The sequence below is a fragment of the Marivivens aquimaris genome, from assembly GCF_015220045.1.
Classification (GTDB): domain Bacteria; phylum Pseudomonadota; class Alphaproteobacteria; order Rhodobacterales; family Rhodobacteraceae; genus Marivivens; species Marivivens aquimaris.
Genome location: NZ_JADBGB010000001.1, coordinates 3,095,809 through 3,149,261 on the forward strand (window position 1 = coordinate 3,095,809; position 53,453 = coordinate 3,149,261).

The 53,453-nt window shown below is 59.3% G+C and carries 68 protein-coding genes, 2 tRNA genes and 1 riboswitch (2 of these 71 only partly in view); of the genes, 54 read left to right on the forward strand and 16 right to left on the reverse strand.

The genetic code is table 11. From position 1 onward, the window contains the following. The 9 genes from rpsJ to rplP all read left to right on the forward strand — a co-directional run. Positions 1–48, forward strand: partial view of a 30S ribosomal protein S10 gene (gene rpsJ, locus IF204_RS15300; protein WP_167636885.1) — the 3' end only. The gene continues 267 nt to the left of window position 1, outside the view; 48 of the gene's 315 nt are visible here — the last part of the coding sequence; the start codon falls outside the window, past its left edge; the stop codon is at positions 46–48. Positions 49–59: 11 nt separating this feature from the next. Then, positions 60–785: a 50S ribosomal protein L3 gene (gene rplC, locus IF204_RS15305; RefSeq protein WP_167636887.1), complete on the forward strand. Its 726-nt coding sequence runs from the start codon at positions 60–62 to the stop codon at positions 783–785. Beyond that, entirely contained in the window at positions 775–1,395 is a 621-nt protein-coding gene (gene rplD, locus IF204_RS15310) for a 50S ribosomal protein L4 (RefSeq protein WP_194097925.1), read from the forward strand. Before rplC ends, rplD begins: the two co-directional genes overlap by 11 nt. After that, positions 1,392–1,688 carry a 50S ribosomal protein L23 gene (locus tag IF204_RS15315; protein ID WP_167636891.1) on the forward strand — a complete coding sequence of 99 codons (297 nt, stop codon included), beginning with the start codon at positions 1,392–1,394 and terminating at the stop codon, positions 1,686–1,688. Before rplD ends, IF204_RS15315 begins: the two co-directional genes overlap by 4 nt. Positions 1,689–1,943: 255 nt before the next feature. Then, positions 1,944–2,783, forward strand: coding sequence for a 50S ribosomal protein L2 (gene rplB / locus IF204_RS15320; RefSeq protein ID WP_167636893.1), 840 nt, complete (start codon positions 1,944–1,946; stop codon positions 2,781–2,783). A 3-nt stretch (positions 2,784–2,786) separates the two neighbouring features. Beyond that, positions 2,787–3,065, forward strand: coding sequence for a 30S ribosomal protein S19 (rpsS, locus tag IF204_RS15325; RefSeq protein ID WP_194097926.1), 279 nt, complete (start codon positions 2,787–2,789; stop codon positions 3,063–3,065). Between the two features lie 3 nt (positions 3,066–3,068). Continuing rightward, a complete protein-coding gene (gene rplV / locus IF204_RS15330) occupies positions 3,069–3,449 on the forward strand; it encodes a 50S ribosomal protein L22 (protein ID WP_167636898.1) in 381 nt (126 codons plus the stop codon). Then, positions 3,449–4,156: a 30S ribosomal protein S3 gene (gene rpsC / locus IF204_RS15335; RefSeq protein WP_167636900.1), complete on the forward strand. Its 708-nt coding sequence runs from the start codon at positions 3,449–3,451 to the stop codon at positions 4,154–4,156. The genes rplV and rpsC overlap by 1 nt, the downstream gene beginning before the upstream one ends. Positions 4,157–4,169: 13 nt before the next feature. Further along, positions 4,170–4,583 (forward strand): 50S ribosomal protein L16, encoded by a 414-nt coding sequence (rplP, locus tag IF204_RS15340; RefSeq protein WP_167636902.1) that lies wholly within the window; start codon positions 4,170–4,172, stop codon positions 4,581–4,583. Between the two features lie 70 nt (positions 4,584–4,653). On the opposite strand, the gene IF204_RS15345 is transcribed toward rplP, so the two are convergent. Next, positions 4,654–5,274 carry a TIGR02466 family protein gene (locus tag IF204_RS15345; protein WP_194097927.1) on the reverse strand — a complete coding sequence of 207 codons (621 nt, stop codon included), beginning with the start codon at positions 5,272–5,274 and terminating at the stop codon, positions 4,654–4,656. 280 nt (positions 5,275–5,554) lie between these two features. Here IF204_RS15345 and rpmC point away from each other — a divergent pair, with 280 nt between their 5' ends. From rpmC to IF204_RS15495, 30 genes are all read left to right on the forward strand, one after another. Then, positions 5,555–5,752: a 50S ribosomal protein L29 gene (gene rpmC, locus IF204_RS15350; protein WP_167636907.1), complete on the forward strand. Its 198-nt coding sequence runs from the start codon at positions 5,555–5,557 to the stop codon at positions 5,750–5,752. A gap of 3 nt (positions 5,753–5,755) precedes the next feature. Next, positions 5,756–5,986, forward strand: a complete 231-nt coding sequence (rpsQ, locus tag IF204_RS15355) for a 30S ribosomal protein S17 (RefSeq protein ID WP_167636915.1) — start codon at positions 5,756–5,758, stop codon at positions 5,984–5,986. 77 nt (positions 5,987–6,063) lie between these two features. Further along, positions 6,064–6,432: a 50S ribosomal protein L14 gene (gene rplN, locus IF204_RS15360; RefSeq protein ID WP_067550492.1), complete on the forward strand. Its 369-nt coding sequence runs from the start codon at positions 6,064–6,066 to the stop codon at positions 6,430–6,432. Further along, positions 6,432–6,737, forward strand: a complete 306-nt coding sequence (gene rplX / locus IF204_RS15365; RefSeq protein WP_167636918.1) for a 50S ribosomal protein L24 — start codon at positions 6,432–6,434, stop codon at positions 6,735–6,737. The genes rplN and rplX overlap by 1 nt, the downstream gene beginning before the upstream one ends. Next, positions 6,737–7,300 carry a 50S ribosomal protein L5 gene (gene rplE / locus IF204_RS15370; protein WP_167636920.1) on the forward strand — a complete coding sequence of 188 codons (564 nt, stop codon included), beginning with the start codon at positions 6,737–6,739 and terminating at the stop codon, positions 7,298–7,300. The genes rplX and rplE overlap by 1 nt, the downstream gene beginning before the upstream one ends. Before the next feature lie 19 nt (positions 7,301–7,319). Continuing rightward, entirely contained in the window at positions 7,320–7,625 is a 306-nt protein-coding gene (rpsN, locus tag IF204_RS15375; protein WP_167636930.1) for a 30S ribosomal protein S14, read from the forward strand. A gap of 12 nt (positions 7,626–7,637) precedes the next feature. Then, positions 7,638–8,030 carry a 30S ribosomal protein S8 gene (gene rpsH / locus IF204_RS15380; protein ID WP_194097928.1) on the forward strand — a complete coding sequence of 131 codons (393 nt, stop codon included), beginning with the start codon at positions 7,638–7,640 and terminating at the stop codon, positions 8,028–8,030. A gap of 10 nt (positions 8,031–8,040) precedes the next feature. After that, on the forward strand, positions 8,041–8,574 hold the full coding sequence (rplF, locus tag IF204_RS15385; RefSeq protein ID WP_167636934.1) for a 50S ribosomal protein L6: 534 nt from the start codon (positions 8,041–8,043) through the stop codon (positions 8,572–8,574). An 11-nt stretch (positions 8,575–8,585) separates the two neighbouring features. Then, the gene (gene rplR / locus IF204_RS15390; RefSeq protein ID WP_167636936.1) at positions 8,586–8,945 is read left to right on the forward strand and encodes a 50S ribosomal protein L18; all 360 of its coding nucleotides are present in this window, start codon (positions 8,586–8,588) and stop codon (positions 8,943–8,945) included. A 12-nt stretch (positions 8,946–8,957) separates the two neighbouring features. Beyond that, positions 8,958–9,515 (forward strand): 30S ribosomal protein S5, encoded by a 558-nt coding sequence (gene rpsE / locus IF204_RS15395; protein WP_167636938.1) that lies wholly within the window; start codon positions 8,958–8,960, stop codon positions 9,513–9,515. A 12-nt stretch (positions 9,516–9,527) separates the two neighbouring features. Further along, the gene (gene rpmD, locus IF204_RS15400) at positions 9,528–9,716 is read left to right on the forward strand and encodes a 50S ribosomal protein L30 (RefSeq protein ID WP_167636940.1); all 189 of its coding nucleotides are present in this window, start codon (positions 9,528–9,530) and stop codon (positions 9,714–9,716) included. Positions 9,717–9,811: 95 nt separating this feature from the next. Continuing rightward, on the forward strand, positions 9,812–10,168 hold the full coding sequence (locus IF204_RS20115; RefSeq protein ID WP_228069231.1) for a DUF1127 domain-containing protein: 357 nt from the start codon (positions 9,812–9,814) through the stop codon (positions 10,166–10,168). A 187-nt stretch (positions 10,169–10,355) separates the two neighbouring features. Continuing rightward, positions 10,356–10,820: a 50S ribosomal protein L15 gene (gene rplO / locus IF204_RS15410; protein ID WP_194097929.1), complete on the forward strand. Its 465-nt coding sequence runs from the start codon at positions 10,356–10,358 to the stop codon at positions 10,818–10,820. A gap of 104 nt (positions 10,821–10,924) precedes the next feature. Next, the gene (gene secY, locus IF204_RS15415; RefSeq protein ID WP_228069232.1) at positions 10,925–12,286 is read left to right on the forward strand and encodes a preprotein translocase subunit SecY; all 1,362 of its coding nucleotides are present in this window, start codon (positions 10,925–10,927) and stop codon (positions 12,284–12,286) included. Further along, positions 12,283–12,930 carry an adenylate kinase gene (locus tag IF204_RS15420; protein ID WP_194097930.1) on the forward strand — a complete coding sequence of 216 codons (648 nt, stop codon included), beginning with the start codon at positions 12,283–12,285 and terminating at the stop codon, positions 12,928–12,930. Before secY ends, IF204_RS15420 begins: the two co-directional genes overlap by 4 nt. 224 nt (positions 12,931–13,154) lie before the next feature. Beyond that, positions 13,155–13,523, forward strand: coding sequence for a 30S ribosomal protein S13 (rpsM, locus tag IF204_RS15425; protein ID WP_194097931.1), 369 nt, complete (start codon positions 13,155–13,157; stop codon positions 13,521–13,523). Positions 13,524–13,538: 15 nt separating this feature from the next. Continuing rightward, complete coding sequence (gene rpsK, locus IF204_RS15430; protein WP_167636951.1) at positions 13,539–13,931, forward strand: 30S ribosomal protein S11; 393 nt, start codon at positions 13,539–13,541, stop codon at positions 13,929–13,931. A gap of 110 nt (positions 13,932–14,041) precedes the next feature. Next, positions 14,042–15,058: a DNA-directed RNA polymerase subunit alpha gene (locus IF204_RS15435; RefSeq protein WP_167636954.1), complete on the forward strand. Its 1,017-nt coding sequence runs from the start codon at positions 14,042–14,044 to the stop codon at positions 15,056–15,058. A gap of 114 nt (positions 15,059–15,172) precedes the next feature. Continuing rightward, entirely contained in the window at positions 15,173–15,592 is a 420-nt protein-coding gene (gene rplQ / locus IF204_RS15440; RefSeq protein WP_194097932.1) for a 50S ribosomal protein L17, read from the forward strand. A gap of 148 nt (positions 15,593–15,740) precedes the next feature. Next, positions 15,741–16,352, forward strand: coding sequence for an autoinducer binding domain-containing protein (locus IF204_RS15445; RefSeq protein WP_194097933.1), 612 nt, complete (start codon positions 15,741–15,743; stop codon positions 16,350–16,352). A 54-nt stretch (positions 16,353–16,406) separates the two neighbouring features. After that, positions 16,407–16,997, forward strand: a complete 591-nt coding sequence (locus tag IF204_RS15450; RefSeq protein WP_194097934.1) for an acyl-homoserine-lactone synthase — start codon at positions 16,407–16,409, stop codon at positions 16,995–16,997. A 38-nt stretch (positions 16,998–17,035) separates the two neighbouring features. Then, entirely contained in the window at positions 17,036–18,352 is a 1,317-nt protein-coding gene (locus tag IF204_RS15455; protein WP_194097935.1) for a replication-associated recombination protein A, read from the forward strand. 31 nt (positions 18,353–18,383) lie between these two features. Continuing rightward, positions 18,384–18,761, forward strand: coding sequence for a fluoride efflux transporter CrcB (gene crcB, locus IF204_RS15460; protein WP_194097936.1), 378 nt, complete (start codon positions 18,384–18,386; stop codon positions 18,759–18,761). After that, on the forward strand, positions 18,758–19,816 hold the full coding sequence (locus tag IF204_RS15465) for an RluA family pseudouridine synthase (RefSeq protein ID WP_194097937.1): 1,059 nt from the start codon (positions 18,758–18,760) through the stop codon (positions 19,814–19,816). The genes crcB and IF204_RS15465 overlap by 4 nt, the downstream gene beginning before the upstream one ends. Then, positions 19,803–20,474, forward strand: a complete 672-nt coding sequence (locus IF204_RS15470) for an HAD-IA family hydrolase (RefSeq protein ID WP_194097938.1) — start codon at positions 19,803–19,805, stop codon at positions 20,472–20,474. The genes IF204_RS15465 and IF204_RS15470 overlap by 14 nt, the downstream gene beginning before the upstream one ends. Further along, positions 20,471–21,184 (forward strand): ATP12 family chaperone protein, encoded by a 714-nt coding sequence (locus tag IF204_RS15475; protein ID WP_194098252.1) that lies wholly within the window; start codon positions 20,471–20,473, stop codon positions 21,182–21,184. The genes IF204_RS15470 and IF204_RS15475 overlap by 4 nt, the downstream gene beginning before the upstream one ends. A gap of 208 nt (positions 21,185–21,392) precedes the next feature. Continuing rightward, positions 21,393–22,412 (forward strand): amino acid ABC transporter substrate-binding protein, encoded by a 1,020-nt coding sequence (locus IF204_RS15480; RefSeq protein WP_167636969.1) that lies wholly within the window; start codon positions 21,393–21,395, stop codon positions 22,410–22,412. A 126-nt stretch (positions 22,413–22,538) separates the two neighbouring features. Next, a complete protein-coding gene (locus tag IF204_RS15485; RefSeq protein ID WP_194097939.1) occupies positions 22,539–23,948 on the forward strand; it encodes an amino acid ABC transporter permease in 1,410 nt (469 codons plus the stop codon). 1 nt (position 23,949) lies between these two features. Next, complete coding sequence (locus IF204_RS15490; protein WP_194097940.1) at positions 23,950–25,653, forward strand: amino acid ABC transporter permease; 1,704 nt, start codon at positions 23,950–23,952, stop codon at positions 25,651–25,653. Positions 25,654–25,664: 11 nt separating this feature from the next. Then, positions 25,665–26,456 (forward strand): amino acid ABC transporter ATP-binding protein, encoded by a 792-nt coding sequence (locus IF204_RS15495; protein ID WP_194097941.1) that lies wholly within the window; start codon positions 25,665–25,667, stop codon positions 26,454–26,456. A gap of 47 nt (positions 26,457–26,503) precedes the next feature. Here the strand turns inward: IF204_RS15495 and IF204_RS15500 are convergent, their stop codons facing one another. After that, a complete protein-coding gene (locus IF204_RS15500) occupies positions 26,504–26,989 on the reverse strand; it encodes a SixA phosphatase family protein (protein ID WP_194097942.1) in 486 nt (161 codons plus the stop codon). Positions 26,990–27,238: 249 nt separating this feature from the next. Here IF204_RS15500 and IF204_RS15505 point away from each other — a divergent pair. Then, positions 27,239–28,398 (forward strand): IS3 family transposase gene (locus tag IF204_RS15505; protein ID WP_194093722.1). Its coding sequence is split into 2 segments (ribosomal slippage): positions 27,239–27,491 and positions 27,491–28,398, totalling 1,161 coding nucleotides; the frame shifts between segments, so codons are not numbered across the junction. 28 nt (positions 28,399–28,426) lie between these two features. Here the strand turns inward: IF204_RS15505 and IF204_RS15510 are convergent. The 9 genes from IF204_RS15510 to rpmH all read right to left on the reverse strand — a co-directional run bounded on the left by IF204_RS15510 (position 28,427) and on the right by rpmH (position 35,664). Beyond that, the gene (locus tag IF204_RS15510) at positions 28,427–28,903 is read right to left on the reverse strand and encodes a hypothetical protein (RefSeq protein WP_194097943.1); all 477 of its coding nucleotides are present in this window, start codon (positions 28,901–28,903) and stop codon (positions 28,427–28,429) included. 21 nt (positions 28,904–28,924) lie between these two features. Then, complete coding sequence (gene argB, locus IF204_RS15515) at positions 28,925–29,800, reverse strand: acetylglutamate kinase (RefSeq protein ID WP_194097944.1); 876 nt, start codon at positions 29,798–29,800, stop codon at positions 28,925–28,927. Between the two features lie 37 nt (positions 29,801–29,837). Continuing rightward, positions 29,838–30,488 carry a ribosome biogenesis GTP-binding protein YihA/YsxC gene (gene yihA / locus IF204_RS15520; protein ID WP_194097945.1) on the reverse strand — a complete coding sequence of 217 codons (651 nt, stop codon included), beginning with the start codon at positions 30,486–30,488 and terminating at the stop codon, positions 29,838–29,840. A 45-nt stretch (positions 30,489–30,533) separates the two neighbouring features. Beyond that, the gene (yidC, locus tag IF204_RS15525) at positions 30,534–32,309 is read right to left on the reverse strand and encodes a membrane protein insertase YidC (protein ID WP_194097946.1); all 1,776 of its coding nucleotides are present in this window, start codon (positions 32,307–32,309) and stop codon (positions 30,534–30,536) included. Positions 32,310–32,431: 122 nt separating this feature from the next. Continuing rightward, the gene (locus IF204_RS15530) at positions 32,432–33,946 is read right to left on the reverse strand and encodes a putative bifunctional diguanylate cyclase/phosphodiesterase (protein ID WP_194097947.1); all 1,515 of its coding nucleotides are present in this window, start codon (positions 33,944–33,946) and stop codon (positions 32,432–32,434) included. A gap of 61 nt (positions 33,947–34,007) precedes the next feature. Beyond that, entirely contained in the window at positions 34,008–34,874 is an 867-nt protein-coding gene (gene ttcA / locus IF204_RS15535) for a tRNA 2-thiocytidine(32) synthetase TtcA (protein ID WP_167636991.1), read from the reverse strand. 24 nt (positions 34,875–34,898) lie between these two features. Further along, entirely contained in the window at positions 34,899–35,120 is a 222-nt protein-coding gene (yidD, locus tag IF204_RS15540; protein WP_167636993.1) for a membrane protein insertion efficiency factor YidD, read from the reverse strand. Then, positions 35,117–35,509, reverse strand: coding sequence for a ribonuclease P protein component (rnpA, locus tag IF204_RS15545; RefSeq protein ID WP_407658934.1), 393 nt, complete (start codon positions 35,507–35,509; stop codon positions 35,117–35,119). The genes yidD and rnpA overlap by 4 nt, the downstream gene beginning before the upstream one ends. A gap of 20 nt (positions 35,510–35,529) precedes the next feature. Continuing rightward, positions 35,530–35,664, reverse strand: coding sequence for a 50S ribosomal protein L34 (gene rpmH / locus IF204_RS15550; protein ID WP_140194174.1), 135 nt, complete (start codon positions 35,662–35,664; stop codon positions 35,530–35,532). Between the two features lie 255 nt (positions 35,665–35,919). Between rpmH and IF204_RS15555 the strand changes: the two genes are divergently transcribed. The 8 genes from IF204_RS15555 (at position 35,920) to IF204_RS15590 (ending at position 43,553) form a co-directional block, all read left to right on the forward strand. After that, entirely contained in the window at positions 35,920–36,630 is a 711-nt protein-coding gene (locus IF204_RS15555) for a TVP38/TMEM64 family protein (RefSeq protein ID WP_194097948.1), read from the forward strand. Beyond that, complete coding sequence (locus IF204_RS15560; protein WP_194097949.1) at positions 36,627–37,991, forward strand: dihydrolipoyl dehydrogenase family protein; 1,365 nt, start codon at positions 36,627–36,629, stop codon at positions 37,989–37,991. Before IF204_RS15555 ends, IF204_RS15560 begins: the two co-directional genes overlap by 4 nt. Before the next feature lie 15 nt (positions 37,992–38,006). Further along, positions 38,007–39,407 carry a sensor histidine kinase gene (locus IF204_RS15565; RefSeq protein ID WP_194097950.1) on the forward strand — a complete coding sequence of 467 codons (1,401 nt, stop codon included), beginning with the start codon at positions 38,007–38,009 and terminating at the stop codon, positions 39,405–39,407. 62 nt (positions 39,408–39,469) lie between these two features. Beyond that, a tRNA-Arg gene (locus tag IF204_RS15570) sits at positions 39,470–39,546 on the forward strand. Positions 39,547–39,681: 135 nt separating this feature from the next. After that, positions 39,682–40,680: a DNA topoisomerase IB gene (locus IF204_RS15575; RefSeq protein ID WP_194097951.1), complete on the forward strand. Its 999-nt coding sequence runs from the start codon at positions 39,682–39,684 to the stop codon at positions 40,678–40,680. Positions 40,681–40,785: 105 nt separating this feature from the next. Next, complete coding sequence (locus tag IF204_RS15580; RefSeq protein WP_194097952.1) at positions 40,786–42,075, forward strand: hypothetical protein; 1,290 nt, start codon at positions 40,786–40,788, stop codon at positions 42,073–42,075. Then, positions 42,072–42,830 (forward strand): COG3904 family protein, encoded by a 759-nt coding sequence (locus IF204_RS15585; protein ID WP_194097953.1) that lies wholly within the window; start codon positions 42,072–42,074, stop codon positions 42,828–42,830. Before IF204_RS15580 ends, IF204_RS15585 begins: the two co-directional genes overlap by 4 nt. A gap of 99 nt (positions 42,831–42,929) precedes the next feature. Further along, complete coding sequence (locus tag IF204_RS15590) at positions 42,930–43,553, forward strand: HAD family hydrolase (RefSeq protein WP_194097954.1); 624 nt, start codon at positions 42,930–42,932, stop codon at positions 43,551–43,553. Between the two features lie 42 nt (positions 43,554–43,595). Here IF204_RS15590 and IF204_RS15595 read toward each other — a convergent pair whose 3' ends face one another. The 3 genes from IF204_RS15595 to IF204_RS15605 form a co-directional block, all read right to left on the reverse strand. After that, complete coding sequence (locus tag IF204_RS15595) at positions 43,596–45,134, reverse strand: tripartite tricarboxylate transporter permease (protein WP_167637014.1); 1,539 nt, start codon at positions 45,132–45,134, stop codon at positions 43,596–43,598. Between the two features lies 1 nt (position 45,135). Continuing rightward, positions 45,136–45,567: a tripartite tricarboxylate transporter TctB family protein gene (locus IF204_RS15600; protein WP_194097955.1), complete on the reverse strand. Its 432-nt coding sequence runs from the start codon at positions 45,565–45,567 to the stop codon at positions 45,136–45,138. Positions 45,568–45,668: 101 nt separating this feature from the next. After that, positions 45,669–46,658 (reverse strand): Bug family tripartite tricarboxylate transporter substrate binding protein, encoded by a 990-nt coding sequence (locus tag IF204_RS15605; protein WP_194097956.1) that lies wholly within the window; start codon positions 46,656–46,658, stop codon positions 45,669–45,671. Positions 46,659–46,830: 172 nt separating this feature from the next. Between IF204_RS15605 and IF204_RS15610 the strand changes: the two genes are divergently transcribed. From IF204_RS15610 to IF204_RS15620, 3 genes are read left to right on the forward strand one after another with little or no spacing between them, the layout of a single operon-like run. Continuing rightward, on the forward strand, positions 46,831–47,508 hold the full coding sequence (locus IF204_RS15610; protein WP_167637021.1) for a response regulator transcription factor: 678 nt from the start codon (positions 46,831–46,833) through the stop codon (positions 47,506–47,508). Then, on the forward strand, positions 47,495–48,889 hold the full coding sequence (locus IF204_RS15615) for a sensor histidine kinase (protein WP_194097957.1): 1,395 nt from the start codon (positions 47,495–47,497) through the stop codon (positions 48,887–48,889). The genes IF204_RS15610 and IF204_RS15615 overlap by 14 nt, the downstream gene beginning before the upstream one ends. Beyond that, positions 48,886–49,911, forward strand: coding sequence for an ABC transporter substrate-binding protein (locus IF204_RS15620; RefSeq protein WP_194097958.1), 1,026 nt, complete (start codon positions 48,886–48,888; stop codon positions 49,909–49,911). The genes IF204_RS15615 and IF204_RS15620 overlap by 4 nt, the downstream gene beginning before the upstream one ends. A gap of 4 nt (positions 49,912–49,915) precedes the next feature. On the opposite strand, the gene IF204_RS15625 is transcribed toward IF204_RS15620, so the two are convergent. Both IF204_RS15625 and IF204_RS15630 read right to left on the reverse strand, forming a co-directional pair. Further along, positions 49,916–49,992 (reverse strand) — tRNA-Arg (locus tag IF204_RS15625). Positions 49,993–50,075: 83 nt separating this feature from the next. Further along, the gene (locus IF204_RS15630) at positions 50,076–51,002 is read right to left on the reverse strand and encodes an MYG1 family protein (protein ID WP_194097959.1); all 927 of its coding nucleotides are present in this window, start codon (positions 51,000–51,002) and stop codon (positions 50,076–50,078) included. Between the two features lie 167 nt (positions 51,003–51,169). Then, a riboswitch (cobalamin riboswitch) is annotated at positions 51,170–51,386 on the forward strand. A gap of 130 nt (positions 51,387–51,516) precedes the next feature. Between IF204_RS15630 and IF204_RS15635 the strand changes: the two genes are divergently transcribed. The 3 genes in view from IF204_RS15635 to IF204_RS15645 are tightly spaced (at most 5 nt apart) and all read left to right on the forward strand, a layout consistent with a single transcriptional unit that may run on beyond the window. Beyond that, positions 51,517–52,302, forward strand: coding sequence for a DUF4198 domain-containing protein (locus IF204_RS15635; protein ID WP_194097960.1), 786 nt, complete (start codon positions 51,517–51,519; stop codon positions 52,300–52,302). Positions 52,303–52,307: 5 nt separating this feature from the next. Next, entirely contained in the window at positions 52,308–52,919 is a 612-nt protein-coding gene (cbiM, locus tag IF204_RS15640; RefSeq protein WP_194097961.1) for a cobalt transporter CbiM, read from the forward strand. Between the two features lie 4 nt (positions 52,920–52,923). Next, positions 52,924–53,453 carry the 5' portion of a cobalt ABC transporter permease gene (locus IF204_RS15645; protein WP_194097962.1) on the forward strand. Its footprint extends 55 nt past the window's final position, so 530 of the gene's 585 nt are visible here — the first part of the coding sequence; its start codon is at positions 52,924–52,926; its stop codon lies beyond the right edge, outside the window.

Genomic DNA, 53,453 nt, shown 5'->3' on the forward strand with positions numbered 1-53,453 from the left:
ATGAAGCTCGACCTCGCCGCTGGCGTTGACGTCGAGATCAAAGTTTAAGGGGGATTACCATGCGTTCTGGCGTTATTGCTAAGAAAATCGGTATGACCCGTCTGTTCATGGAAGATGGTAAGCAGATCCCTGTGACCGTTCTCCAGCTGGACAGCCTGCAGGTCGTCGCTCAGCGCACCGTTGACAAAGATGGCTACACCGCCGTTCAGCTCGGTGCTGGTGTTGCCAAGACCAAGCGCGTTTCGAAGCCCCTCCGTGGTTACTTCGCTGCCGCCAAGGTCGAACCCAAGCGTAAAGTCGCGGAATTCCGCGTCAGCGCAGAAAACCTGATTCCGGTTGGCGCCGAAATCATCGCAGACCACTACGTTGCCGGCCAGTTCGTCGACGTATCGGGTACTTCGATCGGTAAAGGCTTTGCCGGTGCGATGAAGCGTCACAACTTCGGTGGTCTTCGCGCTACTCACGGTGTTTCGATCTCGCACCGTTCGCACGGTTCGGTCGGTCAGTGTCAGGATCCGGGTCGCATCTTCAAAGGTAAGAAGATGGCCGGTCACATGGGTGCTGCCCGCGTTACCACTCAGAACCTTCAGGTTGTTCGCACCGATGCGGACCGTGGCCTGATCATGGTTAAGGGTGCTGTTCCGGGTTCGAAGGGTGGCTGGGTCACCATCAAGGACGCTGTCAAAAAAGCAGCTCCTGAAAACCTGGTTCTGCCTGCTGCACTGAAGTCGGACGCTGCACCGGCGGCTGCTGCTGTTGAAGGAGGCGAAAACAATGAAGGCTGAAGCAATCAAGCTTGATGGCGCTGCCGCTGGTTCCGTCGAACTCAACGACGAAATCTTCGGTCTCGAGCCGCGTGCCGACATCCTGCACCGCGTAGTCCGCTGGCAGCGTGCCAAGGCTCAGCAGGGTACTCACAAGGTCCTGACCAAGTCGGAAGTCTCGTACTCGACCAAGAAGATCTACAAGCAGAAGGGCACCGGCGGCGCACGTCACGGTTCCAAGAAAGCTCCGATCTTCCGTCACGGTGGTGTATACAAGGGTCCGACCCCGCGTTCGCACGCTCACGACCTGACCAAGAAGTTCCGCAAGCTCGGCCTGTGCCACGCTCTGTCGGCTAAGGCGAAGGCTGGTGAACTGGTCGTTGTCGAAAGCCTGGATCTGGCTGACGCCAAGACCTCGGCTCTGTCGAAGCAGGTTGCCAACCTCGGTTGGAAGCGTGCGCTGATCATCGACGGTGCTTCGGTTGACGAAGGCTTCGCAAAGGCTGCGCGTAACATGCAAAACCTGGACGTTCTGCCCACCATGGGTGCTAACGTCTACGACATCCTGAAGTCGGACACTCTCGTTCTGACCAAGGCTGGTGTCGAAGCACTGGAGGCCCGTCTGAAATGAGCACGAAGCCCGCACACTACGACGTGATCCGCAAGCCGATCATCACCGAGAAAGCAACCATGGCATCCGAAAACGGTGCAGTTGTCTTCGAAGTAGCGGTCGACGCGAACAAGCCGCAGATCAAAGAAGCTGTTGAAGCTGTCTTTGGTGTGAAGGTGAAAGCGGTCAACACCGTTGTAACCAAAGGCAAGGTTAAGCGTTTCCGCGGTACCATCGGTACTCGTAACACGGTTAAAAAGGCCTACGTCACCCTCGAAGAGGGTAACACCATCGACGTCACCACCGGCCTCTAAGGTCTGCTGGTACCATCGTATTGAAGAAGGCCCCCGCCACGCGCGGGGGCCTTTTTTATGAGGGCAGCGCCCTAACGCAATGCCTTTTCCATAAAAGGCTCAAGTGCTCTCGACAGTAGGCAGCTTCCCTGCTACTGACGCGCAATCGCGAGGCCTCGGATTCGTTCCGGGGCCTGTGATTTTATACGATGGGGACCTTAGGGGCCCTTTAACTGCCGGGAGTAACCTCCCGCAAAGCAACGGAAGACAGAGAACATGGCACTCAAGTCGTATAAGCCGACGACGCCGGGCCAGCGTGGACTGGTTCTGATCGACCGTTCGGAGCTTTGGAAAGGTCGTCCGGTCAAGGCCCTCACCGAGGGTCTGACCAGCAAGGGCGGTCGGAACAATACCGGACGGATCACGATGCGCCGTCGTGGTGGTGGTGTAAAGCGCCTCTACCGTATCGTTGATTTCAAGCGTACTAAGTTCGACGTATCGGGCACCGTAGCCCGCATTGAATACGACCCGAACCGTACCGCTTTCATCGCCCTCATCCAGTATGATGATGGTGAGCAAGCATACATCCTCGCTCCGCAGCGTCTGGCTGTTGGTGACAAGGTTGTCGCTTCGGCAAAGGCCGACATCAAGCCGGGTAACGCTATGCCGTTCTCGGGCCTGCCGATCGGTACCATTGTCCACAACGTAGAACTGAAGCCCGGTAAGGGTGGTCAGCTGGCTCGCGCCGCTGGTACCTATGCCCAGTTCGTCGGTCGTGACGGCGGCTACGCACAGATCCGCCTTTCGTCGGGTGAACTGCGTCTCGTTCGTCAGGAATGCATGGCCACCGTTGGTGCCGTGTCGAACCCCGACAACTCGAACCAAGACTTCGGTAAAGCTGGCCGTATGCGTCACAAGGGCATCCGCCCGAGCGTCCGCGGTGTTGCTATGAACCCGATTGACCACCCGCACGGCGGTGGTGAAGGCCGTACCTCGGGTGGCCGTCACCCGGTTACCCCGTGGGGTAAGCCGACCAAGGGTGCTCGTACCCGCAACAAGAAGAAGGCGTCGTCGAAGCTGATTCTGCGTTCGCGTCACGCCAAGAAAGGGCGCTAAGACATGACTCGCTCTGTATGGAAAGGCCCGTTCGTAGATGCTTACGTGCTTAAGAAAGCCGAAGCAGCTCGCGAAGCTAGCCGCAATGAAGTCATCAAGATCTGGTCGCGCCGCTCGACGATCCTGCCCCAGTTCGTGGGCCTGACGTTTGGCGTTTACAACGGTCAGAAGCACATCCCCGTGCTGGTTACTGAAGACATGATCGGTCAGAAGTTCGGTGAATATTCGCCGACCCGTACTTATTACGGACACGCTGCCGACAAGAAAGCGAAGCGGAAGTAAGTCATGGGCAAGGCACAGAACCCCCGCCGCGTGGCCGACAACGAAGCCATGGCAAAAGCCAAAATGCTTCGCACCAGCCCGCAGAAACTGAACCTCGTCGCCGCAATGATCCGCGGCAAGAAGGTCGAGAAGGCTCTCGCCGACCTCACCTTCTCGAACAAGCGGATCGCTCAGGACGTGAAGAAGTGTCTTCAGTCCGCTATTGCGAACGCCGAGAACAACCATAACCTCGACGTCGACGAACTCGTCGTTGCAGAAGCCTTCGTTGGTAAGAACCTGACCATGAAGCGCGGTCGTCCGCGTGCACGTGGTCGTTTCGGCAAGATCATGAAGCCGTTTTCGGAACTGACCATCAAGGTGCGTCAGATTGAGGAGCAAGCCTAATGGGTAATAAAGTAAATCCCGTCGGTATGCGCCTGCAGGTCAACCGCACCTGGGACAGCCGCTGGTACGCCGACACTAAAGACTACGGTGATCTTCTTCTTGAAGACCTTCAGATCAAGGACTTCATCAAGAAAGAGTGCAAGGCCGCTGGCATTGCACGCGTAATCATCGAGCGTCCGCACAAGAAGTGCCGCGTGACCATTCACGCTGCGCGTCCGGGCGTTATCATCGGCAAAAAAGGCGCCGATATCGAAGTTCTCCGCAAGAAGCTGGCTAACCTGACTTCGTCGGAACTGCACCTGAACATCGTTGAAGTCCGCAAGCCGGAACTCGACGCTCAGCTGGTTGCAGAATCGATCGGTCAGCAGCTCGAGCGTCGTGTGTCGTTCCGCCGCGCCATGAAGCGTGCGGTTCAGAACGCCATGCGCATGGGTGCTCTCGGCATCCGTGTGAACGTCGCCGGTCGTCTTGGTGGCGCTGAAATCGCACGTACCGAATGGTACCGCGAAGGTCGTGTGCCGCTGCACACCCTGCGTGCCGACATCGACTACGCCCTTTATGAAGCCTCGACCCCGTACGGCATCATCGGCATCAAGGTCTGGATCTTCAAAGGTGAGATCATGGAGCACGATCCGATGGCACGTGACCGTCGTCAGGCCGAGCTGCAAGATGGTCCGAGCCCTCGTGGCGCCGGCGGCCGTCGCTAAGGAGTAATGAACAATGCTTCAGCCTAAGCGTACAAAATTCCGCAAAATGCACAAAGGCCGTATCCACGGCCAGGCAAAAGGCGGTTCGGATCTCAACTTCGGCACCTATGGCCTCAAAGCCACTGAGCCGGAGCGTGTAACCGCTCGCCAGATCGAAGCCGCTCGTCGTGCTCTGACCCGTCACATGAAGCGTCAGGGCCGCGTTTGGATCCGTATCTTCCCGGACCTGCCGGTATCGGCAAAGCCTATCGAAGTTCGTATGGGTAAAGGTAAGGGTTCCGTGGACCGTTGGACCTGCAAGGTCAAGCCGGGCCGCGTGATGTTCGAAATCGACGGCGTGAACGAAGAGATCGCCCGTGAGGCCCTGCGCCTTGCAGCTATGAAGCTGCCGGTTAAGACCCGCACCGTAGTTCGCGAAGACTGGTAATCCGGTCTGCAAGAATTAAGAAAGGCGCCCTTCAGGGCGCCTTTTTTGTTTCGGACGTTGGGAGTGAAAATCACTCCCACTTGTAATTGAAGCTGACGCTGACGCGGTCGAACTCGGACGTGTTGGCGGGAACCTCGTGGCGCAGCCAGCTTTCCCACAGCAGCACATCGCCGATTTCAGGCTTCACGTAGATGAAAGCCTTCAGGTCGCGGCGGCAGTCTTTGATACGGGGCGGGGCGGCCATCATCATAGCGTGGCGCGGGTCTTCGAGTTTCAGGGCCGAGGTGCCCTCGGGCATCGATACATAGGTCGTGCCCGAGATGACTGAGTGCGGGTGGATGTGCGAGCCGTGACCGCCGGCTTCGGGTAGGATGTTGATCCAGAGATCTTCAAGCACCAACTTGCGGCCGTCGAGGTTGAACTCGAGGTCTTCGGCAAACTTGGCGACGTGTTCATCCAGCGCCTCTTTGACTGCGGCGAAGATCGGGAAGCGCCACGGCAGGTCGGCGAGGGAGGCGTAGGAGGTGTACCCCGGATAGCCGTTCTCTTCGCACCACTCCATGCCCGCTTCGTCGTCGTCCATGATCGCGTAGCAGCTGTCGTGCAGCTCTTCTTCGTCAACGCCAGAGCCGTACTCGTTAAGGCGTGCGCGATAGAGGCGGGTGACGAAGAGGGATTCGATTTCTGCCATGTGGATGTCCTCCGGATATTGGGTGCGCTCTACGTACCCGTTGACCTGTGCACCTTAAACTGCTGTTATCGGAGTTGTGAAAGACACAACCGCGCGGCGGGCCTGATTTTATTGGCCGACGCATAAGTAAGGGTTGCTCTTCCATACCCCCTCCACTATGTAGCGGCATCTCACGATTCCCCATTGCGGGATTCGTGTGCTTTTAGTTTGCCCACCAGGCCAATGAGTGACCCGTAGGAAATTCGTGCGGAGCTCTCTGGTGTAAGGAAAGGACAAGGCGATGGACGCCAACGAACTTCGTAACAAGACCCCGGAGCAGCTCCGGGAAGAGCTTGTCTCGCTGAAGAAAGAGCAGTTCAACCTGCGCTTCCAGCAGGCCACTGGCCAACTCGAGAACACTGCGCGCATGCGCAAGGTCAAGCGCGACGCTGCTCGCGTTCTGACTATCCTGAACCAAAAAGCTGCTGCGGAGGCCTAAGACATGCCCAAGCGTATTCTCCAGGGTGTTGTCACCTCGAGCCAGAACGAACAGACCGTAACCGTGCTCGTCGAGCGCCGTTTCAAGCACCCGCTGCTGCACAAGACTGTTCGTAAGTCGAAGAAGTACCGTGCTCATGACGAGCACAACAAGTTCGCCATCGGTGACACCGTCCGTATTCAGGAATGTGCACCGAAGTCGAAAACCAAACGCTGGGAAGTCATCGACGCCTAATGGTGTCGATCTCAGTTAATCGAAACCCTGAGGGTAAGGGCGATACTGCAAGCCCCCTCAAAGGTCGGGAGTAACCCATGATCCAGATGCAGACCAATCTGGATGTCGCTGATAACTCTGGCGCTCGCCGAGTTCAGTGCATCAAGGTCCTCGGCGGTTCGCACCGCCGTTATGCGTCGGTTGGTGACATCATCGTTGTTTCGGTGAAAGAAGCCATCCCGCGCGGCCGCGTAAAGAAAGGTGACGTCCGTAAGGCCGTCGTCGTTCGCACCGCCAAAGAAGTTCGCCGTGAAGACGGCACTGCAATCCGCTTTGACCGCAACGCTGCTGTTATCCTGAATAACAACGGTGAACCGGTTGGCACCCGTATCTTCGGACCGGTTGTTCGCGAACTGCGCGCTAAGAACTTCATGAAAATCATCTCGCTTGCTCCGGAGGTGCTGTAATGGCTGCTAAGCTCCGTAAAGGCGATAATGTCGTCGTTCTCGCTGGTAAGGACAAAGGCAAAACCGGTCAGATCACTTCGGTTGATCCGGCTGCCGGTAAAGCTGTTGTCGACGGTGTAAACGTCGCCATCCGCCACCAGAAGCAGAGCCAGACCGCACAGGGCGGCCGCCTTCCTAAGGCGATGCCGATCCAGCTGTCGAACCTGGCAATCGTTGACGCAAACGGTAAAGCAACCCGCGTTGGCTTCCGCATGGAAGACGGCAAGAAGGTACGCTTCGCCAAGACTACTGGGGACGTTATCTGATGCTTGACACCGCTAACTACACCCCGCGTCTCAAAGAGGTCTACAAGTCGCAGATCCGTGCCGCTCTCAAAGAAGAGTTCGGTTACAAGAACGACATGATGATCCCGCGTCTCGACAAGATCGTCCTGAACATCGGCTGTGGTGCTGAAGCTGTCCGTGACAGCAAGAAAGCCAAGTCCGCTGTTGAGGATCTGACCACTATCGCTGGTCAGAAGGCTGTATCGACGAAAGCTAAGAAGTCCATCGCTGGCTTCCGCGTTCGTGAAGACATGCCGCTCGGCGCAAAAGTCACCCTGCGTGGCGACCGTATGTACGAATTCCTTGATCGTCTGATCACCATCGCTATGCCCCGTATCCGCGACTTCCGCGGCGTATCGGGCAAGTCGTTTGATGGTCGTGGCAACTACGCCACCGGTCTGAAGGAACACATCGTATTCCCGGAAATCAACTTTGATAAAGTTGATGAAGTCTGGGGTATGGACATCGTCATCTGCACCACCGCGAACAACGACGCGGAAGCAAAGGCGCTGTTGAAGCACTTCAACATGCCTTTCAACAGCTGATCGCGGGGAGATTAGAGTAATGGCTAAAAAATCCATGGTCGAACGCGAGAAGAAGCGCGAACGCCTGGTAGCTAAATACGCTGCCAAGCGCGCTGAACTCAAAGAAATCGCGAACGATGAAACCAAGTCGATGGAAGAGCGCTTCAAGGCCCGCCTGAAGCTGGCAGAACTGCCGCGCAACAGCTCGCCCACCCGTCTTCACAACCGTTGCCAGCTGACCGGTCGTCCGCACGCGTACTACCGCAAGCTCAAGATCAGCCGTATTAAGCTCCGTGAACTGGGCTCGAACGGCGAGATCCCGGGCATGGTCAAGTCGAGCTGGTAAGGAGGGTTAGAAATGAACGATCCTATCGGTGATATGCTGACCCGTATCCGTAACGCCCAGATGCGTGGCAAGTCGACCGTGTCGACCCCCGCTTCGAAGCTGCGCGGTTGGGTTCTGGACGTGCTTGCGGACGAAGGTTACATCCGCGGCTACGAAAGCACCACTGACGCCAAGGGCCACGCAGCTCTTGAAATCACCCTCAAGTACTTCGAAGGCACTCCTGTCATTCGCGAACTCAAGCGGGTCTCGAAGCCCGGTCGTCGCGTCTACATGAGCGTCAAGGACATCCCGTCGGTCCGTCAGGGCCTGGGCGTGTCGATTGTCTCCACCCCGAAGGGTGTGATGTCGGACGCAAACGCTCGCGCAGCCAACGTTGGCGGCGAAGTGCTTTGCACCGTCTTCTAAGGAGGGGCTGATGTCACGTATTGGTAAAAAACCGGTCTCGCTTCCGAGCGGCGTAACCGCTTCGGTTTCGGGCCAGACCATCGAAGTTAAGGGTGCCAAAGGCTCCCGTTCCTTCACTGCTACCGATGATGTTACCATCGCTGTCGAAGATAACGCTGTTTCGGTTACCCCGCGTGGTAGCTCGAAGCGCGCTCGTCAGCAGTGGGGCATGACCCGCACCATGATCGAAAACCTGGTCACTGGCGTGACCGAGGGCTTCAAGAAAGAGCTTGAGATCACCGGTGTTGGTTACCGTGCTCAGATGCAGGGCAACACCCTGAAGCTGGCCCTCGGTTACTCGCACGACGTCGACTTCGAAGTTCCGGCTGGCGTAACCGTCACCGCTCCGAAGCAGACCGAGATCGTTGTGGAAGGTACTGACCAACAGCTGGTGGGGCAGGTTGCTGCCAACATCCGCGAGTGGCGTAAGCCGGAGCCCTATAAGGGCAAAGGTATCCGCTACAAGGGCGAGTACATCTTCCGCAAAGAAGGCAAGAAGAAGTAAGGAACGCGAAAATGGCAAACAGCAAAAGAACCCTGTTTCTGAAGCGCCGCCTGCGCGTCCGGAACAAACTTCGCGCCGTGAACGCTGGTCGCGTTCGCCTCTCGGTGCATCGTTCGAACAAGAACATCAGCGTCCAGCTGATCGACGACGTCAAGGGTACTACCCTGGCGGCGGCCTCGACCCTCGAAAAGGATCTGGGCCTCGTCGGCAAGAACAACATCGAAGCTGCGGCCAAGGTTGGTCAGGTTATCGCAGAGCGTGCCAAGGCCGCTGGCGTAACCGAAGCCTACTTCGATCGTGGTGGCTTCCTGTTCCACGGCAAGGTGAAGGCTCTGGCCGACGCTGCGCGTGAAGCTGGTCTGAAGATCTAAGGAGACGAGAAAATGGCAGAACGTGAGAACCGCCGGGACCGTCGCGAACGCGACGAAGCTCCGGAATTCGCCGATCGTCTCGTGGCGATCAACCGCGTCTCGAAGACTGTTAAGGGTGGTAAGCGCTTCGGCTTTGCTGCTCTGGTAGTCGTCGGCGACCAGAAAGGCCGTGTCGGCTTCGGCAAGGGCAAGGCCAAAGAAGTACCGGAAGCGATCCGCAAGGCTACTGAACAAGCCAAGCGCTCCATGATCCGTGTGCCGCTGCGCGATGGTCGTACGCTGCACCACGACATGGAAGGTCGTCACGGTGCGGGCCGCGTCGTAATGCGTCAGGCTCCGGAAGGTACCGGTATCATCGCCGGTGGTCCGATGCGTGCCGTGTTCGAAATGCTGGGCATCAAGGACGTTGTGTCCAAGTCGCTCGGTTCGCAGAACCCGTACAACATGATCCGTGCTACCCTCGACGGTCTGAAGAAAGAAGCTTCGCCCCGTTCGGTAGCACAGCGTCGCGGCAAAAAGGTTGCAGACATCCTTCGTAAGGATGAAGCACCGGCCGAAGCTGAAGCGTAAGGAGACAGGACCATGGCAAAAACCATCGTCGTCAAGCAGATCGGCTCGCCGATCCGTCGTCCCGACGTTCAGCGCCGTACGCTGATCGGTCTGGGCCTCAACAAGATGCACAAGACCCGTGAACTCGAAGATACCCCTTCGGTCCGCGGCATGGTCGAAAGCATCCCGCACCTCGTCGAGATCATCGAAGAGCGCGGCTAAGGCTTAGCCCACGTATCAATCCAGAAGGCCCTGCAGGAAACTGCGGGGCCTTTTGCTATTGGGCTATTGCATGGCTGTATTGCTGCGCGTGCATTATGCAGAATCTGCATGTCGGGCAGACCGAACTGTCCGTTGTCTGCGATAACGGTGGGGGCTACATCAGGGGCACCGAAGACAAGAACACAGAAAACTGCACGGGACACACGGTCCCGACGATCAAAGGAAAATACCTCATGGCATACGTTGCTAACGCTCCCCGCACTGCTTTCGCTCCGGCTCGTTTCGTCGCAACCGTCGCTGAAAACCTCTCGGTCTACCGCACCCGCCGCGCCGCTTTCAAGCGCACCCTGGCAGAGCTCGATAGCCTGAATGACCGCGAACTGTCCGATCTGGGTCTGACCCGCTTCATGATCGAAGACGTTGCTCGCGAAGCTGCCCGCCGCGCCGCATAAAGCACTCCCCGCTCTATACGACCCAGCCCCGACGCTTGCGCCGGGGCTTTTGTATTTCTGGGGCCTTGCATTGCGGGGGAGGGGAATCTATACGCCTCCGGTGGCCTTGGAGCCTCAAGAATCAATCTATGTAAGCCGTGTTTGCCCACTCCGTCGCTGGAGGGCAGTTCCGGCAAGGAGAAGCGACATGAAACTGCACGAACTTCGTGACAATGAAGGCGCAACCAAAAAGCGTATGCGCGTTGGCCGTGGCCCCGGTTCCGGTAAAGGTAAAATGGGTGGCCGTGGTATCAAAGGTCAGAAATCCCGTTCGGGCGTAGCTATCAAGGGCTACGAAGGCGGCCAGATGCCCCTCTACCAGCGTCTTCCGAAGCGCGGCTTCAACAAGCCGAACGCCAAGAAGTTCACTGCGATCAACGTTGGTCTGATCCAGAAGTCCATCGACGCCGGCAAGCTCGACGCTGCGAACATCACCGAAGACACCCTGATCGCTTCGGGTCTGGTACGTCGCAAGCTCGACGGCATCCGCATCCTCGGCAAAGGTGAAATCACCTCCGCTGCAACCATCACTGTCACCGGCGCTTCGAAAGGTGCTGTTGAGGCAGTTGAAAAGGCCGGCGGCAAGCTCAACGTCGCTGCGGCGGCGGAATAAGGGTTGAGGGCGCCCTTCCGGGCGCTTAACTACCTTCCTAGTTTTCCTTTCGCCGCCGTCCGGGAAACCGGTCGGCGGCGTTATCGTTGAAAGAGATCCCATCCATGGCTTCTGCAGCAGAGCAAATGGCGGCGAACCTCGACTGGTCGACCTTCGGAAAGGCCAAAGAGCTACGCCAGCGCATTTTCTTCACGATCGGTCTGCTGATCGTCTACCGCCTCGGTACCTATATTCCGGTGCCCGGTATCGACATCGCAGCACTTTCGAACTTCTTTGAATCCCAGAACACCGGTATCGGCGGCATGCTCGCTATGTTCACCGGTGGCGCGCTGAGCCGTATGGGCATCTTCGCACTGGGTATCATGCCCTACATTTCCGCCTCGATTATCGTCCAGCTGGTCGGCTCCATGTACGAGCCGTGGAAGCAGTTGAAGAAAGAGGGCGAACCGGGCCGCAAGAAGCTCAACCAATACACCCGTTACGGCACTGTCGTGCTGGCCATGTTCCAGTCCTACGGTCTGGCTGTCGGCCTCGAAAGCGGCGGCATGGCTCATGATCCGGGCCTGTTCTTCATCGTTTCGACCATGGTGACCATCGTTGGTGGTACCATGTTCCTGATGTGGCTCGGCGAACAGATCACCAGCCGCGGTATCGGCAACGGTATCTCGCTGATCATCTTTGTCGGTATCGTTGCTGAACTTCCGGCCGCTGCTGCCCAGTTCCTGACGACCGCCCAGCAGACCTCCAACTGGGCACTGGTCCTCGGCGTGATTGCGATGCTGGTTGTTGTGTTGGCATTCGTGGTCTTCATGGAGCGCTCGCTCCGCAAGATCCACATCCAGTACCCCCGCCAACAGCGCGGTATGAAGGTTTACGATGGCGGTTCTTCGCACCTACCGATCAAGGTAAACCCCGCTGGCGTGATCCCCGCGATTTTTGCTTCGGCTCTTCTGCTGCTGCCGACCACGATCGCGACCTTCACCCAGAACACCACGAACCCCGTACTGCTGTGGCTCACCGCCAACCTCGGCCCGGGTCAGTGGCTGTACCTTGTGTTCTTCACCTCGATGATCGTCTTTTTCACGTACTTCTACACCAAGGAAGTCGCGTTCAAGACTGACGACGTTGCCGAGAACCTGAAGAACCAGAACGGCTTTGTTCCTGGTATCCGTCCTGGCAAGAATACTGCGAAGTACCTCGACTACGTTGTGACCCGCGTTCTTGTGCTCGGTTCTGGTTACCTTGCGCTAGTTTGTCTCATGCCGGAAATTATCCGTAGCTTTACCGGCTTCACTTTCTATTTTGGCGGCACTTCGGTTCTGATTATTGTGTCTGTGGGGATGGATACGATTCAGCAGATCCAATCGCACCTGTTGGCCCACCAATACGAAGGGCTAATTGAGAAATCGCAACTGCGTGGTAAACGCAGCGCCAAGAAACGTAGCAGGGGACCCTCTCGTCGATGAATATTATCCTTCTCGGACCGCCGGGCGCGGGCAAAGGCACACAAGCTCGCAAGCTTGTTGAAGAACGCAACATGATCCAGCTGTCGACCGGCGACATGCTGCGGGACGCTCGCACCAGCGGCACCGAGATGGGTAAGAAGGTTGCCGAAGTCATGGACTCCGGCAATCTGGTCACCGACGAAATCGTCATCGGTCTGATCCGCGAAAAGCTGGAATCGGGCGAAGCTGCCGGCGGCTATATCTTCGACGGCTTCCCGCGCACTCTGGCTCAGGCCGATGCGCTGGGTCAGCTGCTCGACGATCTGGGCGCCAAGCTGGACCGCGTCGTTGAAATGCAGGTCGATGATACCGCGCTCGTCGCTCGTATCACTGCCCGCTCGACCTGCGGCAACTGCGGCGAGGTCTACAACGACCAGACCAAGCCGATCCCCGATGACGGCGTCTGCACCTCCTGCGGCGAGAAGGCCGAATTCAAGCGCCGCGCCGACGACAACGAAGACAGCCTCAAGACTCGCCTGCTGGCCTACTACAAGCAGACCAGCCCGCTGATCGGCTACTACTACGCCAAGGGCGACCTCGTTTCGATCGACGGTCTTGCCTCGATGGACGAAGTCGCCGCCAGCATGAAGAACGCGCTCGCATAAGTGCAGGGTAGGGGCTTCGGCCCCTATATCCACTTTGCGGGTTGACGTGTTGGGAATACCCCAATACACAGCCCCATCCCAAAATGGGAATCATCCATGTTATGCGGGTCGCACCCGTAGACGCATGATCACCTCATTGACTGCGGCCCGTCGGTTATCGCCACGGGCCTACGTTGTGAAAAAAGGTTCCGGAACTACGGAATCGCAACGAAAGGAAAGATAACGTGGCACGTATCGCCGGCGTGAACCTCCCTACTGGTAAGCGGGTTCCTATCGCTCTCACCTACATCACTGGCGTCGGTCCTGCGACCGCCGAACAGATCTGCGAAGCCAACAACATCGACCGTACCCGTCGTGTTAACGAACTCTCGGATTCCGAGATTCTGGCAATTCGCGAATACATCGACGCAAACCTCACCGTTGAAGGTGACCTGCGCCGTGAAGTCCAGATGAACATCAAGCGTCTGATGGACCTCGGCTGCTACCGTGGTCTGCGCCATCGTCGTAACCTGCCCGTTCGCGGTCAGCGTACCCACACCAACGCTCGCACCCGCAAAGGCCCCGCAAAGGCCATCGCTGGTAAGAAGAAGTAAGGGAGGGCATAGACAATGGCTCGTGATACCCGTCGTGGTGGCAAGAAAAAGGTTTCCAAGAACATCGCCGCTGGCGTTGCTCATGTAAACTCCACCTTCAACAACACCAAGATCCTCATCTCGGACGTGCAGGGCAACGCCATTTCGTGGTCGTCGGCCGGCACCATGGGCTTCAAGGGCTCGCGTAAGTCGACCCCGTATGCCGCCCAGATGGCTGCTGAAGATGCAGGCCGCAAGGCTCAGGATCATGGCGTAAAGACTCTCGAAGTCGAAGTTCAGGGCCCGGGTTCGGGTCGTGAATCGGCACTCCGTGCTCTGGCTGCTGTTGGCTTCAACATCACGTCGATCCGTGACGTGACCCCGTTGGCTCACAACGGCTGCCGTCCGCCGAAGCGCCGCCGCGTCTAATCGAAAGATTACCCGCTGGGGCTGTGGTTTTTCCACGGCCCCAGTTCGTCATTTCAACCTCGGGCGTCTGCCTTTTAGGACATGGAAGGTAGACAAGTATGGAGGGACGCATGATCCACAAAAATTGGGCGGAACTGATCAAGCCGACCCAGCTCGATGTCAAACCGGGCAATGACCCGCAGCGCCAGGCAACTGTCGTCGCAGAACCGCTGGAACGCGGCTTCGGTCTTACCCTTGGCAACGCGCTGCGTCGTATTCTGCTTTCGTCGCTTCAGGGCGCCGCAATTACCGCCGTTCACATTGACAACGTCCTGCACGAGTTCTCCTCGGTTTCGGGCGTTCGTGAAGACGTCACCGACATCGTGCTGAACCTCAAGGGCGTTTCGCTCAAGATGGAAGTCGAAGGTCCGAAGCGTCTCACCGTTCAGGCCAAAGGCCCGGGCGTTGTAACTGCTGCTGACATCTCGGAATCGGCTGGTATCGAGGTCCTGAACAAGGATCACGTGATCTGCCACCTCGACGATGGCGCCGACCTGTACATGGAACTGACCGTCAACACCGGTAAGGGCTATGTTTCGGCTGACAAGAACAAGCCGGAAGACGCTCCGATCGGCCTCATCGCCATCGACGCGATCTACTCGCCGGTCAAGAAAGTTTCGTACGACGTTCAGCCGACCCGCGAAGGTCAGGTTCTGGACTACGACAAGCTGACCATGAAAGTCGAAACCGACGGTTCGATCACTCCGGAAGATGCTGTTGCTTTCGCTGCACGTATCCTTCAGGACCAGCTGTCGATCTTCGTCAACTTCGACGAGCCGGAATCGGCACAGGCTGGCGGCGACGACGACGGTCTCGAGTTCAACCCGCTTCTGCTCAAGAAAGTGGACGAACTGGAACTGTCCGTACGTTCGGCCAACTGCCTCAAGAACGACAACATCGTCTACATCGGTGATCTCATCCAGAAGACCGAAGCAGAGATGCTGCGCACGCCGAACTTCGGCCGCAAGTCGCTCAACGAGATCAAAGAAGTTCTGTCGGGCATGGGCCTGCACCTCGGTATGGATGTCGAGGACTGGCCGCCGGACAACATCGAAGAACTCGCTAAGAAATACGAAGACCAGTTCTAAGGTCTTCCGGTGGGGCGGAAACGCCCCGCCAACACCCCGGGCAATAATGCCCCAAGGAGAGTGGCCAACACGCATAGGCCACCGGACAAAGCATAAAACGCTAGGAGATACAAAATGCGTCACGCTCGCGGTTACCGCCGTCTCAACCGTACCCACGAACACCGTAAAGCTCTGCTTTCGAACATGAGCGGCTCGCTCATCGAGCACGAGCAGATCAAGACCACTTTGCCGAAGGCCAAGGAACTGAAGCGCGTCATCGACAAGCTGATCACCCTCGGCAAGCGCGGCGACATCCACGCCCGCCGTCAGGCTGCTGCGATGCTCAAGCAGGACAAAGACGTTGCCAAGCTCTTCGAAGTTCTCGGCCCGCGTTACAAGGACCGCAACGGCGGTTACTCGCGCGTTCTGAAAGCCGGCTTCCGTTACGGCGACATGGCTCCGATGGCGATCATCGAACTGGTTGATCGTGATCCGGCTGCTAAGGGCGCTGCTGACAAGGCCCGTCTCGAAGCCGAAATGGCCGACGACGAATAAGAATTCCGATCCTTCTTGGATCAAAGAGAAGCCCCGCTCGCACGCCGCGAGCGGGGCTTTTTCTATGCGTAAAACACATCGCATCCTAAAGTTGATCGCAATACACTTTAAAGTTGACTAAATTTTAAAACAGTTGCCATATAGGTGTATGACCTTGGCGATTGAAACCGCTAACTACTCGGACAGGCTCGATAAAATCGCGCCTCACGGCTACTTTTACGGATTGCATATCCGGGCCGCGACGCCGCTGTTTTCGGCGCAGACGTTCCCAAGGGCATGGATGGATCACTATGTCGAGGAGGCCTATGCGCTCCGTGATCCGATCATTGCTTGGGGGCTTGATCGGGTTGGAACTGCCAGATGGAGCGAAATAACCATTCCGGACCCGTTCGATATTCTCGGACAGGCTCGCGCATACGGGATGAACTACGGATTGGCCGTATCTTGCGGTACGCTGAAATCCAGAACGATCGCGACTGCCACGCGACCGGATCGCGAATTCACAGAATGTGAAATTGCCGAATTTGCGCATGTCATCGAAGCGATGCATGCCGACTTTTGCCCCCCGCTGTCCTTGACGGACGCACAATCACAAGCCCTGCGGCGGATCGCCGAGGGGGATCGTCACGCGGCAGCCGCCGCAAAGCTGGGTATCTCAGAAAGCGCCTTCAAGGCGCGCCTATCGGTCGCCCGTTCGAGCTTGCACGCCCGGACAACGGTAGAGGCTATCCATAAAGCAAGGAGCTACCGTCTGCTTTGACGTCCTTTTCGGCCCGGCGCGGGGGAATGACCCTAATTCCGCTGGAGGCTACACATGCAAAGCACGGTTCTCGCATTCGCCAATATGCACCATCACGGCGAGCTATTTGCCAATGTCCTGCGCGCGCGCCGGGATTCGTTCATTCTCAAGCGGTCGTGGGATCTGCCTGAGACGATGGGCATGGAATACGATCAATATGACACGCCCGCATCGCGCTACGTGGCGGTCCACGACGACACCGGCCGCGTTCTGGCCGGTGCGCGTCTCACGCCCACCACGGCGCGTTGCGGCATCTACTCCTACATGATCCGCGACGCACAGAACGGGCTGCTGGACTCGATCCCGCAGGATTTGCTCTACGATGAAGCTCCCGTGGACGAAACTATCTGGGAAGTAACCCGCGGCTTCATCGGGGATGATGTCCCGACCAACGTGCGCCTAAGGGTACGTCTGCTGTTGACCGGTCAGATCGTTAAGGCCGGCCGCGAACTGTGTGCGAGCCGGATGGTTGCGCTGCTGCCGTCGAACTGGACCCGCTGGTCGAAGCGCGCAGCGCTGGATCTGTCGCCTGCGGGCCGCGTGATGAATATGGGCGGGATCGAGTATCAGGCTGTATGGTTCAACCTTGCGGACAAGCTGCACTGAGTGATTGCAAAGATCGGACATGAGCCTAAGTTGCGCTCATGTCCGATCTTTTCGAAACGCCCTCGGCGACGCCCTCCAACGCCCCGCATCCGCTTGCCGACCGCCTTCGTCCCAAGACGTTGGCAGAGGTCATCGGCCAGAAGCAGGTCATTGGCGAGGACGGCCCGCTCGGCGTGATGCTCGAATCGGGGTCGCTGTCGTCGCTGATCCTCTGGGGGCCACCGGGGGTTGGTAAGACCACAATTGCGCGTCTGCTGGCGCGCGAGACGGACCTTCACTTCGAACAAATCAGCGCGATCTTCAGCGGCGTGCCGGAGCTTCGCAAAGTGTTCGAAGCCGCTAAGATCAGGCGCGGCAACGGGCGCGGCACTCTGCTGTTTGTTGACGAGATCCACCGCTTCAACAAAGCCCAGCAGGACAGTTTCCTTCCGCATATGGAAGACGGCACCATTGTCCTCGTCGGCGCCACGACCGAGAACCCATCCTTTGAGCTCAACGCCGCTATCCTGAGCCGTTCTCAGGTTCTGGTTCTGACACGTTTGGACGATGACGAACTTGATGCGCTGGCAACGCGGGCGGAAAAGGAGATCGGGCGCGACCTGCCGCTGGAGCCTTCAGCGCGAACCGCTCTGCTGTCGATGGCCGACGGAGACGGTCGCACGTTGCTCAATCTGATCGAGCAGGTGTCAGCTTGGAAAGTGACCACTCCACTTGGCGTCGAGCAGCTCACGACCCGCCTGATGCGCCGCGCGGCCAAGTACGACAAATCGGGTGACGAGCACTATAACCTCATATCCGCACTGCATAAATCCGTGCGCGGGTCCGATCCCGATGCTGCGCTCTACTGGTTTTCGCGTATGCTCGAAGGCGGTGAAGACCCGCGCTACCTCGCGCGGCGTATCCTGCGGATGTCGGTCGAGGATATCGCGCTCGCCGATCCGCAGGCGCAGACCGTCTGCCTACATGCGTGGGAAACGTACGAGCGCCTCGGAAGTCCCGAAGGCGAACTCGCTTTGGCGCAGGCGGTCATCTACCTCGCACTCGCGCCCAAGACAAACGCGGGCTATGTGGCCTACAAGGCGTCCCGCGATGCAGCGCGAAAGTCGGGTAGCGAGCCGCCGCCCAAGCATATCCTCAACGCGCCAACCAAGATGATGAAGGAACAGGGATACGGCGCGGGCTATGCCTACGATCACGACGCCGAAGACGGCTTCTCGGGTCAGGATTACTTCCCCGACCGGATGCAGCGACCGACGTTCTACGCGCCGGTCGAGCGCGGATTTGAGCGAGAGTTGAAAAAACGGGTAGAGTATTTCGCGGGGCTCCGGTCCAAGCGAAACAGTAGCCGCGATTGACACTCCGCCCCCAAAGGGTCAAGGAACGCTGATGATTTGGAATACTCTCATAGTCGCCCTCGGGGGCGGGATCGGTGCTGCGGGGCGTTATCTGACGAATGTCGGCGTGATGCGTCTGGTCGGCCCGGGCTTCCCGTTCGGCACGGTGACGGTCAACGTCGTCGGCTCGTTCCTGATGGGCCTTCTGGTGATCCTGCTCGCGGACAAGGGCGGCAACAAGTACGCGCCGTTTCTGATGACGGGGATGCTCGGCGGTTTCACGACCTTCTCGGCGTTCTCGCTCGATGCGGTCGCCCTCTATGAGCGGAACGAAATATTACTGGCGGGCGTCTACGTGCTGGGCACGGTCATCGTCGGTATTGCAGCTTTGGTCGCCGGAATGGCGATCGGACGGATGGTGCTATCATGAGCGGTGTTCAGACCCGTACGATTACACACGACGATGCCGAAATGCGGATTGACCGCTGGCTTCGCAAGGAATTCCCGCACCTCACCCAAGGCCGCATCGAGAAGATGTGCCGCAAAGGTGAGTTGCGCGTCGATGGCGGCCGCGTGAAGCCGAACGCCCGCCTCGAATACGGACAAAAAGTGCGTATTCCGCCGCTGAGCGAGGCTGATAGCCAGCCTGCGCCGGTGGCGCTCCGCAAGATCAACAAATCCGACACCAAGATGATCCAAGACTGTGTTCTCTGGAAAGACGAGCACATCATCGCGCTGAACAAGCCGCCGGGACTGCCGTCGCAGGGTGGCTCGGGGCAGGGTGAACGCCACGTCGACGGTTTGGCCGAGGCGCTGAAGTTCGGCTACAAGGAAAAGCCTAAGCTGGTGCACCGTCTGGATAAGGACACCTCGGGCCTTCTGCTGCTCGCACGCACCCCGCGCGTTGCCCGTGCGCTGAGCGAAGCGCTGCGTCACCGCAACGTGCGCAAGATCTACTGGGCAGCTGTCGCGGGTCAGCCCTCGCCGAAGGCCGGTTCGATCAAATACGGCCTGCTCAAAGCGCCCGGTCGTGGTCAGCGCGGCGAAGGCGAAAAGATGCAGTGTATCCACCCGCGCGATGTTGCGACCACCGAGGGCGCGAAGCGTTCGCACACCGACTACGCCATTCAGGACACTGCGGGCACCCGTATGACCTGGGTTGCTCTGGTGCCGATCACGGGCCGCACCCACCAGTTGCGTGCCCACATGGCAGAAATCGGCCATCCGATCGTTGGCGACGGCAAGTACGGCGGCTCGTCGTCGGAAAATGCTGGCGATGGTTGGGGCGCAGGCGTCGGCGGAGAGATCAGCCGCAAGCTACACCTCCATGCCCGCACGCTCATTATCGAGCATCCGATCAAGAAAGAGATGATCACGCTTCAGGCGCCGCTGCCTGAGCATATGCAACGCACTTGGGACTATGTCGGCTGGAACGTAGATCACGCGCCGCTCGACCCGTTCAATATGGACGATGACCGATCTTAAGCTCGTAATCTTCGATGTGGACGGTACGCTGGTCGATAGCCAAGGGCTTATCGTGGCGTCCACGACGGCTGCGTTCGAGCAGATCGGGATGGTAGCGCCGAGCCGCGATGCCATCAAGTCCATCGTGGGCCTGTCGCTCGAAGAAGGCATGGCTGTTCTGGTGCCGGAGGCGGGCGCAAGCGAGCATGTTCGTCTGGCGGAGGCATACCGCAGCGCGTACTTCGAACAACGCGAGGCGCGCGGTTCTGCCGCCACGAGCCCGTTTTACGAGGGCGCGCGCGAGGTGCTCGACCAGCTTCGCGCCGATGACTGGATGCTGCTGGCGATTGCGACTGGCAAGTCCAAACGCGGCGTTGACAAACTGATCGAAGGGCATGGGCTGGAAGGATATTTCGCCTCCGCCCAATGCTCCGATTTCCATCCGTCCAAACCCCACCCGTCCATGATCGAGACTGCGCTGAGCGAGACCGGCGTGGATGCGGCAAACGCGGTGATGGTGGGCGATACGACATTCGATATGGATATGGCGAAGGCTGCTGGCGTGAAGGCGATTGGCGTGTCGTGGGGCTACCACGATGCCGCGACACTGAACGCTGACGTGCTGATCGACAGCTTTGCGGAACTGCCTGCCGCCATCCAAAATCTTCTGGGAGACTGACCATGTGGAAAGCCAAGCGTTTCTGGAAAGAGGCAACCGTTGCCGAGGTTGAGGGCGGTTGGACCGTGCAACTCGACGGTCGTCCGGTAAAAACGCCCGCGAAGACGCTGCTCGTCGTTCCGACCCGCGCACTGGCTGAAGCTATTGCGGTGGAGTGGGACGCTCAGGAAGGCGAGATCGACCCGAACCAGATGCCCTACACCCGCGCCGCCAACTCGGCGCTGGATAAGGTTACCGTCCAGTTCGACGAAGTGGCGGACATGCTGGCCGCCTACGGTGGAAGCGATTTGCTCTGCTACCGCGCTGACAGCCCAGAAGGGCTCTGTGCGCGTCAGGCGTCTGGCTGGGATCCGATTCTTGACTGGCTGCACAGCACTCACGGTGTACGCCTGAACAAGATTGCCGGCGTTATGCCGGTGGCGCAGGACGAAGCCGGTCAGGTGACGCTGCGCCAACGCGTCGGCAAGCTCAGCGCCTTTGAAATGGCTGGTTTCCACGACCTTGTGACCATTTCCGGCTCGTTTGCGCTCGCTCTGGCCGTCATCGAAAATCGCCTCCAGCCTGAAGAGGCGTGGGAGCTTTCTCGCATCGACGAGAACTGGCAAATCGAACAGTGGGGTGCCGATGAAGAGGCAACCGAGCTGGCCGAATACAAGAAAGCCGCCTTCCTCCTCGCGGCCGATCTTTATGCCAAAGCATATGTCGCCTAACCCACAGGACAAAAGTTAATCACGCGATGAAATTTTGTTCGTTTGACCTGTGCCTCCCACTGACTCGGGGTCATGGGCCTCTTGACCTCTAGGCCGCTTTTCGCCCAGTCTACAGCATCGCGTCGGGGCACACCGGCGTGCGCGGTACCCAATCCGCGGACCAAACTAACAACTGGCTCCAATGCCAGAAACTCAGGAAGAGGTTAAAATGAAGAAATCCGTACTGCTCGGCGCAGTTGCCGTCGCGGGTCTTACCGCAGCTGCTGCATCGGCCGCCACTCTGGACGATGTGAAAGCACGCGGCTCCCTGAACTGCGGCGTCTCGTCTGGTCTGACCGGTTTCTCGGAGCCCGACGCGAACGGCGTATGGCAGGGTTTTGACGTGGCTGTTTGCCGCGCAATCGGTGCCGCTGTTCTCGAAGATCCGACCGCTGTAGAATTCGTACCGCTCACCACCCAGGTTCGTTTCACTGCTCTGTCCTCGGGCGAAATCGACATCCTGTCGCGTAACACCACCTGGACCTTCTCGCGTGATACCGACCTGAACCTGAACTTCATCGGCGTAAACTACTACGACGGTCAGGGCTTCATGGTTCCCAAAGAGCTCGGCGTTACCTCGGCAAAGGACCTCGACGGTGCAACCGTTTGTATCCAGACCGGTACCACCACCGAACTGAACCTCGCTGACTTCTTCCGCTCGAACAACATCAACTACGAGCCGGTTCCGATCGAAACCAACGCAGAAGCTCAGCAGCAGTACCTCGCTGGCGCTTGTGACGTTTACACCACCGACGCATCGGGCCTCGCAGCGACCCGCGCGACCTTCGAAGATCCGTCGGCACACGTCATCCTGCCGGAAATCATTTCGAAAGAGCCGCTCGGCCCGGTCGTTCGTCACGGCGACGACAACTGGATGGACATCGCTCGTTGGACCCTCAACGCTCTGATCGCTGCTGAAGAACTCGGCGTCACCTCGGCTAACGTTGAAGAGCTGGCAGCTGCTCCGACCAACAACCCGGAAATCAACCGTCTGCTCGGCACCGAAGGTGACCTCGGCGCCATGATCGGCCTCGACAAGCAGTGGGCTGTCCGCGCTATCGCAGCTGGTGGCAACTACGGTGAGATCTTCGAACGCAACATCGGCGAGTCGACCCCGATCGGTCTGGCCCGCGGCCTGAACGCACAGTGGACCGAAGGCGGTCTGATGTACGCACCGCCGTTCCGCTAAGAACGGCTCACAGGATAGGGCGCGGCAATGGCCGCGCCCTTTTCCTAAGTAAACCAAGAACAAGCCCCCCACGCCATAATCAAAGAGCATAAGCCAAGGCGTGGAAAGGGAGCCGGGGAGAAATGGATGACGACCCAATCGGACCCGCCGAAGCGTAATGGCTTTCGGCTTTCTCAGCTAATTTACGACACCCGCTATCGCTCGATCACCCTGCAGGTCATTGCACTGCTTCTGATCGGTGGGGGCCTTTACTGGCTCTACAGCAACACCGTGACCAACCTCGCAGCACAGGGTAAGGACTTCCGTCTCGACTTCCTGTGGAAGCGCGCCGGTTACGACATTAACCAGCAGCTCATTCCGTATACCTCGAACGACACGCACATCCGTGCGGCGGCCGTCGGTATGTTCAATACCCTGCTCGTCGCCGGCCTTGGCTGCGTATTCGCGACGATCCTCGGTATTGTTTTCGGCGTTCTGCGCCTGTCGAAGAACTTCATGGCTTCGCGCCTTGCTGCCGTCTACGTCGAAGGCTTCCGCAACGTTCCGCTCCTCCTCTGGATCGTGGCGATCTTCGCGATTGTGACCGAAGCCACCCACCAGCCGCGTGACTTTAAAACCGGCGATGCGTCGATGCTCTTTAACGAGTCCGTCGCGATCACCAACCGCGGTACGTTCATCCCGAGCCCGATCTTCGGCGCCGGCTGGGAACTACTCGCTATCGTGGCGGTTCTGGCCATCGGCGCGGCGGTCTGGCTGCGCAAGTGGTCGATCAAGCGTCAGGCAGCAACGGGCGAGTCCCCGATGCCGATCTGGCTGGGCATCGTGCTCGTGATTGCTGCTATCCTGCTGGTTTACAGCCTTCAGGCCGGTCTGATGTTCGCGCTGCTGAGCATCATCAAGGTTGCGATCATCGTCGCTATCGCCGTCATCGGCTACCGCGTTGCAAAGACGTTTGTGCCGAATGTGCTGGCCGCTTTGATTGCCGCCGCTCTGATCATCCTCTGGCAGTATTTCATTGCCGGTCCGTTCTGGGGCATGTTCGGCTTCCAGCCTGCGTTCAATCCGTCGGTCACCTTCGATTACCCCGAACTCGGTGGGTTTAACTTCTCGGGTGGTCTCCAAATCCGTAACTCGCTGATCGCTCTTCTGCTGGCGCTGTCGCTCTACACCGGCGCGTTCATTGCAGAGATCGTGCGCGCGGGTATCCTCTCGGTCTCCAAGGGCCAGAGCGAAGCCGCATTCGCACTCGGTCTGCGCGCCAACCGGACTATGAGCCTCGTGATCCTGCCGCAAGCGATGCGCGTGATCATTCCCCCGCTTATTTCGCAGTTCCTGAACCTGACCAAGAACTCCTCGCTGGCTATCGCCATCGGTTACATGGACATCCGCAGTACTCTCGGCGGTATCACTGTGAACCAGACGGGCCGCGAGCTCGAAGGCATTCTGCTGACGGGCATGTTCTACCTCATCCTGAGCCTTCTAATTTCGGCCGGCATGAACTGGTTCAACAACAGCGTAAAACTGAAGGAGCGCTAAGATGTCTGACACACACGCGCAAACCGTCAGGTACGTTCGCGATTCCATGATCCAGCCGTCCGAGCCGCCAAACGCTCAGACCGGCGCGGTCAAATGGATGCGCGAAAACCTCTTCTCGGATTGGGTGAACGGTCTGATGACCGTCATCGCGATCTACATCATCTACTCGGTGCTCGCTGCGATCGCTCCGTGGTTCTACCATTCCGTCTGGAATGCGGGGTCGCTGAACGAATGCCGCGAAGTCATCGCGATCAACTCGCCGAATGCCATGCATGGCGGTGGCTGTTTCGCGGTCATTTCTGACCGTTGGCTCCAGCTGCTGTTCGGCTTCTACCGTGCTGACCTCCATTGGCGCCCGATCCTTGCGTTCGTTCTGCTATTCGTTGCGCTTGGCCCGATCCTCTTCCCGAACCGCTTCCCGCGTCCGCTGATGTGGCTCGCTGCGGCATACCCGTTCCTCGTGGTGTGGCTGCTGTGGGGCGGCTCGTTCTGGGTTCCGATCCTTGCTGCACTTGGTTTCGTCATTGGTGGTATCGTCGGTTACTTCGGTAACAAAGTCGGCGGTCTCGGCGTTGCTGTTGCCGCTGCCGTTGTTTCGGCAGTTGTCTGGTGGGTCTATCTAATGCCCGTCGTCAACGACGGCCTTCATGCCACGGTCGCCGAGTCGCGTCTTGAGACCATTGCCGAGCAGACCGAAGCCGATCTGATCGCCATTCCGGAAGCTCAGGAAGCCATCGATACCCGTATGGCGGAACTTAACGCACGCGTTGCTGAGCTTGATGCTCAGCTTGAAGAAATCGTCGCAATGGAAGAGACCGAAGCCGTGCAGGCCGAGTTCAACGCCATCATGGACGAGCTCGAAACCGTACGTTCGGAGCTGCGTATCCTCAGCCGCGACGCCTACTACTACTCGCAGAAATCGACCGATGCGAAGACCATCGCATCCAACCTCGAAATGCTGCCGGAATGGAAAGCCGCTGCTGCGGAGGGCGACGAAACTGCACAGCGTAACCTGAGCGACGCCTATGGGCGTCTGGGTCTGGTCGGCCTCGAGCCGGTCACCAGCCGCGAATTCGGTGGCTTCATGCTCGCGATCATCATCGGTGTCGCTGGTATCGGTCTGTCTCTGCCGCTCGGCGTTCTGCTGGCACTTGGTCGTCAGTCGGACCTGTTGGTGGTCAAGGTCGCCTGTATCGTCTTCATCGAAGTCATCCGCGGCGTTCCTCTGATCGTGTGGCTGTTCACGGCATCGCTGCTGCTGAACTACTTCCTGCCACCCGGTACGAACTTCGACCTTGTGCTGCGGGTTGTGATCATGGTCACGCTCTTCTCGGCGGCTTACATCGCCGAGGTGGTTCGTGGCGGTCTCGCGGCGCTTCCGAAGGGCCAGTACGAAGCGGCTGATGCGCTTGGTCTGGACTACTGGAAATCTATGCGCCTGATCGTCCTTCCGCAGGCACTGAAGATCTCGATCCCGGGTATCGTGAACACCTTTATCGGGCTGTTCAAAGATACCACGCTGGTCGGCATCATCGGTCTGCTCGACCCGATCAACCTCTCTAACTCAATTCGCGCCTCCAGTGACTGGAACGGCGTCTATTGGGAACTTTTCATCTTCATCGGCCTCGTATTCTTTGTCTGCTGTTTCAGCATGGGCCGTTACTCGCTGTGGCTGGAGAAACAACTTCAGCGCGGACACCGCTAAGGAGACCTGACATGTCTGAACTTGCTATCGACCGCACGATCGACCGTAGCACCATGAAGGTCTCGGACGAGGTGGCTATCCAGATCACCAACATGAACAAGTGGTACGGCCAATTCCACGTTCTGCGTGATGTGAACCTGACCGTTAACCGTGGTGAGCGCATCGTTATCTGTGGCCCGTCGGGCTCGGGTAAATCGACGCTGATCCGCTGTATCAACCGCCTCGAAGAACATCAGGCCGGTCAGATCATCGTGGACGGTACGGAACTGACCTCCGACCTCAAGAACATCGACAAGATCCGTTCCGAGGTCGGCATGTGCTTCCAGCACTTCAACCTGTTCCCGCACCTGACCATTCTGGAAAACTGCACTCTGGCGCCGATCTGGGTCCGTAAGGTTCCCAAGAAAGAAGCCGAAGAGACCGCGATGCACTACCTTGAAAAGGTGAAGATCCCCGATCAGGCCCATAAGTATCCGGGCCAGCTTTCGGGTGGTCAGCAGCAGCGTGTGGCGATCGCCCGCTCGCTCTGCATGAAGCCGCGCATCATGCTGTTCGACGAACCGACCTCGGCTCTCGACCCCGAGATGATCAAGGAAGTTCTCGACACTATGATCGAGCTCGCAGAAGAGGGCATGACCATGCTCTGTGTGACGCACGAAATGGGTTTTGCCCAAGCTGTCGCGAACCGCGTGATCTTCATGGACCAAGGCCAGATCATCGAACAGAACGAGCCGCACGAGTTCTTCAACAACCCGCAGTCGGATCGTACCAAGCTGTTCCTGTCGCAGATCCTCGGTCACTGATCTGCTGCAAATCCAAAGAGAAAGGCCCGGCGTTTGCCGGGCCTTTTTTATTCCAGATCTTTGGGAATGACGAAGTCGGTGACTTTGCCCTTTTCAATGTCCCGCCAACTGTCCTGTTCGAAATCCAGAACCGTGGTCGCAAGCGTCGGATAGGCGTGGAATTTCGGATGTGCAGCAGGCTCGGCCGCAAGCGCGTATGCCAGCTCCCCGATGCCTGGATTATGGCCGATCAGAGCGACGCAAGCCTCGTCATGCGTTGAAAGCTCGCGGAACATGACGTCAGGCGTTGCGAGATAGAGCGCATCTTCGTAGATCACTGTGGTTTCCAGCGCGAGCAGGTCCAGCGTTTCACGCGTCCGCACAGCAGCAGAGCAAAGCACGACGTCCGGCACATAGCCGTTCTTACGCAGCCAACGTCCTACCAATGGCGCCTGCCTGCACCCACGTTCGTTCAGATTGCGCTCTTTGTCCGGCTGGTTCAGGTCACCCCAATCCGATTTTGCGTGGCGGATCAGGATCAGTCGTTTCGGCATCTTAGGAACTCTTGCAATGAATAGGCGGACTGGGCAGCGGGGCGATTGGCCGAGCCGATAGGGCATGACCTTCTGACGCGGCAACCCATCGTCAAGCAATCACGACCGGCTGGCGATCTCAGAAAGGTGGCGCATTTCGCGGTATCGTAGCCATCGGCGGTCAATGCGTCTGACCTGCCCCCAAGAAACTGGGCCATTCAAAAGGAGAGTTTGTTCTCGTAACGTTCGAAGCAACGAGGAGAACAAAGAATGCGTAAATCACGTTTCACGGAAGAACAGATTGTCCGGATTTTGCAGGAATATACGGCCGGGGCGAAGGTCGCGGAGCTGTGTCGCAAGCATGGCATGTCGGATGCGACGCTCTACAAGTGGAAGAGCCGGTATGGGGGCATGCAGGTTTCCGAACTGCGCCGCCTGAAAGATCTGGAAGCCGAGAACGCTGAACTCAAGCGGCTTCTGGCGGATGCCATGCTCGACAATTCGGGTCTGAAAGGGCTGCTGGCAAAAAACTCCTGACGCCTGCACACCGCCGGGATGCCGTGAAGACGCTGATGGCGGATCATCAGTTCACGGAGCGGCGGGCGTGCAGGCTGGTCGGGATTTCGCGGTCGAGCCTGGCCTATCGGGCACGGCCAGACCGCCATGTGCGACTTCGAGAACGCCTGATCACTCTTTCAGGCAAACACAGGAGGTATGGTTATCGCATGCTGCATGCCAAGCTTGTCCGCGAGGACTTCAAGGTGAACGTGAAGGTCGTCGAGCGCCTCTATCGGGAGGAGCGCCTATGGCTGCGCCGGACGAAGCGCAAGAAGATCCCGCGCGAGGCGCGTGAGGGCAGTTGGTGCCCGATCGCTGCCAACCAGCGTTGGTCGCTCGACTTCACCAGCGATGCGTTGGCCAATGGCCGGAAGTTCCGCACCGCCAATCTCAAGGACGATTGCACCCGCGAATGCCCGGTGATCGAGGTGGACTTTTCTCTGCCTGGTGAGCGGGTTGTGGAAATGCTGGAGCGGGTTGCCCGGGAGCGAGGATACCCCGATATCCTGGTCGTTGATAACGGCCCGGAACTTCGTGGTCGGGCCATGGACAGATGGGCCGATGATCACGGCGTGCAGCTGTATTTCATCGACCCGGGGAAACCTACGCAGAATGCTTACATCGAGAGCTTCAACGGGCGGTTCCGCGAGGAATGCCTGAACCAGCACTGGTTCACGAGCATCGGTGAAGCCCGAGAGATTATCGAAGAATGGAGGGCCGATTACAATACGGAACGCCCGCACAGCAGCTTGAAGTATCAGACGCCGGAGGAGTTCGCCGCAGCGCGGCCCTTCGACAAAACGCAATGGGCACCGACGCTTGAGCTACCTGATGGCTCCGCGCCTGCGCCCATTGCTCACGCAGCCGAATGATGGCACACAAAAGGGGAACAGGCTCTTCTCACAAGTGGCCCTGAGAAAAGGGGCAGGTCACGTCGACAGGGCAGGAGGAGAGGCACGGGCGCCGTTCGCAGGTGGGGCAGGGTGCCGCAGGTGCGTCGATGCTTACAGGTTTGTCGAAGGCAAGTGCGCCGCGAAAAGACGCAAACAGTCCCGCCGTCCCGTCGGCAAGGAGCATGACTGGCGAGGCGCATGCCCCAGCCTTGATGGCCCATCTGTAGAACGGGCGAAACGGCGGCCCGGTGAACGGAAACAGCGGCTCTGCACCCAATGTCTCGGCAATTTCGCCGATCACACGGGCAGACCAGCTATCGAGTGGGTCGGCATGGCCGTCGGTCCATTCGGGCGACGAGGTGAATACGCTCCAGAAATGCGGTTCATCGGGTGCCAACATGACAACGGCCTGCACCTCATCGGGCAGGCCGTCATCGACATCGGGTTTGAAGGCGCCAGCTGCGCGCAGGCCGTGCTTGGCCATTATTTCGCGCAGCGCGTCCAATCAGGTGCGCGGAACGACGCGCGGCGGCGTGGTGCGGATCATTGAACCCGCGCCGTGCTCCGTGAAGAGCTCGAGAAGGCAGGCGTTGGACACGCGGCCGTCCATGATGACCACGGCGCGGACACCGTCCTCGACCGCTTTCAGCGCGGTTTCGGTTTTCGGGATCATGCCGCCCGCGATGGTGCCGTCAGCGATCATGTCGCGCACGTCATCGGGGGTCATCTGTGTGACGATTTCGCCTTCCTTATTCTTCACGCCCGATACGTCGGTCAATAGAAGCAGGCGGTCGGCTTTGAGGGCGCCCGCAATCGCGCCCGCTGCGGTGTCGCCGTTCACGTTGAAGGTCTCGTTGTCCTTCATACCGGTTGCTACCGGCGCGATGACAGGGATGATGCCCGCAGCAAATAGGTCGCGCAGAACCTGCACGTTCATCTCGACCGGCTTGCCGACGAAACCGAGTTCCGGATCATCCGCCTCGCAGACCATCATGTCGTCGTCTTTGCCCGACAGACCGACAGCGCGGCCACCTTCGTCCATGATCGCCTGAACGATCCGTTTGTTGACCAGGCCGGTGAGGACCATCTCGACGACTTCAACGGTTTTCTTGTCGGTCACGCGCTTACCGCGCACCCACTCGGACTCGATGCCGAGCTTCGAAAGCATGTCGTTGATCATCGGGCCGCCGCCGTGCACGACGACAGGGTTCACGCCGACCTGGCGCATCAGGACGATGTCGCGGGCAAACTCCGCCATCGCTTCCTGATCGCCCATGGCGTTGCCGCCGAATTTGACCACGACGATCGCGCCCGAGTATCGCTGCAGGTAAGGCAGTGCCTCTGACAGCGTGCGTGCGGTTGCAATCCAATCTCGGTTCATTTCTTGTTTCCTCACGTCCGGTCCCTTTCCGGGTTGGTCAGTCGATAGCGGAGATAATAGCGCGCAAAGTTGCAATGCCATCGCCTTTGTCGGACGACGTCAGCACAATTTCGGGGAATGCAGCAGGGTGACGCGAAAGCGCTTCACGCGTTGCTTCCAGCGATTCATTCAGCTGCTTCTGCCCGATCTTGTCGACTTTGGTCATCACGACTTGGAAGGTCACGGCAGAACGGTCGAGCAGAGTCATGATCTCTTCATCGACCTTTTTCGCGCCGTGGCGCGCGTCGATCAGAACGAAAACGCGGCGCAGGGTCTGGCGACCTGAAAGGTACTGTTTGAGCAGATTCTGCCACTTTTCGACCACGGCGACGGGCGCATTTGCGTAACCGTAGCCAGGAAGGTCGACGATGTAGCGTTCGTCACCGACGGTGAAATAGTTGATTTCCTGCGTACGGCCCGGCGTGTTCGACGCCCGCGCGAGGCCCTTGCGGCCAGTCAGCGCGTTGATCAGGCTCGACTTGCCGACGTTTGAACGACCGGCAAAACATACCTCGAGCCGGTCCGCGGGCGGCAGGCCGTTCATCGCGACGACGCCCTTGAGGAAGTCGACGGGGCCAAGGAAAAGCTTGCGGCCGGTTTCGAGAGTGAACTCGTCAGGCTGTTCGACAATCGGAAAAGTCAGTTGCATCGGGGTTCCCCTGTAAAAGGGCCGCCCTGAGGCGGCCCGATGTGTTTACTTCGTTGCGTCGGCTTTGTTCTTGCGGAGCCCGCCGAACATGTTGCCGAGCACATCGGGCTTATGTCCGTGGCTTCGCATGATGCCATACTGCTGCACGAAAGTAATCGTGTTGTTGGTGATCCAGTAGAGCACCAGACCCGAAGCGAAATTGCCGAGCATGAACATGAAGATCCAAGGCATCCATGCGAAGATCATCTTCTGCGACGGATCGGCAGGGGCCGGATTCAGCTTCTGCTGCAGCCACATCGAGATACCCAGCAGGATCGGCAGGATGCCGAGCGAGATGATCGCGAGGAAGCTGGTCGGCTCCGGCGCGGCCCACGGCAGCAGACCGAAGAGGTTCAGGATCGACGACGGATCAGGCGCAGACAGGTCGTTGATCCAGCCAATCCAAGGCGCATGACGCAGTTCGAGCGTGACGAAGATCACCTTGTAGAGCGAGAAGAAGATCGGAATCTGCAGCAGCATCGGCAGACAGCCGGACGCCGGATTGACCTTGTTGTCGCGGTAGAGCTTCATCATGCCCTGCTGCAGACCAGCACGGTCATCGCCCATACGCTCTTTGAGCTTCTCCATTTCGGGCTGCAGTTCCTTCATTTTCGCCATGGAAACGTAGGATTTGTAGGAAAGCGGCAGCACCAGCGCCTTCAGAACGAAGGTCAGGACGATGATCGACCAACCCATGTTGCCAATGAGCGCGTGAATGTTGTGGAGGAGCCAGAAGATCGGCTTTGTCAGGAAGAAGAACCAACCCCAGTCGATGGTGTTGATGAAGTTAACGATGCCACCATCGTTCTGGTAGGCGCGGATGGTTTCCCATTCCTTGGCGCCTGCGAAGAAGCGGGTCGAAACAGTCGTCTCGCCGCCGGCAGCGACGGTTTCGCTCGGCATGATGGCATCGGCTTCGTAGACGTCATTGGTGCCGAAATAGCGCGAAATGGCTTCGAACGGACGGGTCTGATCGGGGATCAGCGTCGTCATCCAGTAGTGGTCGGTATAGCCGATCCAGCCGCTTTCGGTGACTGTTGTACGGTCGGCGGCGGTTTCGTCGGCGATGTCTTTGTATTTGATCTGGTCGAGCGAGCCGTCGGCCATGCGGATCAGGCCTTCGTGCAGAACGAAGAAGCCTTCGAGATCGTCCGGTTCGGTATAGCGACGGATCAGGCCGTAAGGCGCAACGGTTGCGTCTGCGTCGCCATTGTTAACGACAGACTGATCGATGGTGATCATGAACTTGTCGTCGACGGTATAGGTGTTGCGGAAGGTCAGGCCGGCGCCGTTGTCCCATTTGATAGTGACGGGGCTGTCGGGGCTGAGCGTTTCGCCCTCTTCCAGTTCCCACATTGTGTCCGGGCCAGGAACGGCGTCGGCGGCGACGCCCTGATTGGCGCTCCATCCGAAGCTGGCGAAGTAGGCATCGGTGCTGCCCGAGGGGCGCAGCAGATGGATCGTGTCCGAATCCTCTTCGACCGAAACGCGGTAGTCGGTCAGGTAGAGGTCATCGAGGCGGCCGCCCATCAGGTTGATCGAACCCGACAGCTCAGGCGACTCGATCGGAACGCGCGGTGTGTCAGCTACGACTTCGGTCGGGACAGCTGCCACGCCCGGAGTTGCCGAGTTCGCGACAGGTGCATCAAGCGTTTGTTCTGCGGCGACATCCTCGGCCACTGCGGGAGATTGCTCCGGCAGGGGGAAGAGGGTGTACCACACGCCGAGCACACCCGCGCAAAGCACGAGCGCCAACAGCATATTTCTGTTCTGATTGTCCATCTGAACTGCCTATTTCGCCTTATTTTGGTCGGGTTGGTTCAACAGGCCACAGGCTCAAAGGTCAAGCGGTTTTGCGATGTTTTGCAGGCGAACGGGCTTTTGTTTACTCACATTTGCGAAGGTCAGCACGCCCTGAGATGTTGGGTCGGTGGGCTGATCCGCTGTGCCGTGTAGTTCGAAATCCAGTCGTCCACGAGTTCCGGCGCAAGCGGGCGAGCAATGCCGTAGCCTTGGACCTCGTGACAGCCCAGCTGGGCCAGTTTCGCGCGCTCCTCCGACGTTTCGACCCCTTCGGCAAGAGTTTGAAGGCCCAGCCGCTCCGCCATCGTCAAAATCGCAGCCACCATTTTCTGTTGTTCAACATCTTTGTCGATCCCCGAGACAAAGGAACGGTCGATTTTGATACGTCCGACCGCGTAGTTGCGGATCGACGTGATCGATGCGTGGCCCGTGCCGAAATCGTCTAGATCAAGACTGCATCCGAGGCGCGCGAGGCCGGAAAGATTGCTAAACAGGACCTCATCCGCCTGATTGGCGACGACCGTTTCCAGCACTTCGACGGCGATGCGGTCGGGAAGAAGGTGATACGACCCGACGCGACACCGAATACGGTCGACAAGGTTGCTGGCATGGAGTTCCTCGCTGGAGAAATTCACACCAACACGCGGCACGGTGAAACCCTTCTGGTCCCAGCGCGTGATGGCTTCGAGCGTGTCGTTCAGGATCACCTCGCCGAGCCGATGCATCATATTGGCCTGCGCAATGGCTGGCAGGAAATCGAGGGGCGGGATCAGGCCCCGGTCGGGATGTTGCCAACGGGCAAGCGCCTCAAAGCCGGTAATCTCGCCTGTCACCGTCGATACTTGCGGCTGGAAAAACGCGCGGATCTCTCCGTCGTGGAAGGCGCGGCTGATCTGTTGCATCAGGCTGTTGCGCGCTTCAATGCGGCTGCGCATGGCTGGGGAGTAACTGCGAACGGACGATGGACCGTGGCGTTGCGCCTCTATCAGCGCATTAGTCGTTGCTTGCAGCAGGTCTTCGGTTCGGGTCGACGAAATGCGGTCGGACATCGAGAACCCGATGGAAGCCGTCATGTGAACGTTCATCCGTCCCACGATTAGCGGACGTTTGACTGCTTGCTGGATGCGGGAGGCGAGCTCTAGTGAGTCTTCGATGTCAGGTTTGCTCGACAGATCGGTCATGACGGCGAAAGAAAATCCGTCCATGCGTGAAATCAGGTCGGTCTCTCGAATGTTCAGCTTGATCCGATATGCGACGATCCGCAGGATTTCTTCGATCCCGTCGCGGTCGTGCACTTCTTCCAGCAGCTTGTGCCGGTCGATCTCAATCAGGAACAGTGTGCTGAATTTACTCCGCCGCTGTGCCTGAACCAATCGCCGGTGCGCAGCGGTCGTGAACGCATCGCGGGTCATCAGGTCGGTCACGCGGTCCAGCTGTACATCGCGCGATAAAGCTTTCAAAAGAACCGGAGGGATGGCAGCGCCAGCAACAAGGCCCGCGTAGCCAAGCGTCTCGAAACCGGCGAAAGCTCCGATTGGCGTGATGACCGAAAGCGGCACACTTTCAATTGTGCGCCGCAGGTTCTGGGTCACAGCATTGTACCCGATATTCAACATTGTCTTGTCCTTCGCCGTAGCAGTCTTGCCGCCACGCTAAGGAACAACGTTGACCGGATCGTTAACGCAGATCGGGAATATCGTTAGAATTGTTCTGTTTGCGCTCGCCGATCTCGAGGCCCTTGAAGTCGAACAGAGCGGGGTCGAGCAGGTGCGACGGGCGTGTATTCATCAGCGCGCGGAACATCTTTTGGCGGCGACCAGGGGCGTTCTTTTCCCACTGATCGAGCATCCCTTTGACCTGCATACGCTGAAGGCCGTCCTGCGAGCCGCAGAGGTCACAGGGAATAATCGGGTAATTCATCGACTTGGCAAACTTCTCGCAATCGGCCTCGGCAACGTATGCGAGGGGACGATAGACGAACAGATCGCCGTCCTCGTTTACCAGTTTCGGCGGCATCGTTGCGAGGCGCGAGCCGTGGAAGAGGTTCATGAAGAACGTTTCAAGGATGTCGTCGCGGTGGTGGCCGAGCACAACAGCGCTGCATCCTTCCTCGCGCGCGATCCGGTAGAGGTTACCGCGGCGCAGACGCGAGCAGAGCGCACAGTAGGTGCGGCCCTGAGGGACTTTATCGACAACGATGGAGTAGGTGTCCTGATACTCGATCCGGTGCGGAACGCCCATGTCCTCAAGGAACTTCGGCAGCACGGTCGACGGAAAGCCAGGCTGGCCCTGATCGAGGTTGCAGGCAAGGATATCGACGGGCAGCAGGCCGCGCCACTTCAGTTCATAGAGAACCGCGAGCAGTGTATAGCTGTCCTTGCCGCCCGACAGGCAGACCAGCCAGCGCGCGTCGCGTTCGATCATGCCGAAATCGTCGGTCGCCTGACGCACATTCTGCACGATGCGTTTGCGCAGCTTCTTGAATTCGGTCGACTTGGGAGCGCCGTGGAAGAGCGGGTGGATGTCGTCGAGATCGTCGAGCATGGCGGCCTCCGAAGGCGCTATCTATCAGTCAGGTACGTTGTCGATGCCGGAGCTGCCCCAAGGGTGGCAGCGCAGCAGGCGGTGAACTGTGAGGTAGGTGCCCTTGATCCCACCGTGCTTTTCCAGCGCTTCCATCGCGTAGGCAGAGCATGTCGGCTGGAAGCGGCAGCTGTGGCCGATGTAGGGCGACAGGACCACGCGGTAGGCGCGCACGGGCAGAGATATGACCCACGCGAGCGGGGTCATTGGTGCACCTTTTTCAGTGCCCAGATAAGGTCACGCTTCATCTGGTCGAAGTTATGGTCGGCCGTCATGTCCTTACGTCCGACGAGGACATAGTCCCAACCGTCGCGGCCATGCTTTTGCATGATCAAACGCGCGATTTCGCGCAGACGACGTTTGGCGCGATTGCGAGCAACCGCGTTACCGACTTTCTTCGAGCAAGTGTAACCGACGCGCAGAGGCTCTTCGTCGCCGCGCTTGCGTGCCTGAAGGTGAAAGCCTTTAGTCCCCTGACGACGCGCGGATGCGGCACGCAGGAAATCGGCCCTTTTTTTCAGGACTGGCGGACGAACGAAAACCGCCGTAGGCGCGGCCTCGGCGGTCTGCGTCTGGTCAAGCTGTTGCGAAGTCACTGATGACCTCGCGGCGCCAATCAGGCGCTCAGCTTCTTGCGGCCACGTGCGCGACGGGCGTTAAGGACTTTACGGCCAGCCTTAGTTGCCATGCGGGCACGGAAGCCGTGACGGTTCTTGCGAACTCGGTTCGAGGGTTGGAACGTGCGCTTCATCGCGTTCTCTCCGGTCTAAAAGAAGGCCGAACCCGTCTCAGGATTCGAGGCCGTTAAGCATTCGAGGCCCTGCCTTTAGTCGCGATACCGTCATGTGTCAACGCGGCTCACCGTGGTTTTTGCCCTGATCCCACGATTCTCCGCCTTGTTATTGCAACAATTTATCATAGCGGCGTGAGAACCCTATCCGGCGCGCTATCTTTCGGCCATTGAGCGCTTATTGCTCGACCTTATTTTACGCGGAAAACCGACCCTATGCCACGATTGATCCGGCTAATGCCTATCGCGATCCTCGCTGTAGCCGCGGCGATTCTCTACGCGATGTATGGCGAGTATCTCAGCTTTGATGCTCTCCGAGATCAGCGTGAGGCTTTGCTGGCTTACCGCGATAGTCACTATGCAGCTGCGGTGCTCATCTTTCTTGCCGTCTACGTTGCTATCGTTGCCACCTCGATTCCGGGTGCGACGATCATCTCGCTCACGGGCGGCTTCCTGTTTTCGATCTTTCCCGGGCTTCTGCTCAACGTGATGGGGGCGACTGTCGGCGCGACGCTTCTGTTCCTTGCTGTGCGTTTCGGTTTCGGCGATGCGCTGGTGTCCCGTATCGATTCGAGCTCGGGCCGCGTGAAGCGGATCAAGGACGGCATCGACGAAAACCAGTGGTCGGTTCTCTTTGCGATGCGCCTCTTGCCACTCGTGCCGTTCTTTGTCGCGAATCTGCTGCCCGCGCTCATGGGAGTGCCTCTCTATCGCTACGTTGTCACAACGGCGCTCGGCATCATCCCGGGCACGTTCCTTTATACATCGGCGGGCGCGGGACTCGGCGCTGTGTTCGACGCGGGAGAATTGCCCGACGCGTCGAGTTTTCTGGAACCTCGCTATCTTGTGATCGTTATCTTGGTAGTTTGTGCGGCGCTGGTGCCGAGCATCTGGAAGCGCTGGCAAGGCAAAAGGACGCCTCAATGAACACTATCAAAACAGATGTCTGCGTAATCGGCGCGGGCTCCGGCGGTCTGACCGTCGCCTCCGGCGCAGTGCAGATGGGTGCCAAGGTTGTCCTGATCGAAGCTGGTAAGATGGGCGGCGATTGCCTGAACTACGGCTGCGTTCCTTCCAAAACCCTGATCCACGCGGGCCGCGTTGGGATGAGCTACGCTGGAGCCATGGCCGACGTCGAACGTGCCATTTCGACGATTGCTCCACACGACAGTCAAGAACGTTTCGAGAAGCTCGGCTGCACAGTCATCCGCGAGACTGCGCGATTCGAAGATGAGAACACCATTATCGCTGGCGACACCCGTATCGAAGCGCGGCGCGTCGTGATCGCAACAGGCTCTTCGCCCATGGTGCCGCCAATCAACGGCATCGACACTGTACCGTACCTGACCAATGAGACGCTCTTTGCGCAGCGCGAGACGCCCGAACACCTGATCATCATCGGCGGCGGCCCTATCGGGATCGAGATGGCCTTTGCGCATCGCTCGTTCGGCTGCGAAGTCACCGTCGTCGACGGCGATGCTGCGCTCGGAAAAGACGACCCTGATGCGGCCAAGATTGTGCTCGACCGGCTTCGGGGTGAGGGCGTCACTCTGATGGAAGGCGCAAAGGTCGAAGTGGTATCGCCCGAGAATGGCGTCACTGTTCGAACGTCCAAGGGCCCCGTGACCGGCTCGCATCTGCTCGTAGCGGCAGGGCGGAAGCCCAATCTTGATAAGCTCGACCTCGATAAAGGCAATGTCCTGCGAACCAAGACAGGCGTCGATGTGGACGATTCTCTCCGTTCGGTAAGCAATAAGAAAGTCTACGCGATTGGCGATGCTGCAGGCGGAATGCAGTTTACTCACCTTGCGGGCTATCATGGCGGGGTCATCATCCGCTCGATGCTGTTCGGCATTCCGGCCAAGGCCAAGACCGCGCACATCCCGCGCGTCACCTATGGCTCGCCCGAACTGGCCCAGATTGGCCTAACCGAAGCCGAGGCTCGCAAGGAACACGGCGACAAGCTTACCGTCATTCGCGAAGACCTCAAATCGAACGACCGCGCAGTGACGGCCGGCATCACCGAAGGTTTCATCAAGCTGATGGTGCACAAAGGCCGACCTGTCGGGGTTACCCTCGTTGCGCCGAACGCTGGCGATCTGATCGCACCGTGGGCGCTGGCGATGGCGAACAACATGAAGCTTTCGGCTATGTCGAACGCTGTTTTTCCCTATCCGACGCTCGCCGAGATTAACAAACGTGCGGCAGGTTCCTATTTTAGTCCCAAGCTGTTCGACAGCGCGCTGGTCAAGACTGTCGTCGGCCTCGTGCAGCGCTGGCTCCCGTAGGAGCACGGAGGATCAATGTTCAAGACACTCTCAGGGCGCTTCCTGTTCCTGACGGTCATCTTTGTACTGTTGGCGGAGGTTTTCATCTTCGTTCCTTCCGTTGCGCGCTACCGGCAGGATTATCTGTCGCTACGCCTCGAACGTGCCCAGATCGCGTCGCTTGCGCTGCTTGCCGACGGGATGATCTCCGACTCGCTTGAAAAGGAACTGCTGGATAACGCCGGTGTCTTTAACGTCGTCCTTCGCCGTGACGAGGTGCGCGAGCTTGCGCTGTCATCACCGATTCCCTCGCCGATCGTCGCGACTTACGACTTGCGCGATGATGGCGCGGTGACGCTGATTTCAGACGCGCTGTCGGCCATGTTTACCAAGGGCAATCCGATCATCCGCGTGATCGGCAACCCTGTGCAGGACGGCGGTCTGCTGATCGAAGTTACGATGGAGCAGGGGCCCTTGCGGCAGGCGATGCTGGAATATGGCCTGAACGTCTTTATCCTGTCGGCAGCGATCTCGATTATTACTGCGATGCTGTTGTTCGTTGCAGTCCGAACGTTCCTTGTTGCGCCGATCAAAGGCGTGGTGCGGGCGATGTCGGTCTATGCCGAGGCGCCCGACGATGCGAGGCGCATCATTAATCCGACTGCAAGCGTGGCCGAGATTCGCGAGGCTGAAGACGCGCTGCGGTCGATGCAGACACAGCTGACAAGTGCGCTGAAGCAGCGCGAACGCCTCGCCCAGCTTGGCGAGGGGGTGGCAAAGGTCAGCCACGATCTACGCAACATCCTCACCTCGGCCCAGCTGTTCACCGACCGCATCGAGGTGTCTACGGACCCGGTCGTGCAGCGACTCGCGCCTAAACTGGTCAACTCGATCACTCGCGCCGTACACCTGTGCGAAAACACGCTGGCCTTTGGACGCGCTTCCGAGCCGCCGCCGAACCTCACCCGCTTTGCGCTGGCCGAGATCGTGTCAGACGTCATCGACAGCGAACGTTTGTCTGCGGGCGATTATGACATCTCGTTTGCAGAGGACATTCCCGCCTCCATGACCGTTCGTGCCGATAGCGAGCAGCTTTATCGCGTCATCGGCAATCTTGTTCGCAACGCCCGTCAGGCCATCATGAACACCGGCGATTCCGGTGAGATCAGCATTCAGGCCAGCGAGGATGAAAACCGCTGGCGCATCGTTGTGGCCGACACCGGACCGGGGCTGCCGATGCGTGCAAAAGAGCATCTTTTCCAGGCTTTCCACGGCGGCGCGTCCAAAGGCGGTTCCGGCTTGGGCCTTGTTATTGCTTCGGAATTGATCCGCGGGCACGGCGGACAGCTTGGTTTGCTGTCTACCGGACCGGAGGGCACCACCTTCGAAATCATCCTGCCGAAGAGCGACTTCCAAATTATTTCGACCGAGTCATAAAAAAGTTGCTTTTCGCTCTTGCGCTCCCCGAACGCTAAAGGTACATCGCCCTCACTCACCGCGGACTGGTAGCTCAGTTGGATAGAGTACTTGACTACGAATCAAGGGGTCGGGGGTTCGAATCCTCCCCAGTCCGCCACTTCCCTCCCGAAAGTGTAATAAATCCAACTGGCTAAGCAGCCGGATGCGGTTTGCTGTTCGCTCGATGCGACCGTCGGGAACCCAAACATATCTTAAAATGTTTCCTTTCCACGTTATCGAGTGGAGGAGGCCTATGCCGGACGGTCAGGTGCTATCTTGCGGGTTGGTACATACGTCCGACCGCGAACCGGGTTTCCTGCGTCGCCGCGCGGGCAAAGGGTTCAGTTACCGTGACCCTGACGGCAAAAAGCCGGACGAGATTGCGCTCGAGCGTATACGAGGCCTCGGTATCCCGCCCGCTTATGAAAACGTGTGGATCTGTATGCTCGACAACGGGCATCTTCAGGCCACGGGCATCGACGTGTCGGGCCGCAAGCAGTACCGCTATCACCCGCTCTGGTCGTCGGCGCAGTCCGAAACCAAGTTTTCCCAACTGATCGCTTTCGGTGAGGCGTTGCCGTCTATCCGTCGCCGTGTGCGGCGCGATTTGCAAGAGGACGCGGGGGACATGGCCTTTAGTCTCGCCGCGCTGGTTCTCCTGCTGGATCGCGGGCATTTGCGGATAGGCAATCCTGCTTACACCGCCACGAACCGATCATTCGGCGCTACGACGTTGCTTTCGCGGCATCTGTCGCTGGGGGATGGAGTGGTGAAACTGAAGTACCGCGCGAAAGGCGGCAAACGGGTGCAGAAGAGCCTGCGCGACAAGCGTCTTCACAAGATCATGCAGCAGATCGGCGACCTGCCCGGCAAGCAGCTGTTTTCGTGGATCGACGAAGGCGGTCAGTCACGCAGCCTCAGCTCGCACGATGTGAACACCTACCTGTCAGACATCACTGGGCAGAATGTCACCGCAAAGACATTTCGTACATGGGGCGGAACGCTCGCCGCATTTGAAACCGCGCTTGCCACAGACGAAGGCGAACGCTTGACGATCAAGGCGATGGCCGAAGCCTCTGCCGAGGTTCTCAGCAACACGCCGACTATCAGTCGTAAATCCTACATCCATCCTGATGTGCTTGACCTTGCAGAGGTGCCTGATCGCCACAAAATGCTGTCGGGTATCACTGCGCCTGAAATGGCCGAACTGCGCGTAGCGGAGCGGAAGCTCCTGACTTTCCTCGGCCGCTAAGCCGTTCACATCACCGTAGATTTTCCTTTCATCGCCGCCGCGCGCTTGATCTGCCGTGCTTGCAGCAACACTTTAATGGCGAAACCTCATAGGAGACGGCACCGGATGACAGACCGCTATGCGCCTCAGGGCGACAACGGCCATGGCCTGCGACATGCAAGGGAACTCGAAGGACATCTTGCTTGGCTCGATACTTTTTCCGGTGCCGCGCTGGCGGTTCTCTCGACCGCTTCGGGCATCTACACCTACCTCGGCGTCTCTGGCTTGCTGGATGACACGGGAGCGTTTTCGTTTTTTGCCGCTGCGGCCTATTCCATCGCCGTGTCGGTCGGCATCTTCGTCTTCTGGTCCTATCTGATGCGGCTTTTGCCAGCGATGAGGACAACAGCCTCTAAGATCAAACTGACCGGCGCAATGGTACTGGGCTGCGGCGCCATCATTGCGATGTCATCATGGCTGAATGCGGCGGCGCTTGCAGGTGCGGCCGCGGTTGAACAGCATTTGGCGGAAACCGTGCAGGACTATCAGGTCGCGCTGGAGCAGGCCCACGACACCGCAATCACTGCGCAGGCGTTGGAGCGCGACGTCGCCCGCGTGCGTCAGAGCTTCGAGGATCTGTCCGCTCAGGAAGCGGACGGCAACCTTTCCGGCCTTGCAGGTCGCGGCGCTGTCTTCCGTGTGCTGACCCAGAAGGCTGCCGAGCTGTCCGCGCTTGAAGAACAGATCGCCCAGCAAGCGCCGTTCATCGAGGCTGCTTTTGACGAAGGCAACGCCACGCTTTCGCGTATGCGCGCACTGACGGTAGAGCAGGGGCCTGTTGAGTCCCGCTCCGTTGCGTTCAGCGAGGAAGCCGTGCGCCTCGCCGGTCTCGTTGCGCAGCTCCGCCAGTTCTCGGTCGCGCCGCTGGTTGAACGAGCAGCCGCTGACCTGTCCGAATCTGTGGTATTGCCTGAGCTGGATAGCCGCACGACGGACGGGCAGGCGGCTCAGCAACAGACGATTACGTCGGTGCTCGAAGTCCTCCAGCTTCGCGCGGCGTCTCTGTCGCAGGCGGCAGAGGAAGTGCTCGCTCGCCCCGCGCCGCCAGAGGTGATCTACACACCTGTTTCTGCGGCAGACGCGGTGATCCTCTATGCCCGCAACTTCATGCCGTCTTGGGCCGGTGCGATTGCCATCGACCTGCTGCCTGCCGTGCTCGTGCTGATCCTGATGGTCACCCAATCGGCCATTCGCGCTGGGCGGGGTGATCTGCCGCCCGAAGACACACTCACGCTGGCTGAACTCCGCGCCGCGCTTCATGCGATCCGCGAGGTCGAAACGGCTGTCGAACTGCGCACTCCGCCGCGCGATGTGGTTACGCCAACCGACGCGCCCAAACCGAGTGTGACCGATTGAGCGGGAAACCGAACACCGTTCGACGCGCTATCCTCGCCATCCTCGCTTTTCAGATCGGGATGGCGATTGTGCTGGCTGGCGGCGATCTGATGAGGGCGCTGCCGTCGCTCATCGCGCCGTCGAACCAGCCCTCGCTCGACAATCCCGTTAGTCCCGGCGATCAAACGCGGCGCTTTCGGCCCGCAGACATTCCTGCCCGCCCCGGCAATCCCGACCGCGTGACGGATATCCCGTCGCCGGGGAACATGCCGTCGCGCCTACGGTTCGAGGAAACGGGCGATGCCGTTCTGCTCACCGGCACCATCGCCGGCGGTGATGCCGATCGGTTCGACGAATGGCTCGAAGGGCGCGATGCGCCGCAAACGATCCGCCTCCATTCACCTGGTGGCTCTGTTATGGACGCGCTCGCGATTGGCCGCACGATCCGAGATATCGAAGCCGATACGGTGATGGAAAGCGGAGATATCTGTTTCTCTGCCTGTCCGTATGTCCTCGCCGGGGGCGTAACGCGCACCGTCGATGAGGATGCGCTCGTCGGCGTCCACCAGCACTATTTCGACGAAAACGTCGCCCTTCCCGCATTCATCGCGGTCGAGGATATCCAGCGCGGGCAAGCCGCTGTGGTCGGGTATCTGAGCGATATGGGCATCGACTTGCGGATCATGGAGTTGTCGCTCTCGACCCCGCCGGACGAGATTTACGTACTGCTGCCCGAAGAGCTTGATGAGTACGGAATGACAACGACCGAAAGTTAAATGCTTTTTGGGGTATTTCTCAGGTCGCAATCGCGTCTGTCATGACCTATGTCCAAAAAAAATATATGGGACAGCCCGCAACGCCGGGTGGATAGGTGTATGAGCAATAATTTCCGGTTCGATGCGGTTTTCTGGGATATGGACGGGACGCTGGTAGACAGCGAGCCGAACCACCTGCGGTCTTTTGTCGACGCAATGGGCGCGCTGGGCCTGACGATCCCCGATGACTTCCACGATCGGACGCTCGGGATGACCGAAAAGGACGTGCACGAGTATCTGTGCCGCGACCTCGGGTTGGAGTTGGACCTCGTCGAATGGGCGCAGGCCCGCTTTGATGCCTACGCCGCAAAGCCAGAAATGGTGAAGCCGCATGAGGTCGCTTTCCCGATCTGGGAAAAGCTTGATGAGATGGGCGTGCAGCAGATGGTCGTGTCCAACTCGGACCGTCTCATCGTCGAATACAACCTCGAACGCGTTGGCCTACTGCGTCCGCAGCTGAAAACCATCAGCCGCAATGACGTGATCAAGGGTAAGCCGGATGCCGAACCCTATCTGCGCGCGGCGTACCTCTGCGGTGTCGAGCCGCCGAAATGTGCTGTGATCGAAGATAGTGCGACCGGATTGGCGGCGGGTGTCGCGGCCGGAATGACGGTCTTTATGATGCCGGAGTTCGCGTCCGAGACGCCTCATCCATATCAGCCCATCGCATCGCTGCTGGGCTAAGTAAGAGGCCCTCCGCGAGATGATCGCGGAGGGCCTTTTCTTTTAGTCCGAAATCGAACCTTCTTCGTCGCGCTTCTCGTGCATCTGCTTCTTCACCTTGCCGCCGATGAACAGCGGGATGATGAAGCCGATGATGCCAATGGCCCAGAGGGTCAGCGCGAGCGGGGTGTCGATCAGGGTGAACCAATCGCCATTGTCGATGCTGATCGCGCGGCGGAGGTTGTTCTCCATCGAGTTGCCGAGCAGCGTGCCGAGGATGACCGGTACAAGCGGAACGTCCAGCTTGCGCAGCACCCAGCCCATGACGCCGAAGCCGATCATGACCAGCAGGTCGAAGCTCGAACCCGAGATGCCGTAGATACCGACGAAGCTGACCATAGCCACGATGGGCATCAGGACGCGCGACGGGATCATCAGAACGCGGGTAAAGATGCCGACCATCGGGATGTTCAGTGCCAGCAGCATGAAGTTGGCGATGAACAGCGCTGCTATTAGGCCCCAGACCACGTCAGGGTTCTGGGTGAACAGCAGCGGACCAGGCGTGATGTTGAGCGACAGCAGGACGGCGAGCAGAACAGCGGTCGTACCCGAACCCGGAACGCCGAGTGCCAGCATCGGAACCAGCGCGCCACCAGCAGCAGCGTTGTTACCGGCTTCCGGTGCAGCGACGCCGCGCGGGTCGCCTTTGCCGAAGGTGCCCTCTTTGTCGACCAGACGCTTCTCCATCGAGTAGGAGATAAACGAACCCAGCGAGGCACCTGCACCCGGCAGAACGCCAGCGAGGAAGCCGAGCACCGACGTGCGGAGCATGGTCGGAGTGGTCTGCTTGATCATCGACATCGGCGGGTAGAGCTTGCCGATCTTGATCTTCGTGGCGTCGGCATCCGAACCGCCGTGACGGTTTTCAAGGAAGATGAACACTTCGGAAAGCGCGAAGAGGCCCACGATCGCCACGAGGAAGTCGAGACCGTCATAGAGGTGCACTTCGCCGAAGGTGAAGCGCGGAACGCCGGTCTGGGTGTCGACGCCGATAGTCGCAAGGCCAAGGCCGAGCGCAGCGGCGAAGGCCGACTTAGCTTGGTTGGTCGAAGACACGCCGCCCAGCGTCATGAACGCGAGGGTGAACAGGGCGAAGTATTCAGCCGGTCCGAACAGCAGGGCGATCTTGACCAGCTGCGGTGCCAGCAGGATCAGACCCCACGTTGCGAAGAATGCGCCGACAAAGGACGCGATACCCGAAAGGGACAGCGCCTCGCCCGGTTGGCCTTTGAGTGCCATCGGGTGCCCGTCGAGACATGTCATCATCGCAGGCTCGTCACCTGGAATGTTGAGCAGGATCGACGAAATACGGCCCCCGTACATCGCGCCGTAGTAGACCGAGGTCAGCAGGATCAGCGAAGGCGTTGCGCCAAGGCCGAGCGTGAAAGCCAGCGGGATTAGGATGGCGACGCCGTTTGACGGGCCAAGACCCGGAAGGGCGCCCATGATCGTGCCGAGGAAACAGCCCAGAAGGGCCAGCGCAAGGTTCTGCCACGTCAGAGCGATGGCGAAACCGTCCGCGAGTGATGCGAAAGTATCCATATCAGAAACCCCACGGTCCACGAGCGAGCGACAGGCCCAGCGCGAGATGGAAGATGACGTAGATGCCGACCGAAGTGCCGACGCCGACAAGGATCGCTTCGAGCGGCTTGGAGCCGAGACGCCACGACATGTAGGCAGCGGCGAATGCGGTTGCGACGACGAAGCCGATCTCGGGCAGGGCTTCGGCGTAAATGATCATCACGACGGCTGCCGCAACGATTTCGACGAAGCGGAGCAGGCTCGGCCATGTCGGTTCGGGGTCAGGGCGCAGCGCGATCACCAGCGACGATATGCCGAGGATGGTTGCGATAATCAGTGGGAAGGCCTTCGGACCGACGATATCGGAGAGGAAGCTCTCCTCGATCTGGAATGCCGCAAAGGCGAAACCGATCGAAAGAAGAAGTCCGAACAGGCCGAAGATGCGATCACTCATGATCCACTCCTTCGACAACAGAATGTTATGAAAAAGCGCGCCCCGAGAGGCGCGCCGGGAGGTCTCCGGCCAGCGCTATGTCCGGCCGGAGAATTCAGCAATTAGTTGATGATGCCGATTTCTTTGGAGATCTGCTGGATCTGGGCAACCGAGTCCGAAACGAAGGACTGGAATTCGTCGCCCTGCAGGTCGAGCGGAGCCAGACCGTTGTTGGCCATGATCTCTTTCCATTCGTCCGAAGCGTAGAGGTCACCGATGGCCGAAACCCAAGCATCGTATGCTTCGTCCGACATGCCGCCCGGTGCATAGAAGCCGCGCCAGTTTGCGCCGATGGCGTCAACGCCTTGCTCTTTTGCGGTCGGGAAGTCAGCGAACTCGCCGTCCAGACGCTCAGGCGAGAGAACTGCGAGGACTTTGATGTCGCCCGAGTCTACGAAGCCTTTTGCTTCCGAGATGTCACCGGTGAAAGCCTGAACCGAACCAGCGAGCAGCTGGGTCACAGCTTCGCCGCCGCCATCGAATGCGATGTACTTGACCGAACGGACATCATCGATGCCGTATGCGTTTGCAGCGATGAGAACCTTCAGGTGGTCCCAGCCGCCAACAGCCGAACCGCCAGCAACCGAAGTCGAGGTCGGGTCGTTTTTGATAGCGTCGAGCAGCTGCGGAAGAGTTTCGATTTCGCTGTCGGCAGCAACGGCGATCACACCGTAGTCAGCGCCGATCGAAGCGAGCCAGCGAACCTGCTCCATGGTGTTGCCCGGGTATGCACCCTGAGCCAGACGGGTCGCGGTCGCCGACGATGCAGCAACGATCAGGTCGTTGTCGTCGTTACGCTTGTTCACGACTTCGGCGTAAGCAACGCCACCGCCACCACCAGCGAGGTTCACGACCTGCATGGTCGAGTCGATCAGACCGAGGTCCTGCAGCGACTTGCCAACCTGACGGCAGGTGAAGTCCCAGCCGCCGCCCGGGTTAGCCGGAGCGATACATTCGGGGTTTTCGGGGCTGAAATCCTGAGCCGAAGCGGCGAATGCCGACATGCCAAGGATAGCTGCCGCAACGAAGGTGCGGGTTGCAGTGAATTTCATGTTTTTCCTCCTATCGACGACCTTACCTCTGATGGGCTTTGGTCGGGAAACCCGTGGAAATGACCGCAGATTGCGGCCCCCCTCCGCACGGGTTAGACTTCAATAGGGGATGAACCTGTCATGAACCTGTCAAACGGTCATGACGTGGGATAATCGGCGGAGGATAGTGCGAATGAGGGTTCTTCTGGTGGAAGACACCACTGACCTTGCCGAAGGCGTGGCCGCCCATTTCGCGCGTATCGGGATTGCTTGCGATCTTGCCCCTACACTGGAGTCCGCCCGCGATTTCCGCGCAGTGCAGAGCTACGACGCCACGGTGCTGGACATCAATTTGCCCGACGGCTCCGGCCTTGCGTTGCTGAACGAGATGCGCGGGGCAGGGGACCGGACGCCGGTTCTGATGCTGACAGCTTTGGTCTCCGTCGATGACAGGGTCGGTGCCTTGGACCTAGGCGCGGACGATTATCTGGTCAAACCTTTCGATCAACGCGAACTGGAGGCGCGCCTGCGTGCGCTCGTTCGTCGTGATGCCGATCAAAAGGGTGGGGATCTGCAACTCGGCCCGCTGTCATTTTCGCCCGCGAACCTGACGGCGACGCTTGGCGATAAGCGTCTGGATTTGACACGGCGAGAGGCGGCGCTGCTTGGCGTCCTGATGCGTCATCCCAATCAGATCATGTCGAAGACGCGCCTCTACGACTCGCTGTTCAGTTTCGAGGACGCCGATGTCGGTGTGAACGCGATCGAGCTCTACACCGCCCGCCTCCGCAAAAAGCTCGCGGGGAGCGGTGTGTCGATCTTTACCCAGCGCGGCGTCGGCTACCGGATCGGGCTAGATGAGCAGGAATAGCCGCCCGCGCAGCCTCGTCACCCGTCTGACGGCTGCGGTATTCTTTATCCTTTTGGCCGGCGGTCTGCTCGTCGCGGGAGCGACGTTCTACAACGGTCAGCAGGCGGCGCGGACGGCATTCGATCGCGTTCTTGTCGGCGCAGCTAGTGACATCGCCGAATCCATCCGCATTCAGGACGGATGGCCCATCGTTGACCTTCCCGTCTCCGCTTTTGAGCTGCTGGCACAGGCCCCCGACGATCGCATCTACTACTCCGTTCGCGGCCCGGGCGGCACGGCGATCACTGGCCTTGGCGGGGACGTCCTGCTGGATGCGCCGCGCACCAACACCCAGCCCGTTTTTATCAACGACGCATTGCAGGGCGAGGAGGCGCGCTTCGTCGTCCTCCCCCGCATTTTTGCCGAGCGCGATTTTTCGGGCGAGATCACGGTCATCGTCGGCCAGACCCTACGTGCCCGCCGCGATATGGCGCTCAACCTGATGATCGACGCGCTCTGGCCGATGGCTCTTGCAGGGGCGGCTCTGCTTGTCTTCGCATGGTTCGCCATTCGCTCTGCCATGCGCCCGCTTGAAGCTGTGTCCGACGACCTGACCCACCGCGACCCCTATGACCTGACGCCGATGTCGACCGAAGGAATGCCGCGCGAGCCGAAGGTCATGCTCGATGCGATGAACCGCTTCATGGGGCGCCTCGACAATCAGTTCGATGCGATGCGGAACGTGATTTCCGACACGGCTCACCAGCTTAGGACGCCCGTTGCCGCCATTCGCGTGCTGGCCGAAACCACGTTGGAAGAGCAGGACCAGACCGCCCGCGATCGCGCGATGGAGCGTCTCTTGCTCCGCACACGTTCACTGGGCACGCTGCTTGATCAGCTTCTCTCCCGCGCTTTGGTCATTCATCGCACCGAGGCGGCTCCCCGCGTGGAATTCGATCTGCGCGAAGTCGCCCTCGATATCATTGAGCGTCGCGACCACGATCTGCTCGCCCCCGACAAAGAGGTCCGCCTGATTATCGGAGAGGATCCCGTCCCCGTCTCCACCGACGAATTCTCGGTCGGCGAGGCCGCGAAAAACCTGCTGTCGAACGCTTTGAAATACGGAAAGGCGCCTGTGCTGATCGGTGTCGACCATATCGGCAATGAAGCTTCGATCTGGGTGCAGGACACAGGCGCCGGGCCGGATGACGCGATCATCGACCGGCTCGGTCAGCGCTTCGCTCGCTCGGTCAACAGCCGCGAAGAAAGCATCGGTCTCGGGTTGTCCATTGTCGCCAGCGTGGCGTCGGCCTTCGATGGTCGTGTCGATATGCGCAAGAACGAGGAGGGCTTCCGGATCTCGCTCGTCCTTCCTGCCCGCACGAAAGGTCCATCCGTATGAGGCTCATTCTCGCGTTTCTCCTCATCTTTCCTTTCACGCTTCAGGCGCAGGAGGCGACGCAGACTTTCGGCTCCGGCCCCCAGATTTTCCGTCTCCGCTCGACTACCGATATCGACATCCTTGGCCCAGTGATCGCGCTCTTTGCAGAATTGAACCCGGGCATCACGGTCAATTTTGAACAGTGGGGATCAAACGCGCTGTTCGAAAATAGCCGCACCGCTTGCGAAGGTGGCGATGACCCCGCCGACGTGGTGTTTTCCTCCGCCGTGCAGCAGATGGTCTGGCTGGTGAATGCGTCTTGTGCGCGGCCATACACATCGGCGCTGACCACCGCGCTGCCTGACACACGCCGCTGGCGGAACGAGCTTTGGGGCATCACACAAGAACCCGCGGTCATCGTCTACAATCGCGATCAGATCAAAGGTGCCGACGTCCCGCGCACCCGCTTTGCCCTGCTTGACCTTATGCGGACACGGCCTTCCGACCTGCGGGGCCGGATTGCGACCTATGACATCACCGAATCCGGCCTCGGGTTTCTGTTCGCCCACAGCGACAGTCTGGAGGCGTCCACCTTCGGCGCGATGCTCGAAGGCTTCTCCCGCGTTGGAGCCGTCGCGACCTGCTGTTCGGCGGAGATCATTGACGGCGTCGCGTCGGGCCGTTTCCAGATCGCCTACAACGTCCTCGGCTCTTATGCCGCCAGCAACGAGCGCCCGAACGTCGGCATCATCACGCCCGAGGATTACACGCTGATCCTCTCGCGCGGTTTCATGATTCCCAACAATGCCCGCCAGCCGCAGATCGCTGAGCGCCTACTGGATTTTCTGCTGGACGAAGAGGCACAGCAAATGCTCGCGGATGTCGGCCTACGCATGGCGCACGCGCCCGAAGAAACCGGAATGCCCGTCAGCGCCCGCCGCCCGATTGCGCTGTCTCCGACGCTCCTGATCGCGATGGATCAGGGCCAAAGGCGCCAACTCTTCGCGCTCTGGTCCAGTGCGTTTGAGCCAGATGTTCCGTGATAAGTGGCGACCCCTGAAGGAATCGAACCCTCAACCTGCGGATTAGAAGTCCGCTGCTCTATCCAATTGAGCTAAGGGGCCGCAACGGGCGGCGAGCCGCCCGAGTTCGGGGAATACCCGTGGTCATTGGGGGAGGCAAGGGAAATGCCTTGCCTCAAAGCCCGTCAGTTCGCCTCTGCTGCAGCGACAGCGCGATTGGCCATTTCGAGGATCGCCTCGCGGCTGTCGGCGATGGCGAGGAACAGGGCGTTGTGGCAGAACTTCGCGCCTTTGACGCCAGAAGCCTCCTCCAGCGCTTCATCGGTCAGGCCCGCCCATGCTGCGGGAAGGTCGGCGCGCTGCTCGAAGGTGTCTCCGCCAACGCGGATGCCCGACAGGGACCAGTCGGTGTCACGCGGCGCGATGACGAAGAGCAAGTGATCGGCGCCAGCGCGCTCGACTGCGGGGCGGAACGGCATACCCATCGGCAATTCGAGCACGCGGCCTTCGCCGGCGTCCTCGATGGCTTTCATCACAATGGATTCGGCGCGGCGCTTGGCGGCTTTGTTCTTGATCGACGCTTCAACGAAAGCGCGGGCGACGATCAGCGCCTCTGCAAAGGCTTCGTCGTCGGCGCCCGGGGTGCGGTTGTCGAAAACGGGCTTCAGGCTTTCCAGAAGGACGGGCAGGGTGAGGCTGGAAAAATGCGGACCTGCGATCGAGGGGTTCACCACGCCGTTGTCCATCAGGTCGATCGGTAGAACGAAGCCTTTGTCGAAGGACTTCCAGATCGTCTCGATATCATCCTCAGGCACGCCAGAGGCGCGCAGGTATTCCTCGCCGAAGTGCTTCCAGACCAGACCGAAGGAACTGTACGGCTGTTCATCTTCGCGCAGCGGCGAAGGGCGTTGGTGGTGGTCGAAAATCATCGCATCGGCGACGTAGTCACGGCCCACGTCATAGATGATCTTTCCTTCGCCCGGGATGATCCACTCGGGGTCGCGGCTCCGGACGATCTTGGCCTCGGGGTAGAGGCGGGTAAGAATCACGGAGGACAGAAGCTCGTCGGCGTGGAAGCCGCCGGAGTGGGTCACGAGGTATTGGATGGTCATGGAAATAGGCGCCAGTGCAATTCGGATAGGCAGGGACTAGGCCTGCGCGGGTCGCGCGGAACCTAGCCGAGGCAAAACCCTATGACAAACAGATAGAAAATTCATCACTGACGCGAGCGACGCGCCCTGCGTCGTGTTCGACCATTGACAGGGCACCCGAATAAAGCGAACACAGTTGATGTGACCGGTTCTGCCGCATCCGACTACGATGGGGTGGAAGCAAAAGGGAATACGGTGAGGCGTACCCAACAGGGACCGAGACCGTAGCTGCCCCCGCAACTGTGAGCGGTGAGCGTGTCCGACGATGCCACTGGGATTTCCCGGGAAGGCCGGACAACGCGACGACCCGCGAGCCAGGAGACCTGCCGCCACATGGTCCTTGACCGGACCTTCTGACCGGACGCCGGGGTGAGCGTCTGGCCCGGAGTGGCAAAAAACCGTTTCGCGCCTGTATCCCCGTCAGTCCCTTCATAACGCTTGGCTTTGCCTTGCGCGTCATTTGGAGGACGACACATTGAAGAAACTCTTGCTGGCATCTTTTGCAGCAACATGTCTGGCGCAGACCGCGTCGGCACACTTTTTACTTCCCTACACCGACCAGACCCAGATCGAGCGTCCCGGCGATGTGCCGATGCAGCTCATCTTCTGGCATCCGTTCGAAAACGGCTTTGTCATGGATCTGGCGGAGCCCGAAGAATTCTACGTCATTCACAGCGGTGAAAAGACCGACCTGATGGACACTCTAAAGCAAACGAGCTTCGAGGGTTCGCAGAATGCCGGCCAATCCTATCAGGCCAGCGTGCCCGTGAAGCGTTCGGGTGACTATGTCGTCGTGACGGTGCCGCAGCCCTACTACGAAGACACCGAAGACAAATACATCCAGCAGTTCACCAAGGTCATGCTGAACCGCAACGGCCTGCCGACCGATTGGAGCGAGGTTCTGGACCTCCCCGCAGAGATCCAGCCGCTTAACAAACCCTACAATATGATCGTCGGCTCCACCTTCTCGGGCCGTGTCCTCGCTGATGGCGAGCCTGTTGCAGGCGTCGAGATCGAAGTCGAATACGTGGCCGCCGTGCCGGACATGGCGCAGTCGTCCACCACTACACCGAGCGTCACCACGATGCCAGGCGGAGCGGTCGTCGCGATCAGTGATGCCAACGGTTACTTCACCTTCGGCGTGCCGCGCGCCGGCTGGTGGGGCTTTGCCGCGCTGGGCGCAGGCAAGACGACCGAATTCGACGGCAAAGAACTCAGCCAGGACGCAGTGATCTGGGTCCACGCCTACGAGATGGAGTAAAGAGAATGCATATCCTTGATGGTGCCCTCACGACCCCAGTTCTTTTCGGCGGAGCGGCCCTGACCGTCGCCGGTATCGGCATCGGCCTGAATAAACTGACACTGGAACGCATCCCCGCCGCAGGGGTGCTGTCCGCCTCGTTCTTTGTCGCCTCGCTCATTCACGTGCCGATCGGCGTGTCCTCTGTTCACCTGATCCTCAACGGCCTCGCAGGTCTGATCCTCGGCTGGGCGGCGTTCCCTGCACTGTTCGTGGGTCTGCTTTTGCAAGCCGTGTTCTTCGGCTTTGGCGGGATCACCGTGCTCGGCGTCAACGCGATCAACATCGCTGGCCCTGCGGTTCTGACGGGCTTGCTGTTCCGTCAGCTGATCGAAAGCAGCACGCCCAACATGGCTTCGATCTGGGCAGGTTTCGCTGGCGCCTTCTCTATCGCCCTCACTACCATCATGGTCGGCCTGTCGCTCGCGCTTTCGGGTGAGGAGTTCATCCCCGCCGCCTACGCCGTCTTCTGGGCCCACATCCCGATCATGGTCGTCGAAGGCCTGCTGACCGGCGCTGCGGTGTACCTCGTGCGCAAGGTGCGGCCCGATCTGTTCCTTGCCGTGAGCGGTGCGTAATCCGATGCGGGCATATCTACTGGCCGCCGCGATTGCGCTGGCCCCGCTGCCTGCGCTTGCGCACAAGGTCATCTTTGGCGTGTTCCCGTCCGGCGACATGATCGAAGGCGAGCTGGGTTTTTCCAATGGCGACATGGCCGTCGATCAACTGGTCGAGGTCTTCGATCAGAATGGCGAAAAGCTGGGCGAAGCGACCACCGACGCGGACGGTTTCTTTGTCTATCAGCCGAGCGAAGCCATCACCCACGTTTTCCGCGCCGACCTTGGCGCGGGCCACGTCGGTGAGGTCGAAATGCCTGCTGCCGAAGTTGGCGAAATTCTCGGCATCGCCGCCGAAGAAGAAGCGCTGCGCGAGGCTGCACCAGTGGTCTCCGATGGTGCGGGCGGCGTGACCGTTGCCGCGCTGACGCTGGAGGAAAAGCTCGCAATTGCAGAGATCGTGCGCGACGAAATCCGTCCGCTCCGCCGCGAGATCACTGCCTATAAAGAGCACAACAACCTCCAGACCATTCTGGGCGGTCTGGGCTATATCGT

Excerpts from the sequence above, each read along its gene's own strand:
- IF204_RS15490 (WP_194097940.1), top strand. The coding sequence starts at position 23,950 with ATGTCTGACACACACGCGCAAACCGTCAGGTACGTTCGCGATTCCATG.
- IF204_RS15555 (WP_194097948.1), top strand. The coding sequence starts at position 35,920 with ATGCCACGATTGATCCGGCTAATGCCTATCGCGATCCTCGCTGTAGCC.
- IF204_RS15480 (WP_167636969.1), top strand. The coding sequence starts at position 21,393 with ATGAAGAAATCCGTACTGCTCGGCGCAGTTGCCGTCGCGGGTCTTACC.
- IF204_RS15590 (WP_194097954.1), top strand. The coding sequence starts at position 42,930 with ATGAGCAATAATTTCCGGTTCGATGCGGTTTTCTGGGATATGGACGGG.
- rplP (WP_167636902.1), top strand. The coding sequence starts at position 4,170 with ATGCTTCAGCCTAAGCGTACAAAATTCCGCAAAATGCACAAAGGCCGT.
- IF204_RS15315 (WP_167636891.1), top strand. The coding sequence starts at position 1,392 with ATGAGCACGAAGCCCGCACACTACGACGTGATCCGCAAGCCGATCATC.
- rpsE (WP_167636938.1), top strand. The coding sequence starts at position 8,958 with ATGGCAGAACGTGAGAACCGCCGGGACCGTCGCGAACGCGACGAAGCT.
- IF204_RS15575 (WP_194097951.1), top strand. The coding sequence starts at position 39,682 with ATGCCGGACGGTCAGGTGCTATCTTGCGGGTTGGTACATACGTCCGAC.
- rplQ (WP_194097932.1), top strand. The coding sequence starts at position 15,173 with ATGCGTCACGCTCGCGGTTACCGCCGTCTCAACCGTACCCACGAACAC.
- yidD (WP_167636993.1), bottom strand. The coding sequence starts at position 35,120 with ATGACCCCGCTCGCGTGGGTCATATCTCTGCCCGTGCGCGCCTACCGC.
- IF204_RS15445 (WP_194097933.1), top strand. The coding sequence starts at position 15,741 with ATGACCTTGGCGATTGAAACCGCTAACTACTCGGACAGGCTCGATAAA.
- yihA (WP_194097945.1), bottom strand. The coding sequence starts at position 30,488 with ATGCAACTGACTTTTCCGATTGTCGAACAGCCTGACGAGTTCACTCTC.
- IF204_RS15530 (WP_194097947.1), bottom strand. The coding sequence starts at position 33,946 with ATGTTGAATATCGGGTACAATGCTGTGACCCAGAACCTGCGGCGCACA.
- argB (WP_194097944.1), bottom strand. The coding sequence starts at position 29,800 with ATGAACCGAGATTGGATTGCAACCGCACGCACGCTGTCAGAGGCACTG.
- IF204_RS15420 (WP_194097930.1), top strand. The coding sequence starts at position 12,283 with ATGAATATTATCCTTCTCGGACCGCCGGGCGCGGGCAAAGGCACACAA.
- IF204_RS15345 (WP_194097927.1), bottom strand. The coding sequence starts at position 5,274 with ATGGCAGAAATCGAATCCCTCTTCGTCACCCGCCTCTATCGCGCACGC.
- rplO (WP_194097929.1), top strand. The coding sequence starts at position 10,356 with ATGAAACTGCACGAACTTCGTGACAATGAAGGCGCAACCAAAAAGCGT.
- IF204_RS15455 (WP_194097935.1), top strand. The coding sequence starts at position 17,036 with ATGTCCGATCTTTTCGAAACGCCCTCGGCGACGCCCTCCAACGCCCCG.
- rplN (WP_067550492.1), top strand. The coding sequence starts at position 6,064 with ATGATCCAGATGCAGACCAATCTGGATGTCGCTGATAACTCTGGCGCT.
- rplF (WP_167636934.1), top strand. The coding sequence starts at position 8,041 with ATGTCACGTATTGGTAAAAAACCGGTCTCGCTTCCGAGCGGCGTAACC.
- rpsH (WP_194097928.1), top strand. The coding sequence starts at position 7,638 with ATGAACGATCCTATCGGTGATATGCTGACCCGTATCCGTAACGCCCAG.
- rpsS (WP_194097926.1), top strand. The coding sequence starts at position 2,787 with ATGACTCGCTCTGTATGGAAAGGCCCGTTCGTAGATGCTTACGTGCTT.
- rpmD (WP_167636940.1), top strand. The coding sequence starts at position 9,528 with ATGGCAAAAACCATCGTCGTCAAGCAGATCGGCTCGCCGATCCGTCGT.
- rplR (WP_167636936.1), top strand. The coding sequence starts at position 8,586 with ATGGCAAACAGCAAAAGAACCCTGTTTCTGAAGCGCCGCCTGCGCGTC.
- IF204_RS15470 (WP_194097938.1), top strand. The coding sequence starts at position 19,803 with ATGACCGATCTTAAGCTCGTAATCTTCGATGTGGACGGTACGCTGGTC.
- IF204_RS15510 (WP_194097943.1), bottom strand. The coding sequence starts at position 28,903 with ATGGCCAAGCACGGCCTGCGCGCAGCTGGCGCCTTCAAACCCGATGTC.
- rplX (WP_167636918.1), top strand. The coding sequence starts at position 6,432 with ATGGCTGCTAAGCTCCGTAAAGGCGATAATGTCGTCGTTCTCGCTGGT.
- rplC (WP_167636887.1), top strand. The coding sequence starts at position 60 with ATGCGTTCTGGCGTTATTGCTAAGAAAATCGGTATGACCCGTCTGTTC.
- IF204_RS15605 (WP_194097956.1), bottom strand. The coding sequence starts at position 46,658 with ATGAAATTCACTGCAACCCGCACCTTCGTTGCGGCAGCTATCCTTGGC.
- rpsQ (WP_167636915.1), top strand. The coding sequence starts at position 5,756 with ATGCCCAAGCGTATTCTCCAGGGTGTTGTCACCTCGAGCCAGAACGAA.
- IF204_RS15610 (WP_167637021.1), top strand. The coding sequence starts at position 46,831 with ATGAGGGTTCTTCTGGTGGAAGACACCACTGACCTTGCCGAAGGCGTG.
- IF204_RS15580 (WP_194097952.1), top strand. The coding sequence starts at position 40,786 with ATGACAGACCGCTATGCGCCTCAGGGCGACAACGGCCATGGCCTGCGA.
- IF204_RS20115 (WP_228069231.1), top strand. The coding sequence starts at position 9,812 with ATGCAGAATCTGCATGTCGGGCAGACCGAACTGTCCGTTGTCTGCGAT.
- rpmC (WP_167636907.1), top strand. The coding sequence starts at position 5,555 with ATGGACGCCAACGAACTTCGTAACAAGACCCCGGAGCAGCTCCGGGAA.
- crcB (WP_194097936.1), top strand. The coding sequence starts at position 18,384 with ATGATTTGGAATACTCTCATAGTCGCCCTCGGGGGCGGGATCGGTGCT.
- IF204_RS15565 (WP_194097950.1), top strand. The coding sequence starts at position 38,007 with ATGTTCAAGACACTCTCAGGGCGCTTCCTGTTCCTGACGGTCATCTTT.
- IF204_RS15500 (WP_194097942.1), bottom strand. The coding sequence starts at position 26,989 with ATGCCGAAACGACTGATCCTGATCCGCCACGCAAAATCGGATTGGGGT.
- IF204_RS15600 (WP_194097955.1), bottom strand. The coding sequence starts at position 45,567 with ATGAGTGATCGCATCTTCGGCCTGTTCGGACTTCTTCTTTCGATCGGT.
- IF204_RS15620 (WP_194097958.1), top strand. The coding sequence starts at position 48,886 with ATGAGGCTCATTCTCGCGTTTCTCCTCATCTTTCCTTTCACGCTTCAG.
- IF204_RS15465 (WP_194097937.1), top strand. The coding sequence starts at position 18,758 with ATGAGCGGTGTTCAGACCCGTACGATTACACACGACGATGCCGAAATG.
- IF204_RS15560 (WP_194097949.1), top strand. The coding sequence starts at position 36,627 with ATGAACACTATCAAAACAGATGTCTGCGTAATCGGCGCGGGCTCCGGC.
- IF204_RS15595 (WP_167637014.1), bottom strand. The coding sequence starts at position 45,134 with ATGGATACTTTCGCATCACTCGCGGACGGTTTCGCCATCGCTCTGACG.
- IF204_RS15615 (WP_194097957.1), top strand. The coding sequence starts at position 47,495 with ATGAGCAGGAATAGCCGCCCGCGCAGCCTCGTCACCCGTCTGACGGCT.
- yidC (WP_194097946.1), bottom strand. The coding sequence starts at position 32,309 with ATGGACAATCAGAACAGAAATATGCTGTTGGCGCTCGTGCTTTGCGCG.
- IF204_RS15435 (WP_167636954.1), top strand. The coding sequence starts at position 14,042 with ATGATCCACAAAAATTGGGCGGAACTGATCAAGCCGACCCAGCTCGAT.
- rpmH (WP_140194174.1), bottom strand. The coding sequence starts at position 35,664 with ATGAAGCGCACGTTCCAACCCTCGAACCGAGTTCGCAAGAACCGTCAC.
- cbiM (WP_194097961.1), top strand. The coding sequence starts at position 52,308 with ATGCATATCCTTGATGGTGCCCTCACGACCCCAGTTCTTTTCGGCGGA.
- rplB (WP_167636893.1), top strand. The coding sequence starts at position 1,944 with ATGGCACTCAAGTCGTATAAGCCGACGACGCCGGGCCAGCGTGGACTG.
- IF204_RS15485 (WP_194097939.1), top strand. The coding sequence starts at position 22,539 with ATGACGACCCAATCGGACCCGCCGAAGCGTAATGGCTTTCGGCTTTCT.
- rpsK (WP_167636951.1), top strand. The coding sequence starts at position 13,539 with ATGGCTCGTGATACCCGTCGTGGTGGCAAGAAAAAGGTTTCCAAGAAC.
- rpsN (WP_167636930.1), top strand. The coding sequence starts at position 7,320 with ATGGCTAAAAAATCCATGGTCGAACGCGAGAAGAAGCGCGAACGCCTG.
- secY (WP_228069232.1), top strand. The coding sequence starts at position 10,925 with ATGGCTTCTGCAGCAGAGCAAATGGCGGCGAACCTCGACTGGTCGACC.
- rplD (WP_194097925.1), top strand. The coding sequence starts at position 775 with ATGAAGGCTGAAGCAATCAAGCTTGATGGCGCTGCCGCTGGTTCCGTC.
- rplE (WP_167636920.1), top strand. The coding sequence starts at position 6,737 with ATGCTTGACACCGCTAACTACACCCCGCGTCTCAAAGAGGTCTACAAG.
- ttcA (WP_167636991.1), bottom strand. The coding sequence starts at position 34,874 with ATGCTCGACGATCTCGACGACATCCACCCGCTCTTCCACGGCGCTCCC.
- IF204_RS15495 (WP_194097941.1), top strand. The coding sequence starts at position 25,665 with ATGTCTGAACTTGCTATCGACCGCACGATCGACCGTAGCACCATGAAG.
- rplV (WP_167636898.1), top strand. The coding sequence starts at position 3,069 with ATGGGCAAGGCACAGAACCCCCGCCGCGTGGCCGACAACGAAGCCATG.
- rpsC (WP_167636900.1), top strand. The coding sequence starts at position 3,449 with ATGGGTAATAAAGTAAATCCCGTCGGTATGCGCCTGCAGGTCAACCGC.
- IF204_RS15630 (WP_194097959.1), bottom strand. The coding sequence starts at position 51,002 with ATGACCATCCAATACCTCGTGACCCACTCCGGCGGCTTCCACGCCGAC.
- IF204_RS15450 (WP_194097934.1), top strand. The coding sequence starts at position 16,407 with ATGCAAAGCACGGTTCTCGCATTCGCCAATATGCACCATCACGGCGAG.